The 57671-nt window shown below is 53.6% G+C and carries 54 protein-coding genes and 2 tRNA genes (1 of these 56 running past the window's edge); 27 read left to right on the top strand and 29 right to left on the bottom strand.

The annotated features are described in order from the left end of the window. Together H5T67_09025 and H5T67_09020 are read left to right on the top strand one after the other, a co-directional pair. Positions 1 to 418: the 3' portion of a carboxypeptidase regulatory-like domain-containing protein gene (locus H5T67_09025; protein ID MBC7245457.1), read on the top strand. It extends 119 nt beyond the left edge of the window; 418 of the gene's 537 nt are visible here — the last part of the coding sequence; the start codon falls outside the window, past its left edge; the stop codon is at positions 416 to 418. 96 nt (positions 419 to 514) lie between these two features. Then, positions 515 to 1036 carry a PDZ domain-containing protein gene (locus H5T67_09020; protein ID MBC7245456.1) on the top strand — a complete coding sequence of 174 codons (522 nt, stop codon included), beginning with the start codon at positions 515 to 517 and terminating at the stop codon, positions 1034 to 1036. 84 nt (positions 1037 to 1120) lie between these two features. On the opposite strand, the gene H5T67_09015 is transcribed toward H5T67_09020, so the two are convergent. From H5T67_09015 to H5T67_09005, 3 genes are all read right to left on the bottom strand, one after another. Continuing rightward, positions 1121 to 2422, bottom strand: coding sequence for a hypothetical protein (locus H5T67_09015; GenBank protein ID MBC7245455.1), 1302 nt, complete (start codon positions 2420 to 2422; stop codon positions 1121 to 1123). 65 nt (positions 2423 to 2487) lie between these two features. Beyond that, complete coding sequence (der, locus tag H5T67_09010; GenBank protein ID MBC7245454.1) at positions 2488 to 3804, bottom strand: ribosome biogenesis GTPase Der; 1317 nt, start codon at positions 3802 to 3804, stop codon at positions 2488 to 2490. A 51-nt stretch (positions 3805 to 3855) separates the two neighbouring features. Then, complete coding sequence (locus H5T67_09005) at positions 3856 to 4737, bottom strand: decaprenyl-phosphate phosphoribosyltransferase (GenBank protein ID MBC7245453.1); 882 nt, start codon at positions 4735 to 4737, stop codon at positions 3856 to 3858. A gap of 95 nt (positions 4738 to 4832) precedes the next feature. Here H5T67_09005 and H5T67_09000 point away from each other — a divergent pair, with 95 nt between their 5' ends. The 16 genes from H5T67_09000 to H5T67_08925 all read left to right on the top strand — a co-directional run bounded on the left by H5T67_09000 (position 4833) and on the right by H5T67_08925 (position 27098). Continuing rightward, the gene (locus H5T67_09000) at positions 4833 to 5630 is read left to right on the top strand and encodes a TlyA family RNA methyltransferase (protein MBC7245452.1); all 798 of its coding nucleotides are present in this window, start codon (positions 4833 to 4835) and stop codon (positions 5628 to 5630) included. Positions 5631 to 5769: 139 nt separating this feature from the next. Next, the gene (locus tag H5T67_08995; protein MBC7245451.1) at positions 5770 to 6867 is read left to right on the top strand and encodes a DegT/DnrJ/EryC1/StrS family aminotransferase; all 1098 of its coding nucleotides are present in this window, start codon (positions 5770 to 5772) and stop codon (positions 6865 to 6867) included. An 8-nt stretch (positions 6868 to 6875) separates the two neighbouring features. Continuing rightward, positions 6876 to 7625 carry a glycosyltransferase family 2 protein gene (locus H5T67_08990; GenBank protein ID MBC7245450.1) on the top strand — a complete coding sequence of 250 codons (750 nt, stop codon included), beginning with the start codon at positions 6876 to 6878 and terminating at the stop codon, positions 7623 to 7625. Between the two features lie 4 nt (positions 7626 to 7629). Continuing rightward, the gene (locus tag H5T67_08985; protein ID MBC7245449.1) at positions 7630 to 8805 is read left to right on the top strand and encodes an AI-2E family transporter; all 1176 of its coding nucleotides are present in this window, start codon (positions 7630 to 7632) and stop codon (positions 8803 to 8805) included. Positions 8806 to 8807: 2 nt separating this feature from the next. Further along, the gene (locus H5T67_08980; GenBank protein ID MBC7245448.1) at positions 8808 to 9707 is read left to right on the top strand and encodes a hypothetical protein; all 900 of its coding nucleotides are present in this window, start codon (positions 8808 to 8810) and stop codon (positions 9705 to 9707) included. Next, positions 9704 to 10408, top strand: coding sequence for a class I SAM-dependent methyltransferase (locus H5T67_08975; protein MBC7245447.1), 705 nt, complete (start codon positions 9704 to 9706; stop codon positions 10406 to 10408). Before H5T67_08980 ends, H5T67_08975 begins: the two co-directional genes overlap by 4 nt. Then, entirely contained in the window at positions 10405 to 13209 is a 2805-nt protein-coding gene (locus tag H5T67_08970; GenBank protein ID MBC7245446.1) for a DNRLRE domain-containing protein, read from the top strand. The genes H5T67_08975 and H5T67_08970 overlap by 4 nt, the downstream gene beginning before the upstream one ends. 345 nt (positions 13210 to 13554) lie before the next feature. Further along, positions 13555 to 14217, top strand: a complete 663-nt coding sequence (locus H5T67_08965; protein MBC7245445.1) for a hypothetical protein — start codon at positions 13555 to 13557, stop codon at positions 14215 to 14217. 138 nt (positions 14218 to 14355) lie between these two features. Then, positions 14356 to 14940, top strand: a complete 585-nt coding sequence (locus H5T67_08960) for an aminoacyl-tRNA hydrolase (protein MBC7245444.1) — start codon at positions 14356 to 14358, stop codon at positions 14938 to 14940. A gap of 2 nt (positions 14941 to 14942) precedes the next feature. Beyond that, positions 14943 to 18518, top strand: a complete 3576-nt coding sequence (mfd, locus tag H5T67_08955; GenBank protein MBC7245443.1) for a transcription-repair coupling factor — start codon at positions 14943 to 14945, stop codon at positions 18516 to 18518. Next, the gene (locus H5T67_08950; GenBank protein MBC7245442.1) at positions 18515 to 19099 is read left to right on the top strand and encodes a hypothetical protein; all 585 of its coding nucleotides are present in this window, start codon (positions 18515 to 18517) and stop codon (positions 19097 to 19099) included. The genes mfd and H5T67_08950 overlap by 4 nt, the downstream gene beginning before the upstream one ends. Before the next feature lie 95 nt (positions 19100 to 19194). Next, positions 19195 to 20205 carry a phosphate acyltransferase PlsX gene (gene plsX / locus H5T67_08945; protein MBC7245441.1) on the top strand — a complete coding sequence of 337 codons (1011 nt, stop codon included), beginning with the start codon at positions 19195 to 19197 and terminating at the stop codon, positions 20203 to 20205. A gap of 5 nt (positions 20206 to 20210) precedes the next feature. Beyond that, positions 20211 to 20900 carry an NERD domain-containing protein gene (locus tag H5T67_08940; GenBank protein MBC7245440.1) on the top strand — a complete coding sequence of 230 codons (690 nt, stop codon included), beginning with the start codon at positions 20211 to 20213 and terminating at the stop codon, positions 20898 to 20900. Then, positions 20884 to 23316, top strand: a complete 2433-nt coding sequence (locus H5T67_08935) for a glycosyltransferase family 39 protein (GenBank protein ID MBC7245439.1) — start codon at positions 20884 to 20886, stop codon at positions 23314 to 23316. The genes H5T67_08940 and H5T67_08935 overlap by 17 nt, the downstream gene beginning before the upstream one ends. 15 nt (positions 23317 to 23331) lie before the next feature. After that, positions 23332 to 25692, top strand: a complete 2361-nt coding sequence (locus tag H5T67_08930) for a YfhO family protein (protein ID MBC7245438.1) — start codon at positions 23332 to 23334, stop codon at positions 25690 to 25692. A 113-nt stretch (positions 25693 to 25805) separates the two neighbouring features. Then, positions 25806 to 27098: a hypothetical protein gene (locus H5T67_08925; GenBank protein ID MBC7245437.1), complete on the top strand. Its 1293-nt coding sequence runs from the start codon at positions 25806 to 25808 to the stop codon at positions 27096 to 27098. Positions 27099 to 27100: 2 nt separating this feature from the next. Here the strand turns inward: H5T67_08925 and H5T67_08920 are convergent, their stop codons facing one another. Continuing rightward, the gene (locus tag H5T67_08920) at positions 27101 to 28582 is read right to left on the bottom strand and encodes a hypothetical protein (protein MBC7245436.1); all 1482 of its coding nucleotides are present in this window, start codon (positions 28580 to 28582) and stop codon (positions 27101 to 27103) included. Between the two features lie 300 nt (positions 28583 to 28882). On the opposite strand from H5T67_08920, the gene H5T67_08915 reads away from it, so the two are divergent. The 4 genes from H5T67_08915 to H5T67_08900 all read left to right on the top strand — a co-directional run bounded on the left by H5T67_08915 (position 28883) and on the right by H5T67_08900 (position 36731). Next, on the top strand, positions 28883 to 30112 hold the full coding sequence (locus H5T67_08915; protein MBC7245435.1) for an MFS transporter: 1230 nt from the start codon (positions 28883 to 28885) through the stop codon (positions 30110 to 30112). Between the two features lie 574 nt (positions 30113 to 30686). Beyond that, complete coding sequence (gene pheS, locus H5T67_08910) at positions 30687 to 31718, top strand: phenylalanine--tRNA ligase subunit alpha (protein ID MBC7245434.1); 1032 nt, start codon at positions 30687 to 30689, stop codon at positions 31716 to 31718. 27 nt (positions 31719 to 31745) lie between these two features. Beyond that, on the top strand, positions 31746 to 34211 hold the full coding sequence (locus H5T67_08905) for a phenylalanine--tRNA ligase subunit beta (protein ID MBC7245433.1): 2466 nt from the start codon (positions 31746 to 31748) through the stop codon (positions 34209 to 34211). A 147-nt stretch (positions 34212 to 34358) separates the two neighbouring features. Further along, entirely contained in the window at positions 34359 to 36731 is a 2373-nt protein-coding gene (locus H5T67_08900; protein MBC7245432.1) for an endonuclease MutS2, read from the top strand. Positions 36732 to 36744: 13 nt separating this feature from the next. Here H5T67_08900 and H5T67_08895 read toward each other — a convergent pair whose 3' ends face one another. From H5T67_08895 to H5T67_08805, 19 genes are all read right to left on the bottom strand, one after another. After that, on the bottom strand, positions 36745 to 37428 hold the full coding sequence (locus H5T67_08895) for a hypothetical protein (GenBank protein MBC7245431.1): 684 nt from the start codon (positions 37426 to 37428) through the stop codon (positions 36745 to 36747). Between the two features lie 50 nt (positions 37429 to 37478). Continuing rightward, positions 37479 to 40157 (bottom strand): valine--tRNA ligase, encoded by a 2679-nt coding sequence (locus H5T67_08890; GenBank protein MBC7245430.1) that lies wholly within the window; start codon positions 40155 to 40157, stop codon positions 37479 to 37481. Positions 40158 to 40545: 388 nt separating this feature from the next. Next, positions 40546 to 40618 (bottom strand) — tRNA-Arg (locus H5T67_08885). A 115-nt stretch (positions 40619 to 40733) separates the two neighbouring features. Then, entirely contained in the window at positions 40734 to 40943 is a 210-nt protein-coding gene (locus tag H5T67_08880; protein ID MBC7245429.1) for a hypothetical protein, read from the bottom strand. A gap of 120 nt (positions 40944 to 41063) precedes the next feature. Further along, positions 41064 to 41252 (bottom strand): helix-turn-helix domain-containing protein, encoded by a 189-nt coding sequence (locus H5T67_08875; GenBank protein MBC7245428.1) that lies wholly within the window; start codon positions 41250 to 41252, stop codon positions 41064 to 41066. 193 nt (positions 41253 to 41445) lie between these two features. After that, positions 41446 to 41619 carry a hypothetical protein gene (locus tag H5T67_08870; protein ID MBC7245427.1) on the bottom strand — a complete coding sequence of 58 codons (174 nt, stop codon included), beginning with the start codon at positions 41617 to 41619 and terminating at the stop codon, positions 41446 to 41448. Between the two features lie 100 nt (positions 41620 to 41719). After that, entirely contained in the window at positions 41720 to 41926 is a 207-nt protein-coding gene (locus H5T67_08865) for a hypothetical protein (GenBank protein MBC7245426.1), read from the bottom strand. Between the two features lie 329 nt (positions 41927 to 42255). Continuing rightward, complete coding sequence (locus H5T67_08860) at positions 42256 to 43164, bottom strand: AAA family ATPase (protein ID MBC7245425.1); 909 nt, start codon at positions 43162 to 43164, stop codon at positions 42256 to 42258. 40 nt (positions 43165 to 43204) lie between these two features. Beyond that, complete coding sequence (locus tag H5T67_08855; GenBank protein MBC7245424.1) at positions 43205 to 43402, bottom strand: hypothetical protein; 198 nt, start codon at positions 43400 to 43402, stop codon at positions 43205 to 43207. Next, positions 43399 to 43659: a hypothetical protein gene (locus H5T67_08850; protein ID MBC7245423.1), complete on the bottom strand. Its 261-nt coding sequence runs from the start codon at positions 43657 to 43659 to the stop codon at positions 43399 to 43401. Before H5T67_08850 ends, H5T67_08855 begins: the two co-directional genes overlap by 4 nt. A gap of 90 nt (positions 43660 to 43749) precedes the next feature. Then, a complete protein-coding gene (locus H5T67_08845) occupies positions 43750 to 44388 on the bottom strand; it encodes a hypothetical protein (protein MBC7245422.1) in 639 nt (212 codons plus the stop codon). Positions 44389 to 44556: 168 nt separating this feature from the next. Continuing rightward, positions 44557 to 44862 (bottom strand): hypothetical protein, encoded by a 306-nt coding sequence (locus tag H5T67_08840; protein ID MBC7245421.1) that lies wholly within the window; start codon positions 44860 to 44862, stop codon positions 44557 to 44559. Positions 44863 to 44878: 16 nt separating this feature from the next. After that, positions 44879 to 45805, bottom strand: coding sequence for a tyrosine-type recombinase/integrase (locus H5T67_08835; protein MBC7245420.1), 927 nt, complete (start codon positions 45803 to 45805; stop codon positions 44879 to 44881). A 69-nt stretch (positions 45806 to 45874) separates the two neighbouring features. Continuing rightward, positions 45875 to 45947, bottom strand: a tRNA-Arg gene (locus H5T67_08830). Positions 45948 to 46037: 90 nt separating this feature from the next. Next, positions 46038 to 46964, bottom strand: coding sequence for an NAD-dependent epimerase/dehydratase family protein (locus H5T67_08825; protein MBC7245419.1), 927 nt, complete (start codon positions 46962 to 46964; stop codon positions 46038 to 46040). Positions 46965 to 47005: 41 nt separating this feature from the next. After that, positions 47006 to 47740 (bottom strand): bifunctional metallophosphatase/5'-nucleotidase, encoded by a 735-nt coding sequence (locus H5T67_08820; GenBank protein MBC7245418.1) that lies wholly within the window; start codon positions 47738 to 47740, stop codon positions 47006 to 47008. 36 nt (positions 47741 to 47776) lie between these two features. Beyond that, the gene (locus H5T67_08815) at positions 47777 to 47989 is read right to left on the bottom strand and encodes a hypothetical protein (GenBank protein MBC7245417.1); all 213 of its coding nucleotides are present in this window, start codon (positions 47987 to 47989) and stop codon (positions 47777 to 47779) included. A gap of 100 nt (positions 47990 to 48089) precedes the next feature. Continuing rightward, positions 48090 to 49343 carry a beta-ketoacyl-ACP synthase II gene (gene fabF, locus H5T67_08810; GenBank protein MBC7245416.1) on the bottom strand — a complete coding sequence of 418 codons (1254 nt, stop codon included), beginning with the start codon at positions 49341 to 49343 and terminating at the stop codon, positions 48090 to 48092. A 66-nt stretch (positions 49344 to 49409) separates the two neighbouring features. After that, positions 49410 to 50141: a class I SAM-dependent methyltransferase gene (locus tag H5T67_08805; GenBank protein MBC7245415.1), complete on the bottom strand. Its 732-nt coding sequence runs from the start codon at positions 50139 to 50141 to the stop codon at positions 49410 to 49412. A gap of 203 nt (positions 50142 to 50344) precedes the next feature. Here H5T67_08805 and trxB point away from each other — a divergent pair, with 203 nt between their 5' ends. From trxB to H5T67_08780, 5 genes are all read left to right on the top strand, one after another. Further along, positions 50345 to 51286, top strand: a complete 942-nt coding sequence (gene trxB / locus H5T67_08800) for a thioredoxin-disulfide reductase (protein MBC7245414.1) — start codon at positions 50345 to 50347, stop codon at positions 51284 to 51286. 46 nt (positions 51287 to 51332) lie between these two features. Further along, entirely contained in the window at positions 51333 to 51539 is a 207-nt protein-coding gene (locus tag H5T67_08795; GenBank protein ID MBC7245413.1) for a DUF1858 domain-containing protein, read from the top strand. Between the two features lie 93 nt (positions 51540 to 51632). After that, positions 51633 to 52421 carry an alpha/beta fold hydrolase gene (locus H5T67_08790; protein MBC7245412.1) on the top strand — a complete coding sequence of 263 codons (789 nt, stop codon included), beginning with the start codon at positions 51633 to 51635 and terminating at the stop codon, positions 52419 to 52421. Between the two features lie 42 nt (positions 52422 to 52463). After that, the gene (locus tag H5T67_08785) at positions 52464 to 53069 is read left to right on the top strand and encodes an ATP-binding protein (GenBank protein ID MBC7245411.1); all 606 of its coding nucleotides are present in this window, start codon (positions 52464 to 52466) and stop codon (positions 53067 to 53069) included. A gap of 30 nt (positions 53070 to 53099) precedes the next feature. Next, the gene (locus H5T67_08780; protein MBC7245410.1) at positions 53100 to 53564 is read left to right on the top strand and encodes a MaoC family dehydratase N-terminal domain-containing protein; all 465 of its coding nucleotides are present in this window, start codon (positions 53100 to 53102) and stop codon (positions 53562 to 53564) included. Positions 53565 to 53764: 200 nt separating this feature from the next. On the opposite strand, the gene H5T67_08775 is transcribed toward H5T67_08780, so the two are convergent. The 6 genes from H5T67_08775 to H5T67_08750 form a co-directional block, all read right to left on the bottom strand. Further along, complete coding sequence (locus tag H5T67_08775) at positions 53765 to 54067, bottom strand: YtxH domain-containing protein (GenBank protein ID MBC7245409.1); 303 nt, start codon at positions 54065 to 54067, stop codon at positions 53765 to 53767. Positions 54068 to 54139: 72 nt separating this feature from the next. Then, a complete protein-coding gene (locus H5T67_08770) occupies positions 54140 to 54442 on the bottom strand; it encodes a hypothetical protein (protein ID MBC7245408.1) in 303 nt (100 codons plus the stop codon). Positions 54443 to 54468: 26 nt separating this feature from the next. Continuing rightward, a complete protein-coding gene (locus H5T67_08765; protein ID MBC7245407.1) occupies positions 54469 to 54723 on the bottom strand; it encodes a hypothetical protein in 255 nt (84 codons plus the stop codon). A 4-nt stretch (positions 54724 to 54727) separates the two neighbouring features. Further along, positions 54728 to 55831, bottom strand: a complete 1104-nt coding sequence (gene mnmA, locus H5T67_08760) for a tRNA 2-thiouridine(34) synthase MnmA (protein MBC7245406.1) — start codon at positions 55829 to 55831, stop codon at positions 54728 to 54730. Further along, the gene (nifS, locus tag H5T67_08755) at positions 55828 to 57024 is read right to left on the bottom strand and encodes a cysteine desulfurase NifS (protein MBC7245405.1); all 1197 of its coding nucleotides are present in this window, start codon (positions 57022 to 57024) and stop codon (positions 55828 to 55830) included. Before nifS ends, mnmA begins: the two co-directional genes overlap by 4 nt. A 38-nt stretch (positions 57025 to 57062) precedes the next feature. Next, a complete protein-coding gene (locus H5T67_08750; protein ID MBC7245404.1) occupies positions 57063 to 57467 on the bottom strand; it encodes an Rrf2 family transcriptional regulator in 405 nt (134 codons plus the stop codon). Between the last annotated feature and the right edge of the window lie 204 nt (positions 57468 to 57671).

Genomic DNA, 57671 nt, shown 5'->3' with positions numbered 1-57671 from the left:
TCCGTTTCCATCGCCCAGTCCTTCGCCGACCGTTACGGAGACGCCTGCCCCCACCTTATCGCCCACGCCTACGGAAAAACCAACACCTCCGCAGCGGGTGTTCAGGTTAGTGTACAGAAATTGCATCCCTCATGCACTTTCGCTGGGGTCGGTCAAAGGACAGGTCTTTGACAAGACGGGGAAGGTTATTCCTGGAGCAAAGGTGAGGATCACTATTAACGGATACGAATGGCAATCAGATGCCAATCCTGCTACCACGAATGTGGATGGCTGGTATGAATGGATCTTGGAGCCAGGTCAAAGAGTCCAGTTTGTTGAACTGATTGTGGACGGGAAATCTGTTCCTTTTTCACCGCGCGATCTGGAGGTGACAGCAACTTCTGGCTGCTTCCAGCGCATTGATTTTGTGGAGCAATAAGCGCCTGTGCAGTTAGGGCGTTTTCCCGCTGCTAAAAGCAGTGCGAGTAGCAGATTGGTCGGCTAGTGATCCGATAAGCTTTAAGGAGAAGAAACCATGAAGCAGGACAAGAAGTTCTATGTATTGGTCATTGTGATCTGCGTCTTGGCTGTCTTGCTGAGCACATGTCTGGGTGCATTTGCGGGTGGTCTTGTCGGATACTGGGCGGGACGAAGAGCAGCCGCATCTATCTCTGTACGCCTGCCTGAGGAGCGGCAACCCGCACCCATCGAGCCCGAATTGCCCCAGGTCTCACCTCCCGAGGCTTTTCCTTGGAAGCTAACAGCAAACGGAGCTCTCGTTACCAAGGTTGTAGATGGCAGCCCTGCTGACCAGGCTGGCATCCATGTAGGGGACGTGATTATCGCAGTAGATGGAAAGCGTGTGGAGGGAGAAAACACGCTAGGTCAAATCATCCGCAGCTATCGCCCTGGAGATGGAATTGAGATTACTTTGTGGAGGGGCGGGCGCGAGCGCAGCGTGAAAGTCAAGCTAGGGACTCATCCGGACGAAGCAGATCTGCCCTATCTGGGAGTATATTACATACCTTTCATAGGGATGCAACGCCAAGGTGATTGAACGCAATAAGTGTCGCATCATAGAATCTAAACAAGCCCAAAACATTTTGGGCTTGTGCTTTTTCTCAGTGAACAAAGTCAGGCTTTACTGGAGCGCCTGGCCATGCTCAAGCAGCACATGGCTCAAATTCAATCTGACATAGGACATCGGGCTTGCGCTCTGGCTCGATGCTACCCAAATTGTGAACTTGCCAGGGCATAAAAGCACGCTCTGTAGAGGAGGCACCAAATTGAGCGCTGTCTCCGAATCCAGGGTGGTGCTATATGTAGCACTGCTATCCCCCGCAAGAAAAGTGAGTGCCTTCTCCACACCAATCCAGCCCTGGTTGAACTCGAGCTGAGCCGACATGTGGCTAAGGCGAGCTTTGCTGGTTTCCTGTTCCTGCTGGGAAAGTGTGTCTTGCTGTAACAATGCTAGTTCTGGATGGACAAAATGGTCTGTCCGCGCCAGCAAGCCTCTTTCTGCTTCAACCTCGAAAATAGCGTGGCGATAAGCAGACAACTCGAGGGCGATGGCTGCCGGCGCTTTGCCATCGCCCAGCAATACGTTACCACCAGTGAGGCGAGGAGAGGCCAGGATCAGATTAATCGCTTCCTCAAGATCTCCAGCGCTTTGCAGAACGCGTCGCAACAAAAATGGCAGAGGGTGTCCAGTGACTGTTGCATCTGCCGAAGGTGAGGGGGTCAATGCCACTGTGATTTTCTCTTCGTTCATCCCTGTCCACGCGCCAACCATGCCTATCAAGCTCACAGTGACAAAAGCATTTCCCGTACTTGGCTGGCGTACTATCACTAGCAGATAGGGAGCAAGCGCTTCCTTATCCGGGTAATCCAAGCTATGCCCGATGACTAATTCGTTGTCTAGCGTGGCGCGGCCCCATGCGCCAAAGGCCAGACACGAAGCGGAGTGCCATGGAGTGTCATTTTGTTGTCCCGCCGAGAACAGCAGGGGAAAAGATTCCCAAGTAGGCAAGCGATCAGATAGCGCCAGCAAGTCAGGGATTGTATTGAAGAGCAACACATCCTGATAGGATAACCCAGCACCATCTGCAATGCCTTGCATCTCCTCTTGCAGGTCACGGGGGACTCTCTGTGCAACCAAGCGTGCATAGGATAGCAGCCAGACATGTGCTACTCCACGCTGAAGGATGAGGCGTTCGTAAAGGTAATTGCGGATGAGCATACGCAGCTCATTGCGAAAGATGAAACCTTGTTGCAAACCCATTTCGTATGGCCTGCCCCGCAGATACACAACGCGCACTCCATTTGTTTCGTCTACCTCCCCAGTGGGATTCGGGACGTGTACTGGATGGAAACGTGGAGCAGAGAGCGCAATACTCAGGCTCAAGAGCAGCAGCAGACCATAATCAATTATTCGATGTCGCAACTTGCCTTCACCTTATGGCTAATCTATGAAGGAGACTGCGCAAGATGGCCGACCCAGGTTCGCTCCTACTTGCGTTCTCGCCCTTCAAAACGCAACCGCAATGGGGTGCCTTCAAATCCCCAGCGCTCCCGGATGCGGTTTTCCAGATACCGTTGATAGGAAAAATGCACCAGACGGCTATCGTTGACGAAGAACACTAGCGTAGGTGGATCTACTATAGGTTGGGTAGCATAGTAGAATTTCAATCGCTTGCCCCCTTTAGATGGAGGGCTATGGCGTGCAATGGATTCCTGTAACAGGTCATTCAGTTGACCTGTGGGTATGCGCTGGTAGCGCTGTTCATAGACGCGGATGGCTGTCTCTAGAACTTGATCAATGCGCTGCCGTTTCAAAGCTGAGACAAACAGCACGGGCGCGTAGGGGATGAACTTGATCTGGCTACGCACATGCTCCCTGTACGAGTCCATCGTGGTGCTGTCCTTGGGCACGAGATCCCACTTGTTGATGACTACGACCACGCTCTTGCTTGCTTCTAGGATGTAGCCAGCAATGTGTGTATCCTGCGCTGTCACGCCCTCACTGGCATCAATGAGCAATAGTACGACATCGGCGCGATCTATTGCTTTGAGTGCGCGCAATACACTGTATTTCTCTACACCTGGAGCTATGCTGCCACGCTTGCGAATGCCTGCAGTATCAATCAGCACGATAGATTGCCCATGCCATTTGAGAGCAGTATCAATGGCATCGCGTGTTGTGCCCGGTATCTCGCTGACGATGACTCGTTCTTCACCCAGTAGCGCATTGAGCAGGCTGGATTTGCCCACGTTGGTCCGTCCGACGATGGCGATTTTGATTGCCTTGGCTACCTCTCCCTCCTCTGGCACCGGGGGAAACAGAGCCACTACGGCGTCCAGCAAGTCTGCCACGCCAGAACCATGCAACGCGGATATAGCGTATACCTCCCCGAGCCCCAGAGAGTAGAAATCAGCAGCCTCTATACGGCGCTGCGGGGTATCCGCCTTGTTAACGGCGAGCAAAACAGGCTTTTGTGCGCGATGCAATATTTCAACAATTTCCTGATCTGCCGGAGTGACTCCATCCAACACATCGGTGACAAAAATAATCACATCCGCATCAGCGATTGCTTGCTGTGCTTGCAAACGCACGCGAATAAGCAGATCATCGTCAGAGCCAAGCACGAGCCCGCCAGTATCAACGAGTGTAAAGACGCGCCCCTGCCATTCCGCATCGGCATAGATGCGGTCGCGTGTTGTGCCTGGCAAGTTTTCGACGATGGCTAGGCGCTCTCCCACGATGCGATTGAACAGGGTGGATTTGCCCACATTCTGGCGACCTACAATCGCCACCAGGGGTTTCATTGAAGCCAAACCTCAGATCTATTCGCTCAGCAACGCGCAACAACCAACTGTTTAGTGGATATACAGGATGATGATGACTGCTAATCCCCAGAGAACAACTGCCAAGAGAAGAGGCCGATCCTTGAGCAACAAGTCCTCGGGTTCGCCTCCTTCTCCTTTGATGTGGACAAGGTACATGTAACGGAATAGCCCATACAAAACGAAGGGAATGGTCAACATCATGGCATGATTGGGAGGCAAGCCGGCGGCGGAAAAGGTGTACAAGGAATAGGCCATGGCAGTGCAGGCTGTGACCATTCGGATCATATCATCCAACAAGGGCAGGCTGTATTCGTTGAATATGCTGCGATGTTCGTTTGCATTCTCATTGAGCAGTACCAGCTCATGGCGCCTTTTGCTGATCGCAATGAACAAGGCGAGAAGCACCATGCAGAGATAGAGCCACGGCGAGAACCGCGCCGTCCTCACGATCACGACACCGGCTGCCACACGCAGGACAAAGCCTGCTGCAACTGTGAGTACGTCAATAATGACGATGTTCTTCAGCCAGAAAGAGTAAAGGATCATGGTGATCAGGTAAGTTCCTGCGATCGCTGCAAATAGCGGCTCAAGCCAATAGGCGATCGGCATGGAGGTAGCAACAAGCAGCACAGCCACAGTTAAAGCCAAACCAGGAGCCAGTTGTCCAGATGGCAAAGGGCGATTGCGTTTCATCGGATGCTGGCGATCCCTTTCTATATCTGACAAGTCATTGATGAGGTACACTGCGCTGCTAATGGCACAGAAGAGGCCAAAGGCCACTAGTGATTTGAGAAGAAATTCGGATACAAACAACTTACCGTCAAAGACAAGCGCTGCCAGAACGAATATATTTTTGGTCCATTGTTTGGGTCGCATTGCCTTAAATAGTGCGACGAGCGTTTTCAATCGCATCCTCCGTGTGAGCAAATGTCGTATTCTTTAAATAATAGCCAATTCTCGCCCTTTGTCAACTTGACTTATCCAGCGTCTGCGTTTATCCTAGCGCTGTGGAGAAAGAGCGACTCGATGTCCTGCTTTTCAAACGAGGGCTAGTCGAGAGCCGGGAGCAAGGCCGCCGGCTGATCATGGCTGGACAAGTATACGTCAATGGTGAGCTCATTGACAAGCCAGCCGCTCGTGTCTCTTTGTCCGCAACGATAAGCATTGAGCAGCTACCAGCCTATGTTAGCCGAGGAGGGATAAAACTTGAGGCTGCTCTGACCGCCTTTGATGTTGATGTGCATGGCCTAGTGGTGGCGGATATAGGAGCATCCACAGGCGGCTTCACTGATTGCCTCCTTCAACACGGCGCGGCGCGAGTGTATGCAATCGATGTCGGCTATGGGCAATTGGCTTGGCGATTACGGCAGGATCCAAGAGTTGTGGTTATGGAGCGCGTCAATGTACGCTACCTGAGTGAGTTGCCTGAACCAATTGACCTCGCGACAATTGATGTGTCCTTTATCTCGCTAAAATTGGTTTTGCCTGTGGTGATGCGATTGCTCAAGCCAGGCGGCCAGGTTATCGCTCTGATCAAGCCACAGTTCGAGGCTGGCCGTAAGCAGGTGGGCAAAGGAGGCGTAGTGAAAGATCCTGCCGTGCATCGCTCGGTGCTGTATGACATCCTGAGCTGGGCAGTTCAGAGAGGCTTGCAAGCCCGCGGCGTGATAGCCTCTCCGTTGCGTGGACCGGCCGGAAACATAGAGTTTCTCGCCCATTTTGTGCTCTGTACGGAGGAAGCACAGCCACATCTTGAAAAACTTGTTGAGGATTGTCTCGCTTCGCTCCAGCAAGGTGGAAAATGAGCAAAACGTTACTCTCAGGGCGGTGCGCTTTCAAGGAGTATTCAGCTTTATAGGGCCCTATTGTGAAAGGTATTAATAGTTGGCAGCCAGTAGCAGATGGGCTATAATGGGGAGAAATGACGATAGAGGCAGGTATATCATGATCCCGTTCGGCGATCTAAAACTTCAATACCAAGCCATTAAGGTCGAAGTGGATCATGCGGTGCAATCCGTGCTTGAAGACGGGTGGTTCATCCTGGGCAAGAATGTCGCTGCTTTCGAAAGCGAATTCGCAGCCTATTGTGGTGCGGGCTTTGCTATTGGGGTAGGCAATGGCACTGATGCCTTACAATTGGCGCTGATGGCTTGTGGTGTCGGGCCCGGGGATGAAGTCATTACAGCACCGAACAGTGCCACTTTCACTGCCTTGGCCATTTCTGCAGCAGGCGCTGTCCCCGCATTTGTTGACATCCATCCGGATACCTACAACATAGATGTGCAGAAACTAGAGCAAGCTATTGGACCTCGTACCAAAGCAATCATGCCCGTCCATCTCTATGGTCAGCCTGCAGACATGGATCCCATTCTGGCCATTGCTCGTGCGCACAATTTGTTTGTGATCGAAGATGCAGCGCAAGCGCATGGAGCTCTGTACAAAGGTCGCCATGTGGGGACTCTGGGTGACGTTGGCTGTTTCAGCTTTTATCCGAGCAAGAACCTAGGAGCTTTTGGCGATGGCGGCATGGTCATCACCAATAATCCCGGGATCGCCGACAGGGTACGTATATTGCGCAATGGTGGTCAAAAAACGCGTTATGATCATCAGCTTCTGGGCGTGAATAGCCGACTTGATGAGCTGCAAGCAGCAATACTACGCGTTAAATTGGGTTATCTTGACAAATGGAATGAACGTCGTCGACATATTGCAGCGCTCTATACCGCACTCCTCGGGGATAGCGAGGTAGAGCTTCCAGTGGAGATGCCTTATGCGAAGCATGTGTATCATTTGTATGTGATCCGCTGCAAAGAGCGCGCTGCACTGCAAAAATACCTAGCTGAACGGGGGGTAGAAACCGCAATACACTATCCTACTCCCATTCATCTACAAAAAGCGTACTCTTGGCTGAACTTGGGACTAGGGTCTTTTCCCATAGCAGAACAGTATGCCGAACAGGTTCTGTCACTGCCGATTTATCCGGAACTAACGGACGCCAAAGTCCGCCAAATTGCTACATACATTCGTGAGCGGCGTACATAGGAGAGCATATGAGCAAGAGCATTTCGGCATTCTTTCCCGCTTACAACGACGGAGGGACGATTGCCAGCATGGTTATTTCTGCCCTGCTGACCCTACGGGAACTGACGGATGACTATGAGGTGATTGTCGTCAACGATGGCAGTGTGGATTATACACCAGAGATCTTGGAGGAATTGGCCAGGGTATACGAAAATGTCCGTGTAATCCACCATGAACGAAATAAGGGCTATGGTGGAGCCTTGCGTACTGGCTTTGCCAATGCCACCAAGGATTTGATCTTTTATACCGACGGAGACGCTCAGTACGATGCACGGGAGCTGAAGCTACTCCACTCTGCGCTCGTAGAGGGCGTGGATATGGTGAACGGCTATAAGATTAGCCGTTCTGACCCATGGTACAGGACAGTCATCGGTCGCATCTATCACTGGATCGCCAAACTCAGTTTCGGATTGAAATTGCGGGATGTGGATTGCGACTTTCGCTTGATGAGGCGGGAGATTTTCGATAAGGTGCACCTCGAGTCCAACAGCGGGGTTATTTGTGTCGAAATGATGAAAAAAATCCAAGATGCTGGTTTTGTCATTGCCGAGGTTCCTGTACACCATTACCATCGCGTTTATGGTCGCTCGCAGTTTTTTAACTTTCGTCGCACGTTCCGTGTGGGGTATGACCTGATAAGGCTTTGGGTGAAATTGGTGCTCAAGCCCACACTGAGCAAATGGAAGGTATTGGAGCGCGCGAAGCAACCTGAGGGATAGGGACATGATGAACAACTGGAGCAAGAAGCAACGCGCTCGTGCTTTGCTCACGACCATCCTGTTGCTCCTGGGGGCCTGGCTATTATATCAGGCGCGCAGGGCGTTATTGCCGTTTTTGCTGGGTGCTGTTCTTGCTTACATTATGCTGCCATTTATTAACTGGCTGGATGACCATGTACGCACGTCCCGCGGCCGACGCTGGGTAAGGACCCTGTCTGTTATTATCGCGTATGCGTTGACCGTATACATTGTCCTTGCTGTATTGACATCTGTCATTCCACCAATTGGTGCACAAGTTGGGTCTCTGCTCCAACGCTTGCCCGATTTTGCCCGAAATGTCTACCGGGCTGCGCCTGATCTTGTGCAGGGCTGGTTAGATGTGTATAACACAATTGTGCCCGAGAATATCCGCCTTGCTATTCAACATAGTTTTGAGAGCACGGTGCAGTCCTTGATTCGAACTCTGCAGACGGGCATATTTAAGGGGGTGAACGTAGTTTTTACCACCGTCAGCTTTGTCTTAGGATTGATTGTGATTCCATTGTGGATGTTCTATATTTTACGCGATGAGCCCGAAATTCGCGCTCAGTTTTACCGACTTGTTCCCGATGCCTACCGCGAGGATGTGCGCAACCTCTTGCACTTGATTGATGTCGTTTTGGGAGCTTACCTGCGCAGACAGCTGTTCCTTTGCCTCAGTGTGGCTGTTCTGACCACAATTGGCTTGCTGATTCTGGACATAGACTCCGCTTTGCTTTTGGGCACGCTTGCAGGTGTCTTTGAGGTCATCCCCGTGCTTGGCCCGCTGTTGGGTGCGATCCCCGCCGTTTTGGTGACGTTGGCCACCTCGCCATCCAAACTGCTGTGGGTCGTTTTGCTGGCCATTATCGTGCAACAGATTGAGAACTACCTTCTGGTGCCACAAATTGCCCAAGGAACTTTCCGAATACATCCTGCACTGGCCATCCTCGCCCTTGTTATTGGGAATGAGGTGGCTGGCATCTGGGGGGTTATTCTCTGCTTACCTCTGATAGCTACGGTTCGCGATGTAACCTGCTATCTTTATCTACGTTTGTCGGACAGACCACTTTCGCCCGCAGAAGCTCTGGCCAAGGTGCATGCCAAGTCTCCTTCACCGCTTCCCATCCTGCAGCGAGTTAGAGCCTTGTGGAAGAAGTGATTATGAAGTCCAGGCAATCGAGTTCTCTGGATGTTGAACACCTGTATGGACAGCCTTTATACCCTGCCGCACCCCTTTCATGGCTAGCACCTTTGTGGTCATTCATATGCGGAGTGATCGCTTCGGCTAACTGGACCTGGACGGGCAGCAGTGTATTGCGCCTGTTTCTGGGCTTACTCTTGGCTGGCCCATTGCTGGGCACAGTCTGGGGAGCGATGATGCGTGTCCGGCAGCACATTAAGGTGCTGTGCAACTTGTCAGGCAATACAGAGTCAAATCCTATATTGACTTTGCCTTACACGCTCTCAGGCTCCACAAGTTACCGACTTGGTGTCCGATTATCCCTACTTTCCCAGTGGTGGCAGGAGGCAGAGTCTGTTGTGAGCAGGCCACTGGTGCAATTGGCGGCGAGCACGATCTTTTCCCTTACGGTGGCTGCTGAGTTAGGCCGGCCAAGCCTTATTTTCGCTGCGTTAGGAATCATCTTTGCTTATACTATGGGATTCAGCCGTGGGCGATGGGTTTTCCATCCCGTGTTCTCTATCTCGGTTCCGCTGTTTCTGAATTGGTTGCTGGGACACGTTGCTTTTGCGGCTTTGCAGCCTATATCGGTAGTCATGGCGGCATCCTTCGCTTTTGTTTTTTGTGGTTGCTTCCTATCCAACCGAACAGGTCAAAGCGTAGCCTGGCAATTGGTGCCACAAGTGGTAGTAGTAGTGGGACTTGTCGCCAGTGGCCAACCGGTGATTGCTGCGATCGTCACCTTGCTTGCATCTTCGCAGCTACTCTTGATTCAGCTATTGTGGAGGCCGGAGCGACGCAAACAGTACTTTCAGGCAATACAGTGGCAATTGGCGGGCAGCATGTTGTTGGCCGCATTGGCTTTAGGATATAAGCCGTGATTTGGATTGGCGCATTATTGACAGTTTTGGTAGTAGGGGCTATCCTATACTGGCTTTTGATCCTTACCGAGGGAGTGTATCTGGGGAATAAGGTAGTGGTTGCTCTCTACGACCGGAGCGCAGCTAGTTATGACCGGGTAAAGCAGGTATTGCCGCATGAGGATGGCATCCATCTAGCTGGTCCGCTGTTAACAGCGATAAAGAACATCCCTGCACCGCTGGTACTGGATGTCGCTACGGGTACGGGCCGACTACCATTGGCTTTGTTACGGCAATGGGATTTCCAAGGACGCATTGTTGGGCTTGATCTCTCGCGACAAATGTTAACCATTGCGCAGCATAAGACACGCGCACATAGTAACCGTGTCGGATGGATCTGGGATGATGCGATGCACCTCCCCTTTCCTAGCAGCAGGTTTCACGCCGTTACCTGCATAGAGGCTCTGGAGTTCTTGCCCAAGCCTTGGGAGGCTCTGGCCGAGATGGTGCGTGTGTTGCGTCCTGGTGGACAACTCATGATAACCAACCGAGTGGGGATTGACGCCCTTTTCCTTCCGGGACGCGCTCATCACCCTGCTAAGCTGGAGAAGAGTCTGGAGGCTTTAGGACTCGCTAATGTAAAGACGCGACGCTGGCAAGTTCATTATGACTTGATTGACGCACAGAAACCAGCAGAAGCACCTGAAAGGAAAGCACAATGAAACGAATTGCAGGGAATTGCTATAGGCTGTCTACGCCGACTACCAGATGTATGCCTTTGGTCATGGCCATTGTGCTCAGCGCGTGCCTTTTGGGCATCTGGGCCCATGGCGTTAAAGCGGATACATTCCATGTATGTCCTAGCGGTTGTGCTTACACTAGCATAGCAACTGCTTTGGAGAATGCACGGCCTGGGGACACCATCATGGTTGGGGCAGGTGAGTACCGGGAGTATATCTTCATGCGCGGTGGCGTGAGAATTCAAGGGGCTGGTCCTGAGCATACTTTCCTTATCTGGAATGGGCAACGCCCCGCCGTCGCAGGTTATCCACAGGATCTCACTGGTGCCGTGTTGGATGGCTTCACGATTATTTGTAACTCCCCGCATGGCGCCATCCATATTGATTATCCCCATGAAAAGCAAATCATCAGCAACAATGTCATTAGCAACAGTGTGGGCGAGTGGGAGAGCGGGGGCATCTGGATTGTAGAAGGTGCATCGCCAACGATTATCAACAATGTCTTTGTGGGCAATACCGTGCTTTCTTGGCAGGGCGGGGGAGCTATCTTTGTGCAGAATGCTGCTCCAGTTATCAGCGGGAATACCTTCATTGGCAATTATGCCGCAAATGGAGGGGCTATCGCTGTCTACAATGATGACCAGTACTACGCCACTATAACCAATAACACATTCATCAATAATGCAGCAGGAACAAGAGGCGGCGCCATTTATCTAGAAAACTCGTGGCCGGTAATCCGTGGTAACACCATTCTCAGCAATACGGCTGCATCTGGTGGAGGCATCTCCGCTGTTGGTAGTGGTTGCAGAGCCGTCATCGAGGGTAATCTGATTGCGTATAATCAGGCTCTGGGCACACAAAGTTACAATGTCGGTGGAGGATTGGCGATTGTTGATCAGGCAAATGTTTCTGTGGATCGCAATACGATCCGGGGGAACTCGGCGGTTCGAGGGGATGGTATCTACATCGAAAGTGCCATGGCACGCATCACGAATAATGTATTGACCGCTAACGGATTTGCAGAGATCTTGGTTAATGGCGCTTCCCCCTATATTATCAACAACACACTCTGGGGCATCAGCACCCCTAATGCAGTTGGGATAGACCTGCTTGGTTTCTCCAATCCTAGAATAGCAAATAATATCATCGCCTATGAAGCCTATGGTATCCGGGGTGATGGCAGGGCAATGCCCATTATCCGCTATAACGATGTCTGGCAGAATCTGATTGCGAATTATAGCGGTGTCACTCCAGGGCTAAACAATCTCAGCGTCAACCCTTCTCTCAGAGATCCTGCGAACGGAGATTACCATCTTAGTGCTAGCTCTTTGCTGATTGACGCGGGTTCCAGCGAAGATGCTCCTTCTTTTGATTTCGAGGGTGATGCTAGGCCAATTGACGGCAATGGAGATTCCGTCGCTCAGGCTGACATTGGTGCCGATGAATACAGCCCATCACCAGCGACGCCGACGCCGACGCCTTCGCCCATCCCACCAGGGACAGAGATCACGGTTACTTTGCAGCAGGCGAGCGATGGTTACTATGGAAGTGAGGATACGTACATCTATATGTATGGCCCGGATAGCAATTACTGTTTGGATTCAGTGCTTCGGGTTGGTTATAAGCAGCAGTACGCGACGCTGCTGCGCTTTGATCTCTCTCCCATACCTGCAGGAGCTACAGTCACCAGGGCTATCCTTCAGCTCTATGCGTCGGGTTGGAATGCCACTGACATTACTATCAACGCCTATGCCATTACGCGCAGCGTTGCTTTCTGCGAGGCTACTTGGAACCGAGCTCAATCAAGCAATCCATGGGGCCGCCCGGGAGCCAATGACACGACATCCGACCGTCGCGGTGCTGCTGAGAGTACCCTAACCACCAGTGGTATTCGCAAGTGGTATAGCTTTGACCTCACTAGGCTTGTGCAGGAGTGGGTCAGTGGCGGTCTGCCCAATAACGGTGTACTATTGCTGGCTGCATATTCCAGTGGCTCGTTCTATTTCTCCAGTGCCCAGGATGGCAGCCCGCCTCTGCATCCCAAGTTAGTCGTGGCGTATCGGTACGGCATAGGTGCAACACCAACCGCGACAGCTACCCAAGCCAGCCTCACGCCAACTCCGACAGCAATATCCACGCTTTTGCCTACAGAGACTCCTACAGCAAGCGTCACCAGTACGCCCACGCCTACACCTACTCCCATCCCCTCTGGGGTGGAGACTACGATTACCTTGCAGCAAGGGAATAACGGTTACACGGGCAGTGACGATACCTACATTTACCAATACGGCCCGACTGACAATTATTGCATGGAGAGTACGCTCAGAGTGGGGTACAAGCAGCAATATGCAGCGCTCTTGCGCTTTGATGTTTCCAGTGTGCCCTCGGATGCTGTGATAGCCCAAGCCACGCTGCAGATCTATGCTACTGCCTGGAGTGGTGCTGACATCAGCGTTGGTGCTTATGCAATTACGCGCAGTGTTGCTTTGTGCCAGACTACCTGGAATCAGGCCCAGTCGGGTAATCCATGGGGCCTGCCTGGGGGGAACGACACGACCAGCGATCGTCGCGCCTTGGCGGAGAGCACGCTGACCACAAGTGGCATCCGCAAGAGGTACAGCTTTGACCTGACCGCACTTGTTCAGAGCTGGGTCAATGGCAGCGTAGCCAATAACGGGGTTCTGCTGCGTGCGGGATATTCAACCAATACGTTCCACTTTGCTAGTACACAGTATGCGGACGCTAGTTTACGTCCCAAGCTAATCATCACTTATCGCCGATAAGCCCAAAACTATTGTCGGGGCTTTAGGCGCAGTGCTTTATGCATGGCATAAGGCATGGTGGTGAAAAGGGAATATCGCCCATTTACTGAAAAGGCAGAACATACGCTGTTTTGCTTTAGTCGACTCACGGTGTATATTTCTCTATAGGCCAAATCTGCCAGTGGGGTGCTTCTCCTGGTGCCGTTGTTTCCACAACCCTTTTACCAGAGGAGCCCCCCTTTTGTCAACATCGCTTGTACCATCTGATAGCGATCTACTGGCGCAAACGCAAGTTTTGCTCCACTCACTGTTTTGTGTTACACTTACACTGGTTCCTTAGCGATTGAAGTAATGAAGGCATACTCTATGAAGAAAGCATTCATCCTTGGATTGATTGCGTGTGTTGTTCTGGGGTGGGGTTGGGTTGACTTGGCCGCTGAGCCTCTTGCACAGGCGCAGCCCTCGAACATTACATCGCCTGCGGATAACTCCGTAGTGAGAGGTGTTGTTCCGATAGTAGGCACGGCTGTTGACCCTCAATTCTGGAAGTATGAGGTGCATTATGGGCCAGACCCAAACCCTATGAATCAATGGGTCCTTATTGGCGTAGTGCATGAGACGCAGGTGCTCGATGGACTATTGGAGACCTGGGATACCACCTTGGTCCCGGACGGCAAATACAGTTTGCGTTTACGTGTGGTGAACCGGACAGGCAATTATCGCGAAATTTTTGTACACGGGATATTGGTTGCCAACGCTGCGCCTACGGATACCCCAACACCAATGGAGCCGACATCAACACCATCGCCTACTCCGACGACGCCGGCGGCGACGCCAACGTTTATTATCCCAACGTCACCGCTAGCTCAACCTACTGCTACGCCAACCTTGGCTCGACCAACGCAGTCGGTCTTGCCCGAAGTGTTGGACATCCATGCATGGCGCCAGTCGCTCTGCTTGGGTGTACAGCTAATGGTAGTTATGTTGGTGCTTATAGCTCTGGTCTTTTTACTAAGGCGGCTATTCTAGATTTCGCTATTTCCCACATCCCGATCTCGAGCTGCAAAGGCATTGTCATGTCCCTATCTCTCGTCTCGTGATCGCTTGTCTTCGGGGGCTGGTCATCTTGACTAGCCCCTAGTGGTGTTCATCAGTACTGGAGGAATTGTGAAGCTCATCGTAGGCTTGGGCAACCCGGGCCCGAGTTATGCCAAAAATCGTCATAATGTTGGCTTCCAGTGCGTGGAACGTTTCATTAGACGACATGGGCTGACCCACGCTAGAGCCATGTTCAAAGCTCTGGTCACTACCGGTCAGGTGGGCAATATCAGAGTAGTGCTTGCTAGGCCCCTGACTTTTATGAATTTGAGCGGACAGGCTGTGCGCCCTCTGTTGCGTTGGTATCACATTGCGCTACCAGACCTACTGGTTGTCTATGATGACCTTGACCTGCCGTTGGGCAAGATTCGCTTGCGGCAACGAGGCAGCTCGGGCGGGCACAAGGGGATGCGTTCCATCATCGAAGCTCTGGGCAGTGAGGATTTCCCGCGATTGCGCATTGGCATTGGGCGTCCCATTAGTGGGGATCCGCAAGATTACGTATTGAGCGACTTTACACCAGACGAAAGCACCCTCATGGAAGAAGCCTATGAGCGAGCGATAGCAGCCATAGAATTGTTCATCTCCGAAGGCATTGTGGCGGCTATGAACAAGTTCAACGCATCAGGCGAAGACTCGAATTCAAAAGATTAGCTGTGAACCTTAGTGCTTTGCTGAAGGCTCTCCGTAAAGCTTCTAGCTATCGCCATGTCCTCGATGTCTTACAAGGGTCAAAGCCAAGCCCTTCAGTTTTCACCTTTACCTGGGGGCTATTGGATGCTGCTCGCCCTGCAGTGCTAGCTGCCTTGCAGTGCGATTGGGCTGGACCAGTTCTTGTGCTGTCCGCTCAACCAGACCGAGCTCGTTTTTTGCAAGAACAAGCGAGTCTGTGGTCCACTGATCCTACCCATTTATGGTACTTTCCCGCTCCAGATGCCCTTTTCTACGACCGGACTCCGTGGGATAGAGAAACGATTCAACGTCGTGTTTCCGTGCTTTCCGCCCTGGCCAATAAGGAGTATGTCCGTCCCCCGATGGTCTTTACTTCTGTCTGGGCGTTGATGACCTTGACCGCACCTCAGCCTATACTGCTTGCCGGGATACTCGTTCTGTCAGTGGGGCAGACTATTCGGCGAAGCGAATTGCTGGAGCATCTCGTTGCCTATGCCTATGAGCCTGTTCCTGTTGTTGAGGAACCAGGTTCGTTCAGCCAGCGTGGTGGCATCCTGGATGTTTATCCCCCAAATGCTTCGCAGCCAGTACGTATTGAGTGGCTTGGCGATGAAATTGAGAGCATGCGCACGTTCGATCCAGTTACTCAGCGTTCCTCTCAAACACTGGAAACGATCACCCTTTACCCTGCCAGTGAAGCTCTGCCAGGTTCTGCCAAGGCATCCTGTCTGCGCATGTATGATATGGATAGAGATGCCGATAGCCTAGTGACATCCCGTTGGCAACAGGATCGAGAGCGCTTGGAGCGGAAACAGTATTTCAAGGGAATGGAATTCTACCTGCCATGTCTCTATGCGGAGCATGCTACGCTGTTAGATTATCTGCCAATGGGTTTGTTGCTGGTCGTAGATGACTTACCTGCGATCGAAGCAGCCGCCGAAACATTGGAGTCGCAAGCTGCTGACCTTAAAGCTGAGTTGTTGGAAACGAAGCAACTCTCCTCTGATTTTCCGCCGCCTTACAAACCTTGGAGCGCACTGCGTGCAGACCTGGCTTCCAAGACAGGGTTTCATTTGGGTTACATCATGCCCAACGAAGAGGACAAGGAGACTACGCAGGTTCTTTCCATCGAGGAGGATACAACTTTCCGCATTGCTCCCAGCTACGGTGGGCGAGTTCAGCAACTGGTAGGAGACTGCCTCCATCTCAAGGCTGAGGGGCAACGCATTGTGATTGTCTCTCGCCAGGCCCAGCGACTATCCAATATGTTTAGCGAGGCGGGAGAATACATCGCGCCAGTGGAAAGTATGCTGGACATGCCACCTGCAGGAAGCCTGACCCTTGTGCAGGGCGCGCTGGCTGAAGGGTGGGTGCTAAGAGAGCAGCCTGCTAAGCAGGCACAGTTGACAGCACCTCCTGCACCCTTGATTACTTTGCTGACTGATACAGAAGTATTCGGCTGGGCCAAGCCGAAACGGCGTTATTTTACCCGCAAGAAGGCTGCTTCTCCGGAATCCTTCTTCGCTGAATTGCATGAAGGTGATTATATAGTGCATGTTGACCATGGCATTGGAATCTACCAGGGTTTAGTGCACAAAATCATTGACCACGCACAGCGGGAATACCTAGAGATCGAGTACGCCGCCGGTGACCGCTTGTACGTGCCGGTCAGTCAGATGGATCGCATCACGCGTTATGTTGGCAGCAGTGATCGGGCGCCCCAGGTGCATCGTCTAGGCTCGGCTGATTGGACGCTTGTCCGCGCGCGAGCCCAAAGGGCAGTGCAGGACATTGCCAAGGAACTGCTTGCATTGTATGCTGCCCGAGAGGTGGTGGAAGGACACGCCTTCTCACCAGACAATGTATGGCAGGAAGAGTTAGAAGCTTCGTTCCCCTATGAGGAGACAGAGGATCAATTGCGTGCCCTAGCGGAAGTAAAAGCAGATATGGAGCGACCCAGGTCCATGGATCGCCTCATCTGCGGTGATGTGGGGTATGGGAAAACGGAAGTCGCCGTGCGCGCTGCTTTCAAAGCAGTTATGGATGGCAAGCAGGTTGCTGTGCTTGTGCCCACAACTGTCTTGGCTCAACAGCACTTGCTGACTTTCCAGCAGCGTCTGGCTGCTTTTCCGGTAGAGGTAGCTATGTTATCGCGCTTTTGCTCGCCTCAGGAGGAGCGGAAGGTACTGCAAGGCCTGCGCGACGGGAAGATAGACATCGTCATCGGCACGCATCGGCTGTTACAGAAAGATGTGGAGTTCAAGGACCTTGGCTTGCTGATCGTGGACGAAGAGCAGCGCTTTGGCGTGCGACACAAAGAATGGTTGAAGCAGATGCGCCAGCAGATTGATGTGCTGACACTCACAGCTACCCCCATCCCACGCACTCTACACATGTCCCTGAGCGGGGTGCGGGACATGAGCACGATAGACACGCCACCAGAGGAGCGTTTGCCCATACGTACCCAAGTGGCTGAGTACGATGAGGGTCTGATACGGCGGGCTATACTGCGCGAAATGAACCGGGGCGGACAAACCTATTTTGTACACAATCGCGTACAGGGTATTCGGCAGATAGCGCAGCGATTGCAAAAGATCGTGCCGGAAGCGAACATTGCTATTGCACATGGGCAAATGCCAGAGGAAAAACTCTCTCAGGTGATGCTGGATTTTGCAGCCGGCAAATACGATGTCCTGGTGTGCACTTCGATTATAGAAAGTGGCCTGGATATCCCGAATGTGAACACGATCATCATCAATCGCGCTGACACTTTTGGCCTTGCCCAGCTCTACCAGTTGCGCGGTCGAGTCGGACGCAGCACTGTACAGGCGTATGCGTATCTGCTGCACGAAAAACGGCTACGACTGTCCGAAGTCGCCCGACGCCGTCTGGAAGCAATCCTCGAAGCCAGTGAGTTGGGTGCTGGTTTCCGTATTGCCATGCGCGACTTGGAGATCCGAGGCGCGGGCGAGATTTTGGGTGCACGCCAGCATGGCCATATTGCCGCTATCGGTTTTGAGCTCTATTGTCGCCTGTTGGCTCAGGCGGTGCAGGAATTGAAGGAGAAAGGACTCGAAGCAGAAGTGGTAACTCCAGGGGTGGCATTGCCACCGGTAATTGAGTTGCCACTGCAGGCTTATCTGCCTGCTGATTATGTCCCCAACGAGACTCTGCGGCTCAAACTGTATCAGCGCATGACCGCTCTCAGCAGCGAAGAAGAGCTGGATGAACTACGGAAGGAACTAGAGGATCGTTTTGGCCTTCTCCCTCCGCCCACTGAAGATTTGTTGTATGTGCTTCGCATCCGTTTGCTGGCCGGTCGAGCCGGAGTACAAGCCGTTGGTCGGGAGGATAACCACATCGTTTTGAAGCTGAGCGCCCCTGCTCAAGAAAGGGCTGCTAAAATCGCAGCTCAATTTGGCCGCCGTGTTTGGGTTGGACGGGGTCAGATGTGGGTTGCGTTAACCGAGGAAGAAAGCGATTGGCGCATGATGCTTATTACACTTCTCCTGCATCTTGGCGGTATGGATAGATCGACTACCCAGGGGGAGCAAGGATGATCGCGGTACTGACTGGTCAGGTGCATGTGGGCAAGACCACGGTATGTCGCGCAGTCGCCGAGTTGGCCCGACAGCGGGGCTACTGCGTGCGCGGCATTTTGACGCCTCCAATCCTGGATGAAAAGGGAGAACGCCTAGGTATCGAAGCACTGGATCTGGCTACAGGCGAACGACGAGTGCTGGCACGAGTGCATCAGCCTGATGCTCAGACAGGTGCCACCTTGAAGCCATTTGGGCTGGGAGAGGAATACCACAGTCCCCATGTGGGCCCTTATCACTTTGACCCCGAAGTTCTGCAGTGGGGACAGGATGTGATAGCCCGGGCCATTGGTATGGGATGCGACCTCCTCATCATAGACGAGATCGGTCGCCTCGAACTGGAGCAAAATAGTGGGTTCAATAAGGTTTTGGATCTATTGAGGTCAAGTGTCATTCCACGTTGCCTGTTGGTTGTGCGCGATACGCTATTGGATTCATTCCGCCAGCGCCTTCCAGGGCTCGAATTCATCACCTTCACAGTTACCGTGGAGAATCGCCATGCTCTGCCCATGGAGATTGTGCAACGGCTGTTTCTAGCCTAGGGAGTTGCTTTCGTAACGTTGTCAAATAGCAGGTGTTTCAGTATAATGACCCCGCTTTGCATACGGGGAAAGTATAACACAGCAGGAGAGGGATTATGAAGATTGTGGTTGATGCGATGGGCAGCGATCGTCATCCGCAGCCCGATGTCGAGGGAGCCGTGCAGGCCGCACGCGAGTACGGGGTTGAGATTGTGCTGGTGGGCAACCGAGAGGTTGTGGAGCCGGAGTTAGCGAAACACAATCTGTCTGGGATCAACCTAGCCCTTGTCCATGCCAGCCAAGTCATCGAGATGAAGGAACATCCTGCTGCCGCAGTGAAGAGCAAGAAGGATGCTTCCATGGTCGTCGCGATGCAGATGCTCAAGCGAGGAGAGGTTGATGCGTTTGTGTCCGCAGGCAATTCGGGTGGTGTCCTAGCGTCAGCGCTTTTTTACCTTGGGCGCATCAAAGGAGTCAAACGACCGGCGCTGTCCACGGTATTCCCTACGCGCAAAGGGCCATGTTTTATGCTGGATTTAGGGGCAAACACGGATTGCAAGCCGGAATATCTGCTTCAGTTCGCGGTCATGGGCAGCGTCTATGCTGAGCGCGTATTGGGCATAGCTAATCCTCGCGTGGCGATTGTTTCTAATGGCGAGGAAGAAGGCAAGGGCAACATGCTGGTGCAGGAAACGTACCCGCTGCTCAAGGCGAGCGGTCTCAATTTCATTGGCAATGCGGAGGGCAAGGACATCCCGGCAGGCTTTGCCGACGTGATTGTCACTGACGGTTTCACCGGCAATGTCATTGTCAAATTGACCGAGGGTGTGGCTGGCTTCTTGTTGGATATCATCAAAGAGGAGATCAAAAGCAGGCCCTTGGCCACGGTTGGCGCTCTGCTGGCAAAAGGCGCTTTCGACCAGGTGAAGAAGCGCCTTGACTACCGCGAGTATGGTGGCGGGCCGTTGTTGGGCGTGGATGGAATCGTCATCGTTGCTCACGGCCGCTCAGATTCCTTAGCCATCAAGAATGCCATTCGCGTGGCCAAGCAAGCCGTGGAAGAGGGCACGCTGGATGCTATCAAGGCTGGCATCACGCAAAACCTGAGCAAATTCTCGGAGGCGTAAGCAGTATGCGAGTGGTCATCAATGAGCCACTAGTCAAAAAGCAAGCTACTTTTGCTCGTCGTGCGATTACTATCGGGCTCACATTGCTGTTTGCCTCTGTGATGCTTTCGCTTAACCCGCGCTCTATGCTGGTTGCTTATATCGTGATGCTGTTGGGCATGCTTGTGATGAGCTGGGGAGCCATGCGTGGGAATAAATGGCTGCGTGACCCTCGTTTTGACCAAGCGCTAGACAAAGTGCTGAAGGGCCTGAATCATGGGTCACGGCTCTATCACTATGTACTGCCCGCCGACCATGTGCTCCTCTCGCCAGCTGGCCTTTTTGTGTTGCTCGTAAAGCCCCAGGAAGGTCACATTTCCTGCCGCGGCGAGAAATGGCGTCACCGCTTCAACCTGGGGCGCTTTTTGCGCACTTTGTTCGAAGAGCGCCTTGGGAATCCCAGCAGGCAGGTGCTGCTAGAGGTAGAGAGGTTGCGACGCTTTCTCGCCAAGCATCTGCCGGATGTGCAAGTGCCCATACAACCCCTGATCGTATTTAGCCATCCCAATGCTGAGCTGGATATTGTGGAACCCACTATGCCCGTGCTGCTTCTAGGCGATCTGAAGGCCTATCTGCGGGATGCCATGGCTAAGAAAAACCTGCGTCAAGAGACACTGCAGGCACTGACCAACTTATTCGATGAACAGAATCCTTGAATCGGCGAACACCCCCCACAGTCAAGCACGTTACATTCTAGTTCTGGCAATCATCCTGCTCGCTGCTTTTTCCTTACGCATTTGGCTGCTGGGCAACCAGAATATTTGGTGGGATGAAGGGCTCGCCATTTGGGCTGTGCGCCAGGGGTGGGCACAGATGACGCTTTGGACGGCAAGCGATGTGCATCCACCAGTGTATTTCTGGCTACTGTGGGCATGGGTGCGTTTGGCAGGAGAAAGCGAGTTCTCCGCCCGTTTCCTTTCACTCATTTGCGGGATGGTGACGATAGCCGCATTGTATCCACTGGGCAAATTTCTTCTGGGGCGCAAAGTTGCACTGGGCAGCGTTGCGCTTCTGGCTCTTTCGCGTTTCCACATCTGGTGGTCACAGGAAATGCGCATGTACATTGTGGCGACCATGTGGGGTGTATTGTCCCTCTACACCCTGCTGCGCTGGCTACAGGCAGAGGGCTTGCTGGGGTCCGAAAAGCCCGCTGAGCACCAACGGCAGCCTATGCTGGAGGGTTTCTGTTACGTCTTTACCACGGCGTCTGGCCTTTACACACTCTACCTTTTCGTCAGCGTCATTCTGATTGAGAATGTCTTTGTCCTCTACCTGCTATTCCGTCAGACAGGGAAGAACCGGTTATTCTTTCTCAGTCGCTGGCTCCTGATGCAACTGGCAATATTGGGGTTGTTCATCCCTTGGCTTGCGTTGGCGCTGCCGCGCATGCGCTCGTGGTCAGTGGCCACTCCGTTCAATTTTTGGGTCTTCATCCAGTTGTACGCTACATTGTTGACCTTGGGCATTTCTACCTATGTGGAGCGTTACACGTGGCTGGTCGCGCCGTTCTTTCTCATTATCGCAGTTGCTCAGCTCTTGCTACGACGCTTGCCTGCCCAGGAAGAAACGAGCAAGAGGCTCATAGCAATTGCCCCGGTAGCCTTTTTGCTTTTTCTATTTCTGCTGATCCCCTCTTTGATCGTGTATGCTGTCACATTGCCACGGGGGCTGTTCTACACACCTAGGATCGAAGCCCGCTACCTGGTTCTGTTTGCTCCCGCTTTTTACCTGTTGCTGTCCTGGAGCTTGTCCACCTTGTACCGCCAGATAAGGTGGGTTGGAGTAGGAGCTCTTGTCTTTGTGACTGCAATGTTCATTTGGACATTGCCGGGTCACTACGTGGGGCGCTATTTGCGTGACGAGCATCAGACCATGGTGCGCATTATCGCTGCCTACGCCCAGCCCAATGATGCGGTATTGCTGGTATCTGGCAGCCGTTATCCCATCTTTGGTTACTATTATGAAAGGCTGCCTGCAGGAAATATACGTCCTCCAGTGTACCCCTTGCCCCAACAAGCGCTGCAAATCAACCGTGACAATGTAGAACAAGAACTTGCTCCATTGGCTGCGAGTCATTCTCGATTATGGTTGGCCCAAGTGAACGCTCCGATGGAAGACCCAGAAAATCTAGTGAGGGATTGGCTCGATCAGCGCTACAGCAGGATATTGAGTTTTGGCTTCGGTCACAATGCTCTCATCTTGTTTGCTCCTTCTGGGACAGTGGCCGAGGTGAACCTTGGCAACTTGGCTCCACAGCATTCCCTGAGTGCACCATTGGGGGAAGGGGCAACTTTGCTAGGCTATGACTTGCCCACACAGCAATTTCGACCTCAGGATATGGTACACCTTGCCTTGTACTACACCTCTGATAGCGGGATGACCATTTCCGTGCGCATGGTGGATTCACAGGGGCGTATCTTGGTGCAACACGAAATCAACTTGCCACCCGCACAGCCGGTCGGGCGACAACAAGTGGATGTCAATATCTATGCCTATACACCCCCGGGCCTTTATCACTTCGAGGTTGAGGGACAAGGCACTGTGCAACACCCGCCTGTCTCGTTCGGCGAGTTGCGCGTGGCTGCAACCAAGCCTTTGCCCAAGGCTGGATCAGCACCGGTGGCTCTATTTGCTCAGTTGGAAGATGGCATTGAGCTCCTGGGTTATGGGCTTACTGATTTTTCTGGCAGATCTGTGCATGTCCTTCACCCAGGGGATACTGTTGTTTTGGATCTGTACTGGCGTTGCAGGCATAAGACAGCGCACAATTATACCATATTTACTCACCTGGTCGGCCAAGCGTATAATCCTGCTACGGAGGGCCCTGTCTGGGCTGGACACGATAGCCAGCCGTTAGAGGAAGGTTATCCGACCATGCAATGGTTTGTCAATGAGATAATTGTTGATCGCCATCTGCTCACTCTGGATGCGCAAGCACCTGCAGGAGATTATGAGCTCGAAGTGGGCATGTATCTTCTGGAAACCATGACGCGTTTGTCCGTGCTGGACGCCCAGGGACAAGTGGTGGGTGACCGCGTCGTGCTCGGACATTTCCAAGTCGTGTCGCCGTGATAAAAGGAGGGGCCATTGCTGCTCATCGCCTTAACCTGGTGCACAACAACATACGGACTCTGGCGGTTATACCGTCGTGGCTTTTTGAGCCACGATTTTCACAACGATCTGTTGGCGCTAGGGGTTTTAGCGCTGGCCACAGCGGGATTTTTCTGGCGTCTTCTCTTCTCAACGAATGTCTGGATGCCTGCAGGCGGAGGTGACCTAGTCTCATTCCTGTACCCTCTCTACACCTTTGCTGCGCGCAGCTTCCACGCTAATGATGTTCCATTATGGAACCCCTATCTGTATGGCGGAGCGCCATTTGCGGCCGATAACCAATCGGCACTCTTCTACCCGATTAATGTACTGCTTTTCTCCCTGCGGCCAAACCTGGACTATCGGACGATGGAATGGTTAGCAGTGGCCCACTTCTATTTGGCTGGAGTTTGTGCCTATTTGGGTCTGCGCTACGTAGAGCGTCAGCCCATGAAGCGCTGGGCAGCGCTGGCAGGTGCAGTAGCGTTCATGTTTTCGGATCTGTTCGTGACTCATTTCGGCAACCTGAATATGATCGCCTGTGCTGCTTGGTTGCCGTTGGTTTTTTGTTTCTTCTGGCGTGCTATGTGCGAAAAGCGGGTTGCGTTTGCGCTGGGCTCGGGGGTTTTCCTGGGCGTTGCAGCATTGGCCGGGCATATTCAGCCCCTCTTGTACATCATCCTGGCTTTGGGGTTATGCTTCCTGTACCATGTCTACAACCACAGAAGTTTTGGGTGGCGTGTTCTAGGGCAATTGGCCTCCCTGTTTGTGCTGACACTGGCAATTGCCTTTGGCGTTTCTGCACTGACATTGATTCCTGGCTATGAGATGTCACGCCTCTCACTGCGCGCAGATCTAACTTACTCAGAAGCAAGTCAGTACTCTCTACCTCCGCTGGCGTTAGTTGGCATCGTGGTCCCGGGCATCTTTGGCCGTGGTCCTGGAGGTTATTGGGGGCCATGGCCGCGCGTGGAAGTGGGCTACGTGGGTATCCTGACCCTCTTTTTAGCAGGCCTGGCTTTGTTGTTGCGCCGTGAGCGGCTAACACGATTCCTGGCTTTGCTCGCATTAGCAGCGCTTTTTCTGGCTTTGGGCAATTTCACTATCCTGCATGGTTGGTTATATCGCTTTGTGCCTGGGTTTAACCTGGTCCGTGCACCCGCCCGCTTTATCTACCTTTTGGATTTCGCCTTGGCTGGTCTAGCTGCACTGGGCTTGGATGCGCTGTTGCGTCCTATTCCCCACTCCAATCGGGGGACCTGGCGCCGCATCCTGCAGTTCTCCCCTTTGCTCGCATTCAGCGTAGCAGCGGTGAGCTTGCCGATTGCCTATGCCACGCTGCTTTATAGCCAGGATAAGGCTCCAGAGATTTTTGCACGCCTTTTGGCTGGCACAAGTGGAGTGGTTTTTGCCCTGCTCCTTCTGGGCTGCAGCGTATTGCTGCTGCATCTGCGCAACAGGCGCTGGGTTAGCCGGGCTACCTTGGGATTTGTTGCTTTCACTTTGATCCTGTTCGACCTCGCGAGCCTGGGCGCTTATACAGAGCTGGAGGCAAACGATCCCACGACAGGCTTCCAGCATCCAGCAGCGATTGCTTTCTTGAAAAACGATCCAGAGTACTATCGCATTGATACGCGCACAGAAGTCTGGGATGTTTGGCAACCCAATCTCAGCCTGATGCATGGCATCTTCGATGTATGGGGCATTTACAACCCCCTAGTCCTGGCTGATTATCATCGCTATTGGGAGGGATTGGGCAGTCGTTCCAGCCCTCTGTACGATTTCCTCAATGCCAAGTACCTCATCGGGCACAAAGATGTCGTCTTGGACTGGGGCAAGTTTGAGTTGGCTTTTGAGGCTGATCCCAACGTGAATATCTACCGGAACAAGAACGTTTTGCCCCGCGCTTTTGTTGTCCACAAATCGGAGTCGGTATCCGATCAAGAAGCGGCTTTTGCTGCGATTCACCGCAGCGGCTTCGATCCTGCCACCATGGTTGTGGTCGAAGGCGGCGAAACACTGGATCCTGGCCAAGTCGGCAGTTCAGAAGCGCGCATCGTGTCATATTCTAACAATGAAATCCAATTGGAGGCTTTTACTTCGTTGCCTGGCTATCTGGTCATAAGCGAGGTCTATTACCCGGGATGGCAAGTGGAAGTGGATGGCCAACTTGCCGAGTTGAAACGCGCCAATTACGCTTTCCGGGCTGTGTTCCTGACACCCGGAGCACACAAAGTGCGGTTCTATTTCCAACCCGCAGCCTGGAAAGTTGGGCTGGCGTGCAGTTTGTTCACCTGGATTGCGTCGGTTGTTCTTGCTTTCAGGATACTGATCGTACGTTGGCGAGTTCGCGGTTAGCCGTAGGTGTTTGTAAACCAAACACTTTGTGTTACAATAGCCTGTCAGTGATATTGCTGGCAAATATGGCATGTATGCATATCAGCCCCTGAACACATAGAGGAGGTCATGCGATGAACCTGCAGGATTTTGTGCGCCCCGCAAATGAAAGCCGCCGAGGCATCCATTGGTCTGCTTCGGTATTTCACCCCTCGGGCTCTTCGCTGGATTGGTGGATCAACGAATTGCTGGCTATGAACATGAAATGGGTGAAACTGCTGGATGATGGCGGGGGGTCTTCGAAGCATGTCTGTCAAAAGCTGCTGTCCAAAGGGATTATCCCCATAGTACGTCTCTACCGTGCTCGCCCTAATCCTGGACATCTTGGGGATCGTGAGAAGCAGACCGTTGCTGAGCTCATTGCACTGGGCGTGCGGTATTTTGAGACCAACAACGAGCCGAACCTGCCCGAAGAGTGGCAAGCAGGAGAATGGCAAGCGGGTGGCAGACCCGATGTTGTGATGCAGCATTGGTTACAAGATGCCAAGGCGATTATCGCGTTGGGTGGTTATCCTGCATTTCCTGCTTTGGCCCAATCCGGTCATCATTCTGAACACGGCAGTATCCCTTGGTACATCAATGCCTTCAACTGGTTGGATCAGCATGCTCGTGCTGATGCTTTGGAAGTATTCCGCAACGGGGCTTGGATTGCTGTCCACGATGGAGTGTTGAACCATTGCTATAAGGATAGCAATGGCGTCTGGCACTTTGAATACCCTTACGATCCAATTTGCCAGCAGGATCAGCCAGGCAAGACCATTATGGATGACGACAATTCCCTGATTGGTCATCGTGTGCCGGCGCAGTTGCTTCAGGAGCACTTTGGCTTACAGGTACCGGTTATCTCTACTGAAGGCGGTGTTTTTGTGCCCAAAGGGGGATGGCAGCAATGGGATTCACGCTATCCCGGCTATAACTACGAGGGACATGCAGAGCGCACGGTAGCCATGTTCCAGTGGTTGCGGGATAACGCCGAGGACTATTTCTTTGCGATGTGCCCGTGGCTCATTGCCAACGAAAGGATGGGGCACATTGATTCGTCCTGGACTGAAAGTGCATGGTACCGCATGGATCGTGAACTGCCGGTCGTAGCCGCGGTCAAAGCAATGGGGCCGGACCCAGAGCCTGTTTCCCCACTGCCCTTGGAGGAGACGTTGCGCAATGCAGCCTGGAACCGGCGAGGTCTGTCCTATAATCCGGATGCCGCATTCCCTAAGTACGCGCGCAAGAACAACCTAGGGTCTCCGTTGACGCCTGAGTTCGACATCAAGTGGCGGGGCAAGACCTACCGCGTTCAGGGATTCACCGGCGCCATTATCTACGCGGAAGTTGGGGATTGGGCCAATATCCGCAGCATAAGTTGGTAGTATCACGCCGGGTTCGCTTTTGCCCAGGATTGCAGAGCGCGCTGTACAGGTTCCGGCACTCTGTTCCCCGTAGCCCGACGCAGGAAGGCGAGGATCTGCTTCCAGGTTACTCCGCTAGCCAGACAGGCACGCACCGAATCAGCCCGTATTACATAACGTGTAATCCCATCCCGTTCATCTACCCAATGGGCAAAACGTTCCACCAAAAAGCGGTCATACCAACTTGCGGAATGCGGGACAAGCACTTGGAAATTGGGATTTACCACGATTTGCTGCGGTGGTTCTTCCTGGATTTCTCTCAATCCCAAAATGGCTGCCCCCAGAGTCGTAACCATGAAGGAAGAGGCACGTTGTGCTCCTTGTGCGTACCCCGTTACCACCACCCCGAGCCAGCATAAAGGGCCTTCTAGCAGGTAGCGAATCCATGCACCCTCCACTTTTTCCCAAGCGCTGTAGCCCATCAAATACTGGCCAGTATGAGCATCACGAATATACCAAGACTCATAATCTCCATCTGGACGCATAAAGTCGGGATCAATTTCGTGAATGGCCTCTACCAAGGAAGCGATGGTCAGCCACCTGTCGGTAGGGCATTTCAGTAAGTGGTTCAGGATACCCTTACGTGCTAACACAGGGTCATTGCACCAGCCGGTATCTTCGCAGTGTATGCCAGGAACCATCCAAAGTTCGTTCCAACTCGCATCTTCCAGCCAGGCCTGATAGAAGACGCGGCACCTGGTTATAGTTCCTTCTTTGAGCCAACTCGCCGCTACACTGGTTGGCTTCCATAGCCCTTCTTCCCTGTGGATCAAGCCCGTCTGCTGGCAGAGATGATGGAGAAGCAGTAGACGCTGTTGGTCTGCTGGATGGGCCAGCCTTGGGCGCAACTGGGCCAGCACATGTGGTGCCAATATGCCCATCCTGGCCCGTACTTCGTGGTTGCGCAAGTAGCTGAGGATGACAAATGCATCGCGGGCAAGGGCATCCCGGTCGTCGCGCACAACAGCTGGCTTTGGGGCGGGTTCTACAGTGAAAACAGGCAGGCGAATGGGCAAGGGCGGCAAGACGCTCTGGATTTCCGGTGGGATAAAGAACATCTCGCCATGATAATGCTCGTCTAGGCCATATCCGCGGTAGATGAGACCGAGAAACCAGAGCCTTTCCGTAGCTGAGGCAGGTTGTTTCCAAGCCTGCTCCCATTCGAGACGACCGGGGCCCAAGCGGCGGATGGGCCCATAGCGGCGAACCATGACATGAGCCTTTATCTGTCCTGTAGAGGCGACTAGTGCCAGCGCTTCCCTCTCCGCATCGCTCAGGCGTTGCAAAACCATACTCACCGTTTCCGCATTGGTCATTTCCATTTCGAGCCGTGCGATAATTTCAGGCGTTCGCTCATCAGTTAGAGAAATGCCCCATCCCTCTGCGATTGCCTCTAACATAATGCGTGGGTATTCCGCTAGACAGTCATGCAAGGACCTTGCCATATCCCCATTATATCTGCCTATGCCATTCATGGGAAAAATCTTCATGGGGATAACTGCCCAATTTCGCTGCTTATCATGGGGCTATTTGTTGATTTGGTGGCAACGGCGGTTGGGTGTATATTTAGGTTATTTGAACGACTTTTTCGATGAGAAGCTTAGTATGGGTTGTGGTGCAAGAATTCTTCCGACATTTATATCAATCTGCATATGCCCACTGACAAAGCATTGGGCATAAGCAAAAAGGTGGTAACTATGTCTCAAACTGCTCAAGAATTGGTGGAAAAACCGCGCTGGCGCACCATGCATCGCAATATCTGGGCTACCAGCCTGACCAGCTTTTTCATGGACATCTCTACCGAGATGGTGATCAATATCTTACCCTTGTTTTTGTCCAATGTGCTGGGCATCAAGACAAACATCATTGGGTTCATCGAGGGCATCGCCGAAGCGACGTCCAGCCTATTGAAGGTCTTTTCTGGTTGGCTTTCCGACAAACTGCGTCAGAGGAAATGGCTGGCAGTGGCCGGGTATGGCATTTCTGCCGTGGTCAAGCCCTTCTTTTACGTCGCTAACTCCTGGTTGGTCGTAGCGGCGGTACGCTGGGCTGATCGCATTGGCAAGGGCATTCGTACTGCACCACGCGATGCTTTGATTGCAGACTCAGTGCGTGAACAAGACCGTGGCCTAGCTTTTGGCTTGCAACGCGCGGCAGATACCGGTGGCGCCATGGTGGGGATTCTGATTGCCCTTCTGGTTGTTTGGCTCAGCCAGCGATCGCAGGTGGGGTTGACTGCGGCAACGTTTCGCGCGGTCGTGCTGATCAGCATTATCCCCGCGTTTTTGGCAGTGCTGTCCTTGGCACTGGGTGCACAAGACGTAGCGGTGACCAAGCAACAAGAGGCTCCCAAACTTGCTTTTCGCAGTCTGGGCAAGCCGTTCATGGTGTTTATGCTCATCGTGGGGCTGTTTGACCTGGGTAATTCATCGGATGCATTTCTTGTTTTGCGTGCCCAGGAGCGAGGGTTGAACGTCCTAGGTGTCCTTGCTATGCTCGCTACCTTCAATTTGATTTACACCTTGATTTCTGCGCCTGCCGGGTCGTTATCCGACCGCATCGGACGTCGTAGTCTGGTCATCGGTGGCTGGCTAGTCTATGCCCTCATCTATTTGGGCTTCGCGCTGGCCAAGCAAGGCTGGCAGGTGTGGCTGTTCTATGCCTTGTATGGCCTGTACTATGGCTTGAGCTACGGCACGGCAAAAGCGATGATAGCAGATATCGTGCCTGAGGCCGTGCGCGGTACCGCTTACGGCACCTACAACGCAGTTTTGGGCATCTTGGATTTCCCTGCTTCGCTTATTGCAGGGTTGTTGTGGGATGGGTTGCCCGCCCTGGGCTTCCGAGGCTTTGGCGCTCCAGCGCCATTCTTCTTTGGTGCGATCTTGGCTTTGCTTGCTGCTCTCGCTATGTGGTTGTGGAAGCCACCGGCGGTGGCGAACTTACATAATGTGAGCAGCGAAAGCGAGGGATAGGGCTGGACTGTGATCCAGTTTGAGCAGGTGCACCCCCTCGCAATGTGATGCTGAGCCGCGAAGCAGCGAAGAATCTCGCCTCATTGGGACTCTGCGCTTTCAAAATCCGGGTCTTGCAAAGATCTACCAACTCATGTGCGAAGCTCGGTATTCATATTTGACTAGAACGGCATCCTGCCTATAATGAGAAGCGAAAGGCTGCGACGGAGAGAGTAAGCGAGTGAGGGCCAACAGGGAGAGGAGGTCCTGGACTGGAAGCCTCCTTGGGAAGTACCTCGCTGAAGTTCACTCCTGAGCCGACGACTGAACCAAACGCCTGCCGCGTTTGTAAGTAGGTCGCTCCGGCAGCCCGCCGTTAGCCGGGCGGCTGGTAAGCCATGTTTAAGCGTTGGCCGCCAGCATAGAGAGGGTCAAGATACACTTGGCCAAACAGGGTGGTACCGCGGAGACGTAACGGTTGCGACTTCGTCCCTGAAGTCACAACCGTTTTGTTTTACTAACTGCAGAATAGTCCATCGGATGTTGGCGAGAGGGCATGCTTTGGGGATTTGAAGCAATCAAAGGGAGGCAAGACATGGTCTCAGATCAATTGCGCGCGCTGGAGAAGAAAGCTCTGGACGAACTGAAAGATGTGAGTTCGACGGAAGCCTTGGACAAATGGCGTGTCGCCTACCTGGGGCGGAAGGGGTCACTCACTGCTATCCTGCGCGGCATGGGGCAGTTGCCACCTGAGGAGCGGCCTGCCATCGGCCAAGCTGCCAACCAACTCAGGCTGACCTTGGAGCGGGCTTACGCAGAGAAGGCAGAAGCACTCAAACGGGAGGAAATCCAGCGCCGGCTAGCAGAGGAACGGATTGACGTGACTTTGCCAGGACGTCCGGTTGGCCCTGGCTGCCTGCATATCAGCACACGCACATTGCGCGAGATTTACGCCATCTTCGCACAAATGGGCTTCCAGGTGGTGGAAACTCCGGAGGTGGAAACAGATCTCAATAATTTCCAATTGCTCAACATCCCTCCCTACCATCCCGCGCGCGACATGTGGAGCACGTTACACACCACGCGCGAAGGGGTGTTGTTGCGCACGCATACCTCCCCAGGGCAGATACGGGTCATGCGCATGTATTGTCCCGAACCGATTCGGGTCATCTTGCCCGGAAAATGCTATCGCTATGAGCAGGTCACGGCTCGACATGAATCCATGTTCTACCAGGTTGAGGGGCTGGCCATCGGCTATCATGTAACGATGGGCGACCTGAAAGGTGTGCTGACCCACTTTGCCCGACAGATGTTTGGTGCAGAACGCAAAGTGCGCTTCCGCGCCAGTTACTTCCCGTTCACAGAGCCCAGCGCAGAGATGGACATTGATTGTATCCTTTGCAAGGGCAAGGGATGCCGTGTTTGTAAGTACACAGGCTGGCTAGAGATCTTGGGCTCGGGCATGGTGCATCCACAGGTGCTATGCAACGGAGGCTACGACCCTGCTATCTACACTGGCTTTGCCTTTGGCATGGGGCCAGAGCGCATTGCCATGCTGAAATATGGCATTGATGATATCCGTTACTTCTTTGCCAACGACTTGCGCTTCTTGCAGCAGTTTGCGTAAGCCAGATATTGTGAAGGAGATGACACGATGAGGGTACCGTTAAGCTGGCTAAAAGAGTATGTGGACATTGTGCTGCCTTTGCCCGAATTGGCGGAACGCATGACCTTGGCTGGGTTGGAGGTAGCAGCAATCGAGCAGATTGGTGCGGAGTGGGACCGCGACAAAATCGTAGTAGGCGAGGTAGTGGAGGTGCGCCCGCACCCCAATGCTGACCGCTTGACCATCGCCGTGGTGGATCATGGCGCGGGTGAGCCAGAGGCTGTGGTCACCGGAGCAACCAACTTGAGGGTGGGCGACCGTGGGCAGAAAGTAGCCTTTGCCCGCAGTGGCGCCAAGCTCATCGATGGCTATTCCGAGGAACGGCGCTACATTACGCTTAAACCGACCAAGATTCGCGGTGTGCTCTCGGCAGGCATGGTCTGCTCGGAGAAGGAACTTGGATTGTCGGACGAGCATGAGGGCATCCTGATCCTCGATGCAGATGCGCCGGTGGGGGTGCCTTTGCAGGACTATCTTGGGGACACGGTTCTGGATATAGACCTGACCCCTAACCTGGGCCGCTGTCTCTCGGTCATTGGCGTGGCTCGAGAGGTGGCTGCACTTACTGGCCAGAAGCTCAAGTTGACTGAACCAACAATGAAGGCAGAGGGAACGCCCATTGCGGGTCAGATCGAAATCGAGATCGCCGATCCAGACTTGTGTGCGCGCTACAGTGCCACATTGATTAAGGGGGTCAAAGTTGGCCCATCGCCCGTATGGATGCAGCGGCGTCTGCGCATGGCTGGGATGCGCCCCATCAATTGCATCGTGGACATCACCAACTATGTCATGCTGGAATGGGGCCAACCCCTGCATGCCTTTGACTATGATAAGTTGCGCGGCCGCACAACAGGTGAGAAACCTGTGATTATTGTGCGTCGCGCCCGGCAAGGGGAGACCATTACCACTTTGGATGGCGTTGAGCGCCAGCTTGAACCCGATATGCTGCTTATTACCGATGGCAGTGGCCCTGTGGCTATTGCTGGCGTGATGGGCGGCTTGGACACTGAAATCAGTCCCTTCACCACGAACGTGCTTCTGGAGTCTGCCAACTTCAACAATCTCAATAACCGCCGTACCTCCGAGTTGCTCAAGTTGCCCAGCGAAGCATCGCTTCGCTTTGGACGTGGTTTGCCCCCTGAGGCCACAGTCATAGCTGCTCAGCGTGCTAGCGAACTGATGCGTCAACTAGCGGGTGGAGTGATCGCAGCAGGCATTGCCGATTGCTACCCTGTAAAGCAGCAGATCAGGACCATTGACCTGCCATCCGGGGAGGTCACCCGCTTGCTGGGCATCCAGATCAGTCGCCAGCAGACGGTGGGAATCCTGCAATCGCTGGGATTCGCCTGTGAACCTGGCGAAGATCCCGCTCCAATTCGCATTACCGTGCCTTATTATCGCCTGGACGTCGAGATACCCGCAGATGTAGTAGAAGAGGTGGCGCGTGTTGTTGGCTATGACAAGATACCGGATACGCTTTTGCGGGACGAGTTGCCGCCACAACGCCGCAATTTCAGCCTGGAGGGAGAGCAGCAAGTGCGGGACATCCTCGTTGGCTGTGGGTTGACGGAGGTAATCACCTACTCATTGACCAATCTAGAGAGCGTGTCCAAGCTCGATCCTGCCAGGAAAGCAGTGGATCCAAACGGCTATATCCGCTTGGCCAATCCGCTAACCAGCGAGCGGGAATATATGCGGCGCACTCTGATGAATTCACTGCTAGAGACGCTGCGCGATAACCTGCGCTTCACGGAGCGGGTGACTATCTTTGAGATAGCGAGGGTCTATCTGCCGCAGCCAGGGCAGGAGCTTCCGGACGAACCTCGCCGTTTGGGGATTGCGCTGACTGGCCCTCGTCACGTCACGAGTTGGGCAGTAAAGCGAGGGGAGCCACTAGACTTTTATGACCTGAAAGGCGTGGTTGAAACTCTGCTCCATCATCTGCACATTACTGGCTATTCCTTCGAGCCGACAGATCACCCCGCATTCCAAACTGGCCGGGTAGCCAAGCTGGTGATGAATGACTGCGACATCGGCGTGCTAGGCGAGGTGCATCCACTGGTGCGGGAGAATTTTGATTTGCCTGCGCAACGGGTGTGCCTATTGGAGTTCGACCTGGAAGCCCTTCTGGCGCTTGCGCCCTCCTCCTATTACTACCAGCCAATTTCGCGCTTTCCTGCCGTAGCGCGAGACCTGGCTCTGGTTGTGGATGAGGATGTGCCCGCAGTGCAGGTGCGCGACGCTATTGTGAGGGCTGGTGGCAAGTTATTGCAGAAGGTGGAGCTGTTCGATGTGTACCGCGGTGCACCGGTGCCACCGGGCAAGAAAAGCTTGGCTTATACACTCACCTATCAAGCCATGGACCGCACCTTGACCGATGACGAAGTGGACAGAGTTCAATTGCGCATACAAAGAACACTAGAGAGAGAACTAGGTGCGCAATTACGTACCTGAAACAGATTCGTGCTCACGAATGATAGAGATGACGGAAAATTTCTATTTATGTGGGCTTGATTTATAATCCAACGGGCTAGTTTTATTCTCAAAAAGGCTCTATGACCCCTTGTGAGTTGTGACAACTAAAGAGTGCGCGCGAGTGAAGTGAATACCAAATATTTGGAAACGCTAGAACTCAATAAGATTCTTGAACGCCTAGCGGCTCACACTTCGTTCTCGGCTGGACGCGAACTGGCTCTGAGCCTGCGGCCTTCTAGCGATCCCGAGGAAGTGCGCAGACGGCAGCGGGAAACAAGTGAGGCTAAACTGTTGCTTTTGTTGCAGCCGGGCCTGTCTCTTGGCGGAGCACGGGATGTGCGTCCGGTGGTCAGGAATGCCGAGATTGGTGCAATGCTGGATGCACAGGCATTGCTTGATGTGCAGGCAACTCTGGTCAGTGGCAAAACGCTGCGTCGCGCTATCCTGCCCAAAGCAGAACGCTTTCCCACGCTGGCAGCCATTGCGCAACGGATCGAAGAGTGCCCCGCTCTGGTGGCACAAATCGCACGCTGCATCAACGACCGTGGTGAGGTTTTGGATAGCGCTAGCCCAACCTTGGCGCACATTCGACGCGAGTTGGCAGTAGCACGAGACCGACTTTTGGATCGCCTCAATCGCCTGATTTCCTCACCTGATAACGCGCATTACTTGCAGGAAGCTTTGATCACTCAACGCAGTGGACGGTATGTCATTCCGCTGAAAGCTGAATTCAAGGGACGCATCCCTGGTATCGTACATGACCAGTCGGCAAGTGGAGCAACTTTGTTCATCGAACCCTTAGCCGTCGTGGAATTGGGCAACCAGTGGAGACAGCTTCAATTGGATGAGCAGCATGAGGTTGAGCGCATCTTGCGCGAGTTGACTGCCGCTGTAGCCGAGCACGCTGAGCCAATACGCGCGACCGTGCAGGCTCTGGCTGAATTGGACTTGGCTTTTGCCAAGGCCAATTACGCCTTCGCAATCAAAGCAGTGGAGCCTGACTTGATCGAGAGTCCGGGCATCGCTAAAAACTCCCAGGCCTTGTTCCCCGAATACTTGCACCTGCTACGTGCGCGACATCCTCTCTTGCCTGCAGATACTGTGGTGCCCATTGATGTTCACTTGGGCGGCGAGTTCGCCATCCTGGTGATCACCGGCCCGAACACAGGGGGCAAGACGGTTGCCTTGAAGACGGTTGGACTTTTGGCCGCGATGGCACAATGCGGGTTGCAGATATCCGCGGCGGAGGGTTCGGCTTTGCGGGTATTTTCTGGGTTATTTGCCGATATCGGCGACGAGCAGAGCATTGAGCAGAGCCTATCCACTTTCTCTTCCCACATGGGCAACATCGTTGCTATCCTGGCTGAAGCGAATGAAAACTCGCTGGTATTGCTGGATGAACTGGGTGCAGGCACCGATCCTACGGAAGGCTCTGCGTTGGCACGAGCTATCCTCAGCGAGTTATTGCAGCGGCGCATTCCAGCCATGATTACGACTCACTACAATGAGTTGAAATTATTCGCGCAGGCCACACCGGGGGTGGAGAATGCTTCGGTTGAGTTTGACGTGCGCACATTGTCACCCACCTACAAACTGACCATTGGATTGCCTGGCCGCAGCAATGCCTTTGCCATTGCTCGGCGTCTGGGCTTACCCCAACCGATTATCGAGGAAGCGAGGAAGCTGATCTCTGCAGAAGACATGGAGGCTGACCGCATCCTGGAGCGTATCCGTCGCTCACGCCACGAAATAGGCCGTGCTACGCACGCTGCTCAATCTACGCTGGCTGCGGCCCGCGAGAAGGAAAAAGAGGCGCGCCGACTGCTGCGCGAAGCGGAGCGTGAGCGCCGCCAGCTCCTGGCTGAAGCCCGGGCGCAATTGGAGCAAGCGCAAGAGGAATTGCGACGTATCCGTGAGATGATTAAACAGCAGCAGACAACCCAAGCATGGCTGGAGGAGACCGAACGACGTATCGCAAAGGCGATGCAGGAACAGAAACAAATCGAACCGTCGCCCATTCTGGAGAAAGCCCAGGTCTTGCAGGAGCCGTTGGCGGTGGGGGATACAGTTTGGATTTCCAGCCTGAACCAAATGGGCCAGATTCTTCACCTTGGTGAGGAGGAGGCGGAAGTGCAGGTGGGCTTGTTCCGCGCAAAAGTACCCGTGCTCGATCTAGAGAAACGACAGCCGACCAGCCCACCCAGGACTGAGAGCGAAGTGCACATTGTACTGTCCCCGCGACCTATGCCAAGCGTGGAACTCAGCTTGCGAGGCATGCGTGTAGAAGAAGCGCTGCCCCTCCTGAACAAGCACCTGGATGACGCTTATCTAGCCTCTCTGCCCTATGTGCGCATTGTCCACGGCAAAGGCACGGGCACATTGCGCAAAGTAGTGCGCGAAGCCTTGGCCGCGCACCCATTAGTAGCCTCTTTCAAAGCAGGGGAATTGAACGAAGGTGGCGAGGGGGTAACCATCGTCAAACTGGTGCCGAAGGTATGAGCAAACTCACCATCTATGTTCTGCTTTTTGTAGATTTCTTGACCGTTGGTATGCTGCCTAACACTGGCAAGTCGAACCACTGTTCCATTTCCTGTGGCGTTCGCACCAGTTCCACACGTGCCCATTCCAGGAATAACGCCGTGAGCAGTCCCAACACCAATCCCCCGCCCACACCGGCAAATGCCAATAGGCGCATTTTCGGCCAGGTTCGGCTGGCTGGCTGAGCGCTTCCGTTGAGTATCGTGGCGGTCAAGCGGTCCAGGGGGTCCTGTTTTGCGGCGAACGCCTGCACATCCTCGATCAGGACCTCCGCAGCTGCCTGCGCGACACGTTGAGCAAAAACAGGATCCTCATCGGTGACCTCGATTTTGACTTTGTACTCGTCTTTGATAGCCTCTGCTTTGATTTGCGAGCGCAGTTCAGCAGCCTCTATACCGCTCAACCCGAGCCGCTTTATAACTCGCCGGGCGGTGCTCTCGGTCTGGACGCTTGACGCATAGTTGCGCAGCATATTGACCACCGTCTGGCTTAGACCTTGTTCGAGCCGGGCTGGGGTAATCATCAATTCCGCGATCGCACTGTAGCGCGGAGTTTGCAGTTTGCCCAAGCCGAGCGCTGCCGCAGCACACAACGCGGTCACCAGCACGATAACCCAGCCCCAACGCCACAAAACCTCGATATATTCCCACAGTTCCATAAATCTGTCCCCTTTGCATTTCTGGAGTAGGGGCAAGGTGTGTCTCGCCCCTACTCCAGAGTCCTCAGTCGGTCCTGCACCTTGGCATACCGTTGGCGATAGTCCTCCAGTTTGGCTCGTTCCTTACCGACCACCTCTGCAGGCGCCTTGGACAGGAAATTGGGATTGGACAGCAGTTTCTCCGCGCGGTCGATTTCTTTCTGCATTTGCTCTAACTCGCTGGCCAGCCGTGCTCGCTCGCGCTCAATATCCACAAGGCCGGCCAGCGGCAGAAAGACTTCATAGTCGCCTACCACCAACGCCAGCGCCTTAGGTGGCTTTTCCATCAATTTCTGTTCAATATATAGTTGGTTGGCATCTATACGTGCCAGGCGGATAAGGATATCTTTCTGAGACATGAGCATATCGTGCTTCTGACCTGCCACAATGGTGGCTGCGATCGCCTTTGTAGGCTCCACTTCGTACTCAGCGCGTGCGTTGCGGATGGCGCGTACCATTTCCATGATGGGCGTCATCTCTGCTTCAGCTGCTTCATCCAAAGGATCGGGCTCGGGCCAGGGCGCGATAATCAACGCCTCGCCTTCATGAGGCAGATACTGCCAGATTTCTTCCGTAATAAAGGGCATAAAGGGGTGCAGCAAGCGCAAAGTACGTTCCAGCACGTACACCAGGATAGCCTGTGTTCGCTGTGCAGCAGTCTTATCATCACCATAGAGAGGCACTTTTGCAATCTCGATATACCAATCGCAGAATTCACCCCACAGGAACTCGTAGATTTGACGTCCCGCCTCGCCGAACTGGTACTGGTCAATCAAGCGTGTCACATCCAAAATCAGCCGATTGTGACGGCTCAAGATCCAGCGCTCCGGCAGGCTCAATGCTGTTGGCTGCTCTTTCCATAAGGTGGCCAGGCGCTCTGTATCTTGTACGCTGTACTCTTCATCCAAGTTCCCGAGTACAAAGCGCGCTGCGTTCCATAACTTGTTGGCAAAATTGCGTGCCGCTTCCACTTTTTGCATGGAGAGTTTCATGTCATTGCCGGGTGTGCTGCCCGTCAATAAGGCAAAGCGCAGTGCATCCGCGCCGTAATCCTTGATGACCACCAATGGATCCACCACATTCCCTTTGGACTTGCTCATCTTCTGGCCATATTCATCGCGGATCAGACCATGTAGGTACACGGTGTGGAAGGGGATCTGGCCGGTCATTTCCAGACCCAACATGATCATGCGCGCTACCCAGAAGAAGAGGATATCGTAAGCGGTCTCCATCACGTCGGTGGGATAGAAGTAGCGCAGGTCTTCCGTGTCATCGGGCCAGCCCAGAGTCGAGAAGGGCCATAGCCCGGACGAGAACCAGGTGTCCAGGATGTCGGGATCCTGGTGGATGTTGCGGCTACCGCATTTCTGGCAAGCGGCCAATGTCTCTTCAGCGCTTGCGCTCATGTGTCCGCAATCATCGCAATACCACACGGGGATGCGATGCCCCCACCACAGTTGTCGTGAGATGCACCAATCGCGGATGTTCTCCATCCAGTTGAAATATACCTTGGCAAAACGTTCCGGTACGAAGCGGATGCGCCCATCACGCACTACCGCAATGGCTGGCTCCGCAAGTGGCTTGATCTTGACGAACCACTGCAGAGATACGCGTGGCTCGATCACGGTATGACAACGCTGGCAATGCCCCAGCGCGTGCACGTAAGGCTCGATTTTGACCAGCAATCCCTCCTTCTCCAGGTCTGCTACCAGGTTCTGACGGGCTTTATAACGATCCTGTCCAGCGTATGGGCCAGCGTTCTCGTTCAGCGTGGCATCGTCGTTCATGATGTTAATGATGGGCAGGTTGTGCCGTTGCCCTATTTCATAATCTGTTGGGTCGTGCCCCGGCGTCACTTTCACTGCGCCCGTGCCAAACTCGGGGTCCACGCTCTCGTCGGCAATAATCGGGATGTGCCGATGCAGTGCCGGCAGGATGGCTATGCATCCCACAAGCGCTTGATAGCGCTGGTCACGCGGATGCACAGCCACAGCTGCATCGCCCAGGATGGTTTCCGGGCGGGTCGTGGCTACAGTGATGTACTCTCCTGGAACGGATTCCAGCGGGTAGCGTACATAATACAGTTTGCTCTCTTCCTCCTCGTGCTCCACTTCTAAGTCAGAAAGAGCCGTGCCGCAACGGGGGCACCAGTTCACCAGATAGTTGCCGCGGTATATCAGCCCCTTGTTGAACAGTCGCACGAAGGCTTCGCGCACAGCACGCACGAGGCCCTCGTCCATGGTAAAGCGCTCGCGTGTCCAGTCGCATGAAGTGCCCAGGCGACGGTGCTGCTGGGCAATGACGTGGCGATAGCGATGCATCCAATCCCAGATACGCTCCAGGAATTTCTCCCTGCCCAGACCCTCGCGCGTCAAGCCCTCCTTGGCAATCTCCTTTTCCACCACATACTGTGCGGCGATGCTGGCGTGGTCTTCGCCAGGCACCCAGAGGGTAGGTTCCCCCTTCATGCGATGGTAGCGGATCATCAGATCCTGCAAAGCAGCAGTGATGGCATGACCCAGGTGCAATTCGCCGGTCACGTTGGGCGGTGGCATGGAGATGACAAAGGGCTTTTTGCTGTAATCAATCTTGGGCGTGAAATACCTCTTCTCTTCCCACCAGGCATAGATGCGTTGCTCCACGCTGCGGTGATTGTACGTTTTCGACATCTCTCGCTTGGCCATAGTCATTCCTTTCTGTTCCAGATAAGATCCTCTGTAGAAACGAATAACCCCTTTCATCCTCAAGGACGAAAGGGGTTCTCCCTCGCGCGGTACCACCTTGCTACGAGTGCACGTGCACTTGCTCACGACTCGCCACTCAAAGCGATAACGGGCTTACCCGTGTCAACCTACTGCGGACCCGCTTGGCCCAGAAACCAGATTTTTGCCCAAACCTGGTTTTCCCCGACCCTGTTCGGCTGACCAACTCCCAGGCGACCTTTGGCGGCTCTGTCTGCGGGCGGCTTTCAACCAGTGGCCGCCCTTCTCTACCAGACGAACTTCGCCTACTCCTCCTGCTCACGGTCTTTCGCTGCTATCATAGCACAGTTTGTGCATGGTGTCAAACTTTATCTAGCACCCCTGGGGCGATTCGAACGCCCGACCGACTGCTTAGAAGGCAGCTGCTCTGTCCACTGAGCTACAGGGGCTACCTGTAGTGCTGTCGCAGTCGGTAACTACTACCTTTTGTGGTTTGTGTTGTTAAGTTGACCAATCGTTTATGCCAAAGCAGTTGCTCTATTTCGGCAATCAAAAAGCGAACTACTATGCTTCGTAGTCATCCAGGAAGGCAGCCACATCATTCAGTTCGAGGTTAAACTTTTCGCCTGCTACAATCCGGTTGTGTGAGTCAATGATTTGGTAGCCCCCCAGATTGTCTATGCTGAGTGAACGACGTGATTTGTGCAATGCGAGTCCTAATCGCTTTGCACGACGCCGCAACCAGTTCTCAAGCGATTTCGATTCTGAGTCCATCCCGTTCACCTCTTTTCCTGTCAAATGAAAAGCCCCGCCGGTATTTGCACCGACAGGGCCTTGTGTTATAATTTCCCTGCGCTCGGTGCCGATACCACCGACGCCGTGCCCTGGATGTGCCTACATCGCAGGGCTTTTATCATCACGTTTGGATTCTAAAAGGTCAATGCCACGCACGAAGTATTGCCGGCCTACCCTGAAGACAGGCAGCTTCCTCTGCTGCGCCAAACGGCGCAAGGTAATCACGTGCAGGCCTAGTATTTCTGCTAGTTCAGGCAAGCGATAGACTTTGTCAGGCTCTATTGTCAACTTTCACCTCACAAAAATTTGCGCAGCAGTTTCGTTTTCGGTTTGCACCTCGCTATAAATTCGTAAACTGCGTAAATCAACGAATCGGTAGCGGTTTTTTTGAATTTTGTTTTCAAACTTCGCACTATGGACATTATGTTATATAGTGCCCTTTCCCACTATGTTCTGCTACGCAAACTATAGCACAAAAGGTTCAAAATGTCAAATCCCGTGCTAGCCACTCGTCAATTTGTGCAAAGTCCTCCCACGTTATAATCCCGTGGGTGGCCACATAGCTCCAGTAGTCCTCCATTTCTTTGGCCAAATGCTCAAAGTCCTCAAGCCACTTATCCCAATCAATGCTAAAGTCCGCCACTGATTGGCTCATTTCCGCCCTCCGTCTACCCATTCGTTAAAACCCGTAATTTTGCCGTAATTTTGCCTAGAACATTTGTTCACCGTCTCAGTAACTTATACCGCCTAAAACCTCACTCGGTTTTTTCCACTTTTGGCAACTTGCTCTCGATGTGCCTGTACCCATCTAAGCAACCTGCCTCCGCTTCAGTTCCCTCATGTACTCGTATCCACGGGTCGCAGTTACACCATCCCCCACGAAAGATAGCACACCAGTCATCGTGGTAAACGTCCACATCGTGCACCCCTACCATCATGGGCAATTGCCCAGTTTCAACCATCCATACCAGCTTTTTTATATGATTATGCATTTTAGCCTTTATACCTCGATTAATCATGGCTTCAGAATGACCTACAACGCTTACAACACCTACAACGCCGTTGTAGCTGTTGTAGCTGTTGTAGCCATTGTAGGTGTTGTAGGTATTGTAGCTATATAAGCCTGTATAAAATGTCTACTAGGCAACCTACCTAGATAGTGGCTCATCTCGGTTCCCTACATAAGTGCCTACCACACCTACCACAGCTACCACGCTGTGGTAGCTATGGTAACTATGGTAGCCGTGGTAGCTATGGTAAGTATGGTAACTATATAAGCATATATAAATTGTCAACTTGCCATAGCTTCGTCAAATGCGTCCCCTAGCTCGTAAGCCACAATGCCAAGATGACTGGTTCGCCGCACCAGGCCGGCAGCAACCAAGTCAGCCAACCGTTTGCTGGTATTGCTCTTATCCTGGCCGATGGATTTGGCGATGTCGCTCAGTGTAGCGGTGCCTAAAGTTGCCAGGACATCCAGGATTTCTTGCCGCCGTTCCGTAAGCTCGATAGTCGTCGCTTTGCCCAGTAAACGCCAGCAACCAGTCATGTCATCAAAGCATAACTGCAAAGCAATATCTCGAATGTCTCGGCCTGTGGCACATAGTTTTGCCTCTACCTCCCCTGGTTTGCGGTAGAGGGCAAGCAAGGTATCGGCAAGTGCGCCCTTGGCTGTGGAGCCCAAGACGTGTGATACCGCATCAGGCGTGTCGCCAACGGCCTTGTGGTGGTGGTCTAGAAAAATAAAGGCGCAGTCAAGTGAGAGCGCTAATTCCTGTAAGGGCTCCAAGGCGGTGACCATTTCATCGTGCGCCAATTGGTCGCCCAGGCCTGCCCGGCTCAACGTGTCCGTTACAATAAGTCTGTACGCCATTGCCTCAATATATTTGGCCAATCGCTGTGCGCCGGCTGTGGCGTACTTGCCCTTGAGGGCAAGGCTTCCCACCTGCTTGCGGAAATCGCTGGCAAGCAAAAAGTCCACATCTAGGCCGGCAGGCCAGCCCTGCCGCTCCATACGCTCCTTCAGCCGCCGGGCGTTGTCTTCCAGCGCCAGGTACAGGACCCGCCGCCTCTCGACCGGCTGCCCCAAGATTTCCTCCCCTGCGCCGACTGCCCGAGCGATTTGCAATCCCAACCAAGATTTGCCGCTCTTGGGCCTACCAGCCAAAAGGGTCAAGCCTGTCGGAATCAGCTGTGGCACAATCCAGGTTGGCTCTGACCATTGTGAATTTAAAATTGTATCAGATGTGTAAATTGTAAAAGGTAAGTTGGTCATAGGGCACCCCCGAAAAGCGGAAGCTGCTGGCCGCTTGCTGTGTCGAGTTGTATGACCTGCTCGGCATACACCCACTGGCGCCAGGGTACAGGCCGCCCGTCGGATGAGGGCTGCCTCCTGCACCTTGCCCGCCGTGCCCGCCGGCGGGCATTGTCTTAGTCATATCGCACCTCCTGACAATCTTGTTGTATCTTGTTTTTTGGCCAGTTCCGCCGCCTCCTCGGTGATTCGCTGAGCTCGCTCCATCACGCCAACGATATACTCAGATTCGAGGGGGTCCTCGCAACTGAGCGCCAGCCTCAAGTGCTGATTCAATGCCTCTCGCACGACGGGCAATGCTGCCTGCAGTCCCCGAGCGGCAATCAGAGGCAGGCGACGCCCGCTTGCTGAGACGTAAGTGACGACTGTTTCAAAATCCATTTCTCCCTCCTCCTCTTTTTTAAAAAAAATCCTCGTGCCTCTACTTATAAGGACACGAGGAGGGCAGAAAGTTTAGGGCATTTTGTGAATTCAAGGCTCAATTTTACATTTAATCTGCACCTGGCGCATTATTTGACTGACCCGCCCTGGGGATATTTCCAGGATGTCAGCAATTTCTCCTTGCGCATACCCCTGGGCTAGCAGTACTATCACTTGGCCTTCCCGTTCGGTGAGGACATCGAAGAGGCTCTCTAGGTCGGTGGTAGGTTTAGTCCAAGCCCTTTGGTCGGCTATGACCTCGTGCAGCGGCACTTCACCCTCACCAGTTGTAGCATCTAGGGGAATTTGCCTTGCCGCATCTCGCCGCAGTTGCCGCCGCTCTGCGCCATATGCCCTGACCGCCTCTAGGAGAATGAGGTAGGATACCCGCCGCATCAGGTCAAATAGGAAGTCTGCTAAATGTCCGGGAATCACCCCGGAAGGCCGCTCCAGTATCAGCTCGATTGCTTTCTTAGGTACGCCTGCCCTGCATACTCGGATATAGACCTCGCCGGCTATCTCTGACTTCAAAACCTTATACACTTCCTCTTGGGCCCGAAAGGAAGCCTGATGTCGTTTTGTGCCTTCAGGAGTCTCCAGGTCTTGTTCGATGCATACAAACCGCTCCTGCGGGTTTTTAAGGATACGTTTGATTTCTGCCCAGTCGGGAATTCGAATGTCGTTTTCCATCTTCCGCTTCACCCCCATACTGTGATAGCGGTGGGCCAGCCTGGTATGGGCAGACTGGCCCCAAAGCGTCCCGTCGGACGCTGCCCGCTCAATCATCATTTTAGCACAAAAATCGTCAAAGCACCCTAGTGCCCTGGCAGCGATAGGCCAGGGCAGCGGGTCGAATTGCTACGGGATTATCGGCTTGCGGGCTGTGCATCCATCCTGCGACAGGCCGAGGGCGCAGCTACGTATCTGCACGGGCAAATAGCCTTTTTGGCGTGCTGCTTCCTCGGCGTTCCTGGGCGCTCGGCTGTGCTGGCAGGATAGACAGCCTTCCATCTCGGCCAGGGCTAGAATGGCATCTTCGGCATCCTCAGCGTCCAAGTCCAGAACTAGACAAGCGTCAATGTAGCTCTCGGCAATGGGTCGGACGTTCTCTAGCACCTGTCGTGCCTTGCCCCCGTAGCGTTCCAGTAATGCCTCAGCGTTCACCTTTCTCACCTCCTTTCTATAACAGATTGTCCACTGGCCCGCTCTTGGCGTGTGCCGCCTGCAAATCGGCCTCGCTCTGTTGCAGGTAGCGCCTCAATACTGTCAAATCGGCGTGGCCCATCAGCTTTTGCAGGCTGTAAACGTCCATGCCACCACGCAGGCAGGCCAGCGCAAAGGCCCGCCTGAATGAATGCAGCGAAGGCACAGGCACGCCCGCTGCCAATGCCCGACGCCGCACAACCTGGCGCAGGCCAGCATACGTAAGGCGCTTGCCCTCGATTGTCACCCACAATGCGCCGCTATCGCTCCTATGCCTGAGATAGCGCACCAGTTCACGCCTGGCCTTTGCCCCCACGAAGGCGGTCCTGAACTTGCCGCCCTTGCCATGACGGATGATGACTGCTCCCGTGCTCAGGTTGACATCACGCACATCGAGGGCTAGAAACTCGGATGCCCTCGCACCCGTGTCCAGCAGGCAAAGCAAAATGGCTCGGTCACGGTCGCCGTGGAACGTGTGCCGTTCGCAGGTTGCCAGCATCGCTTTGAGGTTGGACAAAGGCACAGGGTCTAATTGCTGCTGAGGCACTCGTGGGGCAGTGACTTTGGCAATTGGGCAAGGCGGGGCAAGCCCGTACTCAGCCCAGGCCCAACGCAGGAAAGTCTTGGCTACCCGATAGGCACAATGGCAACCGCCGGCATTGCGTCCCCTCTGGGACAGGTGCAGCAGATATTGGCGGATGTGGTCAGCCGTGACGTCCCGTACCCGCCGCACCCCCCGCCCTTCGAGGTAGGCTTGTAAATGGCGTAGCTCTTTGCTGTAGTACTCACACGTCCTGGGGCTTAGTCCACGTGCCTGCCTGTCCACGACAAAAGCGGTGATGTCCTGGGCTAGTTCAGTTTGGCGCAGAACAGAAAGCAGTTGGTCTCTTTTCAACTCTGCCATAAGACAAAACCCCCACCACCACAATAGGTAGTAGGGGCTTGTCAGCAGACTACTACATCTGCTATCTAGCACCCCTGGGGCGATTCGAACGCCCGACCGACTGCTTAGAAGGCAGCTGCTCTGTCCACTGAGCTACAGGGGCGCAATGCTATTATAACAAAAAGCGCCACAAGAGGAAAAATGCTGCATCCTGGGCGCGGGCTTCAAAGCCTTACGTTTTACATCTTACATTTTATGAGCGAAACTGCTCATCCTCCTTGAGAATGCGCTTCAATCCCGTCTCCAAATCCACTTTCGGGCGGAAATCCAGTTTCTCGCGAGCCAGAGCCACATCTGCTACCAATCGGCTGACGCCCCCACTCTCTGCCTCGTTATACAGGCAATGGGCCGTGCGACCGGTCACGCGCTCGATGGCACGCACTAAGGCATTGATCGTCACTTCCTGGCCACTGCCGACATTGATCACCATCCGATCGATGTTGCTGGCTTTTGCTGCAGCAATCAAAGCATCCACCACATCGCTGACGTAAACGAAATCCCTGCTCTGCTTGCCATCGCTGTAGATGACCAGCGAGCCACCAGTGAGAATTTGTTTCAGGAATTTGGGGATAACAGGTGCATGAGTAGGTGGGATGGTCTGACCCGGCCCATAGGCATTGAAGACACGCAGGATCACCGTCTCGATGCCCCACAGCGCACCAAGCGCCAGGACGTATCCCTCGGCAGCCATTTTGCTCACCGCATAGGGGCTTTGTGGCCTCAAGGTTGCCGTCTCGCGGACAGGCTGTTCTGCTTGCTCCCCATAGGCAGCGCCCGAAGAGGTGAACACCACCCGCTTCACCCGTGCGTCGCGCACGGCGGTCATCAGGCTCACGGTGCCTCCGACGTTGACTTCGTTGTACTCCACCGGATAGAGGATAGATTCCGGTACGGAGACACGAGCAGCCAAGTGATAAACGCAATCCACGCCCTTCAATAGGGTCCACAGTTTGGGGATGTCCCGTATATCCCCCCGCGTAAAGACCGCGCGCGGATCCAAGCGGTTGCGGTCACCGGCGCTCAGATCGTCCAGCACACGCACATGATGTCCTTGTTCGACCAAACGGTTGACCAGGGCTGAACCAATGAAACCAGCTCCACCAGTGACGAGAAATTTCATATCCTCCCCTTCTATGTCGAGATATAGGAATTCAACAGACGTTACTGCGCTTGATAATTGTCTAGAAATGCACGCATCTCTGGGTCATCGGCAAAGTCATCTGTCAGGTAGATTAATTCATCAGCATAGTTGGTGACTACACCTTTGCTATCCAAATGCAGCGTGCGGCGACCAATCCACTCTCCCTGCGAGCCTGCTTGAACAACTAGGGTACCCGTCTGGTTATTGCGCCAGCTCTGGGGCATGGGGATGCGTGAGCGCCCACCCACGATGAGGTCAATGCCCGGCACTAATGAGGAAAGTTGCACATCTTCGTCGTAGCCCATGTTGGATAGCACAATGATGATATCAGCCTGTTTCGCCAACTCAGCCACATACCGAGCCAGCACGTCCTCTGCTTTCAGTAGAATGAATTTCCCTTGGATTTGGGGCAACGACAAGTCCGCAGCATCCCAGGTCAATCCGATGATGCCCACCTGATGGCCTCCCATTTGCAGCAAGACATAGGGCTGGGCCAGCAGTTTGTTCTCGCTGGCAAGCAGTACATTGGCCGAAAGGATGGGAAATTTTGCCTCGGCTATGCGTTGGCGTAGGACATCGGGTCCCAGTTGCAAATCTAAATCGCCAATGGCCATGGCATTGTACCCCATCAGGTTCATGCCATCAATGATCACCTTGCCTTGGCTTTGCGCTGTTAAAGGCTGCACACCCCAAATCGAGTTGCCTGCATCCAGCAGCAGCGTGTTTGCTGATTGCTGGCGCGTCGCTTTGATCACACTGGCTCGCCGAGCCAGTCCTCCTTTCGGTGGCCTTCAGCCACAAGGTTCAGTATAACCCAGCACATCGTTCGTATGCAGGACCACCAGGTCAAGCGGTCGTGGCGTAGGAGTTGGTGTTGGCCTGGGTGTAGCAGTTGGTTGTGGTGTGGGAGTGGGCGTCGGTGCACTACATGTACTCACGAGCAAGGCTATTGCTACTGGCAGCAAAGCCAGAAACAATCTCAACGGCATCCAATTCCTGCTCATCCTTACCCTCTTGGTTCCTGCAATGTGAGTGTGATAAGACCAGGCACAAGTATAGCCTATCATGGGGCAAAAGTCAACGCTAGCCGAAAAGGCCAGTGCTCTACGTGATGTCTGCTCGACGGACGACGATGGTGGCGTTCTGGCCGCCAAAGCCGAAGGCATTGGCGATAGCGGTGTCCACCCGGATGCGACGGGCCTGGTTGGGCACATAGTCTAGGTCGCATTCGGGATCGGGGTAATCCAAGTTGATCGTTGGTGGAACGACACCGTCGCGGATCGCCAAGATGGCAATCACAGTGGAAATAGCGCCTGCTGCTCCCAGCAAGTGTCCGATCATGGATTTGTTGGAACTGATGGGAATGTGGTATGCCTGTTCGCCAAAGACGATTTTACAGGCTCTGGTCTCAGAGATATCGTTCAGCGGTGTGGCGGTGCCGTGAGGCACAATGTAGTCCACTTCATCAGGAGCAACGCCCGCATCGGCCAGAGCAAGGGACATGGCTCTGGCTGCACCATCTCCCGTTGGATCAGGGGCGGCGAGGTGGTAGGCATCTTCGGTAAAGCCGTACCCTAGCACTTCAGCCAGGATAGGTGCGCCTCGTCGCTTTGCGTGCTCCAGCGTTTCCATCACCAACACGGCTGCGCCCTCGCCCATCACCGTGCCATCGCGTTGCGCATCGAAGGGACGACAAGCTTTTTCTGGATCCGCATTGCGTGTGGACAATGCGCCCAGACGGCTAAAAGCGGCCAATGCTAAGGGGCTGTTAGCTGCTTCGGTACCTCCCGCAATCATAACCTCCACGTCCCCTCGTTGCAGTTTGCGCAGGGCTTCGCCAAGGGCTACTGTGCCCGTGGCGCAGGCAGCAACAGGACAACTGGTTGGACCCTTGATGCCCAGTGAGATCGCAATGTGACAAGGTGCTGCATTCGCTATGACCACGGGGACAAGTGTGGGATTAATGCGCCCCGGTCCCTTCTGTTGGAGGATGATGCTCTGCTCCTCGATGAGATCTATCCCTCCAATGGCTGTGCCGATTTCTACGCCAATGCGGGTTGCGTCTTCCTTGGATAAATCAAGGGCGGCATTCTGGATCGCTTGCTGTGTGGCGACCACGGCAAGTTGCGTAAAGCGGCCGGCGCGTTTGGCCTCGCGAAAGTCCATGAAATCCCTGGGGTCAAAATTTGGCAGTTCACCTGCGAATTGGGTGGGGAAATTGCTCACATCGAAGCGTGTGATGCGCCTTATGCCTGAGCGTCCCGCCAGTAATGCGCTCCACGTTTCCTCTACGCCGATGCCTACAGGCGTAATAGCGCCCATCCCTGTGACAACTACCCTGTTTGGTTCCACTTTCATGGTCATCTAGCTCCTGTAAGTTAATTTATTGTTATAACACCACAACTTCAGAACGGATACAATGCGTCATGCCTTTGACACAACGAGCAAATGCGACAGCCCAAAGATGCGTGCTGGGGTGCTCTCCAAAGCATAGGTTGCTTTCCGCAGCGCCTTGGCCAGAGCAGGATGGTGGTAGGCTATGTTGTCGTAACCTGGGTAGATTTGGGTATGCACGACAATATGGTGGGGCAATCCCACGAATAGCCGCTTTAGACTGCGCACAGTATAGGTTCGGACATGTGGGCAGAGCCGATTGCGCAAGCAGAGGGGCAAATAATTTACCAGTGGGATATTGCCAAAGTGATACCCGCCACGCCAGTAAACCCCGTGCGTCTCAAACGGATACAAACGATTGGGTGCAAAGATGACGATGCGTCCGCTCACTTTTGTTACGCGATAGGCTTCGCGCACGGCCTGGCGGTCATCCGTAACATGTTCGAGGACTTCGTGCAGGAGGACAACATCGAAATAGGCATCGGGAAAGGGCAGCTCCTCGGCTGGCGCTAGGTAAATATGTTCCAGTTGTTGCTGTGCCTGTGCGACCTTTTCTGGATCTATGTCCACACCATATACCTCTTTGCTAAAGGCGAGCAATTTTTTCATGTAGGTTCCCAGGCCGCATCCCACATCCAAAATGCGTTTCCCGTGTAGCCCTGCATAACGTTGGATCAAATCCAGCCGGCGGTCTTGTCCGAAGCGCCAGACATAACTGGGGTGTCCCAAGGAAATCGCCTTTAATTCTTGTTCGTTGCTCATACCGCTGTTCCTTTGCCCGAGTGTGCTTGACACGCAGTATATCTTATCTAGTATCGGTCAAAAGCCAAAAGACCGTGATTCATTCGTTCTGCATCTTTGATGGCTCTTCTCTGCAGAAAAAGAGCATGCAGCCGATGTTTGGTAATTGCAGCCAATTTGGGTAAAATAGATTAAATACCCATTCTGGAGGCAAGAGCTTTGCTATGGAACAGATAGTGATCATAGGTTCAGGGCCAGCAGGTCTGACTGCGGCTATCTATGCGGGTCGTTCTCAGCTCTCACCCTTAGTGCTCACGGGCTCCATGCTCGGTGGGCAGGCTGCCACCACAAGCGAGATCGAGAATTATCCTGGCTTTCCTAGTGGCATAGGTGGCACGGAATTGATGCAATTGATGCAGCAACAAGCACAACGCTTTGGCGCGCGGGTGGAGATGGATGAGGTGATGGAAGTAAATTTGCGCCAGCATCCTTTCATCATCAAAGCCTCCAGCGCCACATACGAGGCAAACACATTGATTGTTGCCACTGGTGTCTCTCCGCGTTTATTGGGCGTGCCAGGTGAGGACAAGTTCAAAGGGCGTGGCGTTTCCTATTGCGCAACCTGCGATGGTTTCTTCTACAAGGATAAGACGGTTGTGGTGGTTGGAGGGGGTGATTCCGCTGTGGAAGAAGCCATCTACCTGACGCGCTTTGCTTCCAAGGTGTACATTGTCCACCGCCGCAACCAACTGCGGGCACAAAAGATCGTGCAGGAACGAGCTTTTCAGAATAGCAAGATCGAAATCAGGTGGGATTCAGTGGTTACGGAGATATTAGGCACAGATCACGTGACCGGTGTGCGTGTGAAAAATGTCAGGACGGGCGAGGAATCGGTCCTTGTGGCAGACGGGGTGTTTACGTACATCGGCAATGTGCCCAACACGCAATTATTCAGGGGACAACTCGACTTGGATGAGCACGGTTATATCGTTACAGATCGCCGCATGCACACGAGTGTACCGGGCGTGTTTGCGGCGGGGGATGTGCAGGAACAGGTTTTGAAACAAGTGGCCACGGCTGTTGGCAGTGGTGCCATTGCCGCCATGGAAGCCGAGAAGTTCATCGCCGAGATGGAAGGTCGTGCTTACCCAGAACGGCAGTGGTAGGATAATTTCGAGTCAATGTAGCATTTTTAACAAAGAAAGGAAATTCATGATTACCAAGGACATGTCTATTGGCGAAGCAGTGGAGAAGTATCCAGAGACGATCGTGGTATTTTTGCAGCACGGGTTAGGGTGTTTGGGATGTGCGGTGGCGCGGTTCGAGAACATCGAGCAGGGTGCCAAAGCACATGGGATTGACGTGGATGCACTGATCAGAGATCTGAACGATGCGATATCCCAGCCAGCCAAGTCTTGATGTATTGCGCTTGGCGCGAAGAAGAGCAGAGAACAAAACACAGAGAGCATAATCTGGCTTTCAGCGGAATCTACTAAATCATCGGAGGCATGAATGCCCTACACCATCGTTGGTGGAGAGAGGCTTTTCTACACTTATCACCGTGCTGTGGAGCGCGAGGCTCCGCGTCTACTACTGGTGCACGGGGCAGGGGGCAATCACCTACATTGGGGGTATGCTATCCGTAACCTGCAGGGCGCCCATGTCTATGCCTTGGATTTGCCCGGTCATGGGCGCTCTGATGGGATTGGACGCTCGTCCATAACCGATTACGCTGATGTGCTCGCTGGCTTCATGGATGCATTGGATCTTGCCAGAGCGGTCGTGGTCGGGCATTCCATGGGCGGTGCCACAGCAATGATGACGGCGCTGTGCCACCCTCAACGCGTTGCTGGCCTTGTCCTTGTTGGCACTGGAGCGCGACTGCGCGTGCTGCCTGCTATTCTGGAAGGAACGCTACACGATTTCGAACGCACCATCACTTTGATCTGTGAGTATGCATACTCTCCCAATGCTCCCAAGGAACTGGTGCAGCAGGGACAACGTCAGATGCTACGAGTCGCACCAAAGGTCTTGCATGATGACTTTGTCGCATGCAATGCATTTGATGTGATGGACCAACTGTATGAGATACGCTGCCCTACTCTGGTTATCTGTGGCAGCGAGGACAGACTGACACCCCCAAAGTATTCGACTTTCCTCGCCGAGCGCATCGCTGGTGCCGAACTGAGGCTGATCGAGGGAGCTGGGCACATGGTAATGCTGGAAAAGCCAAACCAGGTAGCCACGGCCATTACATCTGCTTTGGCAAATTGGCAGTCAGAGTATACAGCTCCGCTCTAGTGAGCGCTGACTGCTAGAGCGGTCGTTTGTCATGGTGAGTTGATGACGGCGCCCTTTAACTTCTCGGAAGCAGTAGCTAAGGTTGAAACACTGCTCCTGCCATCGGATATGGAAACAACTGCCTATCCGGTGCTGATTTTGATGTCGGGATTGCCTGGCTCGGGCAAATCCTATCTCAGCGAGCGCCTCGCCCAGGAGCTGCCGGCCATCGTGATCGAATCCGATCGCGTGCGGAAGGCGCTGTTTCCGAAACCGACCTATACCGCGCAGGAGAGTGCTCTTGTACACCGCACGTGTCAGGAGCTGATCCGCCGCCTATTGAAGAAGGGGGTGCGTGTCATTTTCGATGCCACGAATTTGGTTGAATTTCAGCGAGAGTTTCTTTACAGCCTGGCTGAGCGCAGTGGTGCTCACCTACTGATTGTGCGCACAGTCGCTCCAGAATCAGTCATCAAGGAGCGTTTAGAACAGCGCAAAACCAAGGGGGACAGCATCTCCGATGCGGATTGGCGTGTCTATCGGCGTATGTCGCAGCGTGAGCAGAAAATCTATCGTCCCCATCTATGCATAGACACAAGTCAGGATATCGAGGAAGCAATACGGAAAATCGTGAGGGCAATCCGGCGCTGCCGCAGTCCAATCGAATGACGAACAACTGAGCATATAGAAAGGAGCCCAATGAGTCCAAAAGAATATCGCGCACAAGGCCTCTATTTTGAGGAATTTGAAGTCGGTGATAGCATGGTATCCCCTGGCCGCACGGTCACCGAGGCCGATATCGTGGCTTTTTGCGGCTTATCGGGTGATTTCAATCAACTGCACAGCGATATCGAGTACGCTAAGAAGAGCCTATTCGGCAAGCCCGTTGCCCATGGACTATTAGGTCTGGCTGTCGCTTCTGGCTTGGCAGGACGTCTGGGTTTCCTGGAAGGTACTGCACAGGCTTTTATGGGGCTAGAGTGGAAGTTCAAACGTCCAATCTTTGCTGGGGATACAATCCACGTGTGCGCTACAGTGGCACAGAAAAAAGAGGTTAAGCAACTCAAGGGTGGAATAGTTATCCTCGATGTAGCCGTATTGAATCAAAGCGAAGAGGTAGTACAAGAAGGACGCTGGACAGTCTTGATGAAAAGCAGGGTATAGCCCTCGCTTTCCTTGCTCGTTCCTCTTTTCGAAGTTTCCACTAGTATGGGAACAAGCCTTGTCCTGAACTTATGGATTTTCAAGACAATCAATGAGCTGTCCAACAAAGAAAAGGGGTTATTCAGCACATAACCCCCTTCTGCTGCGATTAGCGTACTTGCACTAAGCCTAACGCTCTCTAGGGCGTAGGTAGCGCAAGATCAGGCTTCTGCTTGTCCGCTTTCCTTTTTCATCTTCTCCAGCCGTTTTTCCAGTTCTTCCTTCTCCCTGGCTGCGGCTTTCTTGCCCTCTTCGATGGCCTCTTCCGTCTTCTTGCGGGCTTCCTCGGAAAGCTCAACCATGCGCTCCTTCAACTCGATGCCCTTCTGACGGAGCTGGGCCCGAGTTTCCTCACCTGGCTGAGGAGCCAGCAAGAGAGCGACCGCAGCCCCTACGGCAGCCCCAAGCAGACTGCCAATAATCACGCCAGCCAAGAAATCTACTCCTCTGCTCTCACTACTCATATGCATATCCCTCCTTGATTATAATCCTTTCATGTTCAAAAATGACCCCTTACGTGGGACATTTACGGAGACTCACTTGTCCTCACGCGACCTCTTGAACGACAGCAGAACTTCCAGTGTCCGTCGCACTCCCGCAGCGAATCCACCTATTTTCACCGCAGGCGAGACAATGGTTTCGCTGACTATAGAAGTGGTACCCTTTACTGTGCCGATTGTCTCGCGCATGGAATCGAGCATTGGCTTTATCTCCTGCTGCAGGAGACGGGTTAGACTGCGCACCTGCCAGAGCAATAAAGTGAGCACTATGCCAATGACAATGGACTCAAGCGCCAAGATAACGATCGCAAGATCGCGCACAACCTCGAGTGGTGTCACATTCCGCTCCTTTTTGTTTGATTATATCACAACTTCAAACGCCTGGCAAGAGCCATAAATAACCAACAGACGGCAGATGCAGGCAACAAATGGAGCTCACCGATCAAGATATCACACCAGGAGAAAGCCGCAGCAAGAGCCTGGCCCGTGCCAAAACCAAGCAGCGCGGCTAGCCAATAGAGGAGCAGTTCCTTTAGCGAGCTTCCCCAGAGAAAGTAAAAGACGGTGGCGTAGAGCGTTGCAATCACTGCAGAAAGGACAAATAAGGGCGAAAAGGACATGGGACTACACCTCCAGTGGCCCAGCGGAAGCAATCATTCCACCACCGAGCACGATTTCATCTTGATAGAAAACAACTCCCTGACCGGGAGTGATAGCGGGTTGGGGTTGGTCAAAGACTACTCTAGCCTGCTGCGCAGGCATTGGAATCAACAATGCAGAGGCCTCCTCAGCTTTGTATCGAATTTTTGCGGTAATCGGGATAGGTTCGGGCGGTGGCTTCTCGGCGACGAAATGGACCTGCTCAGCTAGGAGTTCCCGGCGGAACAGTGCTCGTTTTGGTCCCACGATCAATGCGTTGCGAACGCTGTCAATCTCCACAACGTAGAGCGGATGAGCAGCAGCGATGCCTAGCCCTTGCCGCTGACCTATCGTGTAGAATGCAATGCCGCGGTGTTCGCCAAGCACACGCCCTTGTAGATCCAGAATGGGCCCGGGGCGCATCGTTTGAGGACGTTGCTCAGCAACAAAAGTGCGATAATCCCCATCGGATACAAAACATGCGTCTTGGCTTTCCGCCCTGTCCGCCGTAGGAAGTTTGTACTGAGCCGCCATGGCACGTACCTGTTTCTTGGTGTAATCGCCCAGTGGAAACAATACACGCGCTAGCTCAGCCTGCCCCAGCATATACAGCACATAGGATTGGTCTTTCTCTTTATCTACTCCCTTGAGCAATTGATACTGGCCATCGTACAAACGAATGCGTGCGTAATGGCCTGTTGCCAGGTACTCGGCGCTTAACAGCCCAATAATCCGATGGAGCAATGCTTTGAATTTGATTTGACGGTTACAGGCCAGGCAAGGGTTGGGGGTGCGGCCTAGGGCATAATTATCGCAGAAGTAGTCAACGACTTCTGCCTTGAATTCCTCTTCCAGGTCTAGCAGATAGAAGGGGATGCCCAGCAGGGAACAGACTCGTTGTGCATCTGCTACAGCAGAAGGGGAGCAGCAGCGGTTCTCTGGCATTTCACCCCAGTGCTTCGTGGCCCACAGGCGCATCATCACGCCGATGACTTGATGGCCTTGCCGTACCAGGAGAGCGGCTGCGGTTGAGCTATCCACCCCCCCGCTGAGCGCTACGGCGATGCGCAGTGGCTTGGTATTCTTCATTGGCGTCCCTTTGCTGGCACTGCTTCATAAAAAGGGGACAGGGCACGCAGGTTATTCACGATCTCAGGCAAGATTGACAATACGTAGTCAATATCTTCGTCAGTGTTCTCATTGCCCAATGTCAAGCGCAGACTGCCGTGACAAAGCTCCACTGGCAACCCCAATGCCATCAGTACGTGCGATGGTTCCGTCGAACCCGAGGTACAGGCTGACCCACTGCTGGCGGCAACGCCCATCATGTCCAGGTGAAGCAAGATAGATTCGCCTTCAATGCCACGAAAGACAAAACTCGCATTGTTGGAGAGACGATCCGTAGGATGACCAGTAAGATAGGCATCGGGTATCCTGTTGAGCACGCCCTTGATTAAGTGATCCCGCAAGTCAGCAATGCGCCGGTTATTTTGCTCGCGATGTTCGTGGGCTAGTTTCAATGCGGTGGCCAAGCCCACAATATAAGGAATGTTCTCTGTCCCAGCTCGGCGCCCTCGTTCGTGTCCTCCCCCGGTTTGCATGGGCAGCAAAGGCGTAAGCCGACGTTGATAGAGCACGCCAACTCCCTTTGGGCCATAGAATTTGTGCGCCGATAGGGAGAGGAGGTCAACATTCAACTTGTCTACATTCAAATCCAGCGTTCCACCAGCCTGGACCGCATCAGTGTGAAAGGGAATGCCTCTGGCCTGGGCAATCTTGCCGATTTCTGCTATGGGCTGGATAGTGCCAACTTCGTTGTTCGCGTACATGATGGTGATTAAGATTGTCTTGTCCGTGATGGCGCGACCAACGTTATCCGGATCAACGCGGCCATACTGATCAACAGGCAGATAGGTAACCTCAAAGCCGAATTCTTTTTCCAATTGCTCACAGGTATGCCCAACGGCATGGTGCTCGATAGATGAGGTGATAATGTGGTTACCTCTATTACGGTTGGCAAAAGCCACACCGCGAATAGCCAGGTTGTCACTCTCCGTGCCGCAACTGGTGAAAATAATCTCCTCGGGATCAGCACCTAGGATATCGGCTACTGTGCGGCGTGCGTTTTCCATAGCCACACGCGCTTCGCGTCCTGCCGCATGGACGCTGGATGCATTGCCATATTTATCGGTGAAATAGGGCAACATTGCCTCTACCACACGGGGGTCCACTGCTGTCGTTGCGGCATGATCCATATACACGAGCTTCGCTGGTCGTTGCATTTTTTTCGCTCCTTCACAATTGTATCTAGATAATTCCATCAGCAAAGGTCAGAAAGAGTTGTTGCATCCAGCGCTTCTGCGAGCTTTTGATGCACCTTTTCCCATACTTTGCGCGCAGCACAAGTGCCCTGCCCGCGCACACATGGTGCATCCGAAGCATCGCTTACACAATCCAAAGATACAACAGCCCCTTCGAGGGCGCGAATCACCTCGCCTATGGTGATCGTTTGAGGAGCACGGGCCAACTGATATCCACCATAAGCCCCTCGTGCGCTCTGTAGCAACCCCGCTTCGCGTAATGGTACCACGACGTGCTCAAGATAGGCAAGCGAGATCGCTTGCGCCTGGGCTACAGTATGCAGTGGAATAGGGCCTTCGCCATAGCGTCGCGCAAACTCCACCATAGCACGCAGTCCGTACTGCTCTTTTGCCGAAAACTTCATGTGCGCCCTTGTAATTCCTAGTAAAAAGGCGGAATTATTATAAGGCTTTCAGGGCTTTTTGTCAAACCCACGTGTGCATGTAACTGTTCAGATTTGAGGTAAGAAATTTCAGCTTCGAGGTTAAGGGCCTTGAGCAAGCATACTGAAGCACTGCGTAAGGGGATTGAGCCCACGTGCTTTCCACGTTTCAAAGAGACTGGCCAG

The organism is Chloroflexota bacterium, assembly GCA_014360905.1.
Taxonomy (GTDB): domain Bacteria; phylum Chloroflexota; class Anaerolineae; order UBA2200; family UBA2200; genus JACIWX01.
This window is presented reverse-complemented; position numbering and strand designations above follow the sequence as displayed.

Excerpts from the sequence above, each read along its gene's own strand:
- H5T67_08790 (MBC7245412.1), top strand. The coding sequence starts at position 51,633 with ATGCCCTACACCATCGTTGGTGGAGAGAGGCTTTTCTACACTTATCAC.
- H5T67_08765 (MBC7245407.1), bottom strand. The coding sequence starts at position 54,723 with ATGTCCTTTTCGCCCTTATTTGTCCTTTCTGCAGTGATTGCAACGCTC.
- H5T67_09005 (MBC7245453.1), bottom strand. The coding sequence starts at position 4,737 with ATGCGATTGAAAACGCTCGTCGCACTATTTAAGGCAATGCGACCCAAA.
- plsX (MBC7245441.1), top strand. The coding sequence starts at position 19,195 with ATGAAGATTGTGGTTGATGCGATGGGCAGCGATCGTCATCCGCAGCCC.
- H5T67_09020 (MBC7245456.1), top strand. The coding sequence starts at position 515 with ATGAAGCAGGACAAGAAGTTCTATGTATTGGTCATTGTGATCTGCGTC.
- H5T67_08750 (MBC7245404.1), bottom strand. The coding sequence starts at position 57,467 with ATGAAGTTTTCGGCAAAAGAGCAGTACGGACTGCGTGCTATGGTGGAG.
- der (MBC7245454.1), bottom strand. The coding sequence starts at position 3,804 with ATGAAACCCCTGGTGGCGATTGTAGGTCGCCAGAATGTGGGCAAATCC.
- H5T67_08925 (MBC7245437.1), top strand. The coding sequence starts at position 25,806 with ATGAACCTGCAGGATTTTGTGCGCCCCGCAAATGAAAGCCGCCGAGGC.
- H5T67_08845 (MBC7245422.1), bottom strand. The coding sequence starts at position 44,388 with ATGGAAAACGACATTCGAATTCCCGACTGGGCAGAAATCAAACGTATC.
- H5T67_08855 (MBC7245424.1), bottom strand. The coding sequence starts at position 43,402 with ATGACTAAGACAATGCCCGCCGGCGGGCACGGCGGGCAAGGTGCAGGA.
- H5T67_08815 (MBC7245417.1), bottom strand. The coding sequence starts at position 47,989 with ATGAGCAGGAATTGGATGCCGTTGAGATTGTTTCTGGCTTTGCTGCCA.
- H5T67_08915 (MBC7245435.1), top strand. The coding sequence starts at position 28,883 with ATGCATCGCAATATCTGGGCTACCAGCCTGACCAGCTTTTTCATGGAC.
- trxB (MBC7245414.1), top strand. The coding sequence starts at position 50,345 with ATGGAACAGATAGTGATCATAGGTTCAGGGCCAGCAGGTCTGACTGCG.
- H5T67_08850 (MBC7245423.1), bottom strand. The coding sequence starts at position 43,659 with ATGGATTTTGAAACAGTCGTCACTTACGTCTCAGCAAGCGGGCGTCGC.
- H5T67_08920 (MBC7245436.1), bottom strand. The coding sequence starts at position 28,582 with ATGGCAAGGTCCTTGCATGACTGTCTAGCGGAATACCCACGCATTATG.
- H5T67_08935 (MBC7245439.1), top strand. The coding sequence starts at position 20,884 with ATGAACAGAATCCTTGAATCGGCGAACACCCCCCACAGTCAAGCACGT.
- fabF (MBC7245416.1), bottom strand. The coding sequence starts at position 49,343 with ATGAAAGTGGAACCAAACAGGGTAGTTGTCACAGGGATGGGCGCTATT.
- H5T67_08940 (MBC7245440.1), top strand. The coding sequence starts at position 20,211 with ATGCGAGTGGTCATCAATGAGCCACTAGTCAAAAAGCAAGCTACTTTT.
- H5T67_08870 (MBC7245427.1), bottom strand. The coding sequence starts at position 41,619 with ATGAGCCAATCAGTGGCGGACTTTAGCATTGATTGGGATAAGTGGCTT.
- H5T67_08785 (MBC7245411.1), top strand. The coding sequence starts at position 52,464 with ATGACGGCGCCCTTTAACTTCTCGGAAGCAGTAGCTAAGGTTGAAACA.
- H5T67_08970 (MBC7245446.1), top strand. The coding sequence starts at position 10,405 with ATGAAACGAATTGCAGGGAATTGCTATAGGCTGTCTACGCCGACTACC.
- H5T67_08880 (MBC7245429.1), bottom strand. The coding sequence starts at position 40,943 with ATGGACTCAGAATCGAAATCGCTTGAGAACTGGTTGCGGCGTCGTGCA.
- H5T67_08775 (MBC7245409.1), bottom strand. The coding sequence starts at position 54,067 with ATGAGTAGTGAGAGCAGAGGAGTAGATTTCTTGGCTGGCGTGATTATT.
- H5T67_08985 (MBC7245449.1), top strand. The coding sequence starts at position 7,630 with ATGATGAACAACTGGAGCAAGAAGCAACGCGCTCGTGCTTTGCTCACG.
- H5T67_08965 (MBC7245445.1), top strand. The coding sequence starts at position 13,555 with ATGAAGAAAGCATTCATCCTTGGATTGATTGCGTGTGTTGTTCTGGGG.
- H5T67_08795 (MBC7245413.1), top strand. The coding sequence starts at position 51,333 with ATGATTACCAAGGACATGTCTATTGGCGAAGCAGTGGAGAAGTATCCA.
- mnmA (MBC7245406.1), bottom strand. The coding sequence starts at position 55,831 with ATGAAGAATACCAAGCCACTGCGCATCGCCGTAGCGCTCAGCGGGGGG.
- pheS (MBC7245434.1), top strand. The coding sequence starts at position 30,687 with ATGGTCTCAGATCAATTGCGCGCGCTGGAGAAGAAAGCTCTGGACGAA.
- H5T67_08825 (MBC7245419.1), bottom strand. The coding sequence starts at position 46,964 with ATGAAATTTCTCGTCACTGGTGGAGCTGGTTTCATTGGTTCAGCCCTG.
- H5T67_08980 (MBC7245448.1), top strand. The coding sequence starts at position 8,808 with ATGAAGTCCAGGCAATCGAGTTCTCTGGATGTTGAACACCTGTATGGA.
- H5T67_08890 (MBC7245430.1), bottom strand. The coding sequence starts at position 40,157 with ATGACTATGGCCAAGCGAGAGATGTCGAAAACGTACAATCACCGCAGC.
- H5T67_08805 (MBC7245415.1), bottom strand. The coding sequence starts at position 50,141 with ATGAGCAACGAACAAGAATTAAAGGCGATTTCCTTGGGACACCCCAGT.
- H5T67_08950 (MBC7245442.1), top strand. The coding sequence starts at position 18,515 with ATGATCGCGGTACTGACTGGTCAGGTGCATGTGGGCAAGACCACGGTA.
- H5T67_08835 (MBC7245420.1), bottom strand. The coding sequence starts at position 45,805 with ATGGCAGAGTTGAAAAGAGACCAACTGCTTTCTGTTCTGCGCCAAACT.
- H5T67_08995 (MBC7245451.1), top strand. The coding sequence starts at position 5,770 with ATGATCCCGTTCGGCGATCTAAAACTTCAATACCAAGCCATTAAGGTC.
- nifS (MBC7245405.1), bottom strand. The coding sequence starts at position 57,024 with ATGCAACGACCAGCGAAGCTCGTGTATATGGATCATGCCGCAACGACA.
- H5T67_08895 (MBC7245431.1), bottom strand. The coding sequence starts at position 37,428 with ATGGAACTGTGGGAATATATCGAGGTTTTGTGGCGTTGGGGCTGGGTT.
- H5T67_08905 (MBC7245433.1), top strand. The coding sequence starts at position 31,746 with ATGAGGGTACCGTTAAGCTGGCTAAAAGAGTATGTGGACATTGTGCTG.
- H5T67_08780 (MBC7245410.1), top strand. The coding sequence starts at position 53,100 with ATGAGTCCAAAAGAATATCGCGCACAAGGCCTCTATTTTGAGGAATTT.
- H5T67_08865 (MBC7245426.1), bottom strand. The coding sequence starts at position 41,926 with ATGGTTGAAACTGGGCAATTGCCCATGATGGTAGGGGTGCACGATGTG.
- H5T67_08990 (MBC7245450.1), top strand. The coding sequence starts at position 6,876 with ATGAGCAAGAGCATTTCGGCATTCTTTCCCGCTTACAACGACGGAGGG.